At 71.9% G+C, this 56,675-nt stretch carries 50 protein-coding genes (1 of these 50 running past the window's edge); 22 read left to right on the top strand and 28 right to left on the bottom strand.

The features are described 5' to 3' along the window. Positions 1-117 carry the 5' end (the start) of a hypothetical protein gene (locus ACWCSD_RS04705; protein ID WP_449913082.1) on the bottom strand. 123 nt of this gene lie to the left of the window's left edge, so 117 of the gene's 240 nt are visible here — the first part of the coding sequence; its start codon is at positions 115-117; its stop codon lies off the left edge, out of view. Between the two features lie 1,488 nt (positions 118-1,605). Between ACWCSD_RS04705 and lexA the strand changes: the two genes are divergently transcribed. Both lexA and ACWCSD_RS04695 read left to right on the top strand, forming a co-directional pair. Continuing rightward, the gene (gene lexA, locus ACWCSD_RS04700; RefSeq protein ID WP_352357808.1) at positions 1,606-2,313 is read left to right on the top strand and encodes a transcriptional repressor LexA; all 708 of its coding nucleotides are present in this window, start codon (positions 1,606-1,608) and stop codon (positions 2,311-2,313) included. A 336-nt stretch (positions 2,314-2,649) separates the two neighbouring features. Next, positions 2,650-3,777: a MalY/PatB family protein gene (locus ACWCSD_RS04695; protein WP_449913080.1), complete on the top strand. Its 1,128-nt coding sequence runs from the start codon at positions 2,650-2,652 to the stop codon at positions 3,775-3,777. 100 nt (positions 3,778-3,877) lie between these two features. Here ACWCSD_RS04695 and ACWCSD_RS04690 read toward each other — a convergent pair whose 3' ends face one another. Next, a complete protein-coding gene (locus ACWCSD_RS04690) occupies positions 3,878-7,024 on the bottom strand; it encodes a S41 family peptidase (protein WP_449913079.1) in 3,147 nt (1,048 codons plus the stop codon). A 156-nt stretch (positions 7,025-7,180) separates the two neighbouring features. Between ACWCSD_RS04690 and ACWCSD_RS04685 the strand changes: the two genes are divergently transcribed. Then, positions 7,181-7,603, top strand: coding sequence for a hypothetical protein (locus ACWCSD_RS04685; RefSeq protein WP_387663548.1), 423 nt, complete (start codon positions 7,181-7,183; stop codon positions 7,601-7,603). A gap of 49 nt (positions 7,604-7,652) precedes the next feature. Then, entirely contained in the window at positions 7,653-8,621 is a 969-nt protein-coding gene (locus tag ACWCSD_RS04680; protein ID WP_397163211.1) for a TIGR03557 family F420-dependent LLM class oxidoreductase, read from the top strand. A gap of 4 nt (positions 8,622-8,625) precedes the next feature. Here ACWCSD_RS04680 and leuS read toward each other — a convergent pair whose 3' ends face one another. Next, complete coding sequence (gene leuS / locus ACWCSD_RS04675; RefSeq protein WP_387663544.1) at positions 8,626-11,106, bottom strand: leucine--tRNA ligase; 2,481 nt, start codon at positions 11,104-11,106, stop codon at positions 8,626-8,628. 504 nt (positions 11,107-11,610) lie between these two features. On the opposite strand from leuS, the gene ACWCSD_RS04670 reads away from it, so the two are divergent. Then, a complete protein-coding gene (locus tag ACWCSD_RS04670; protein ID WP_449913078.1) occupies positions 11,611-13,278 on the top strand; it encodes a hypothetical protein in 1,668 nt (555 codons plus the stop codon). A gap of 24 nt (positions 13,279-13,302) precedes the next feature. Here the strand turns inward: ACWCSD_RS04670 and ACWCSD_RS04665 are convergent, their stop codons facing one another. Next, positions 13,303-14,544, bottom strand: a complete 1,242-nt coding sequence (locus ACWCSD_RS04665) for a cytochrome P450 (RefSeq protein ID WP_397163208.1) — start codon at positions 14,542-14,544, stop codon at positions 13,303-13,305. Positions 14,545-14,773: 229 nt separating this feature from the next. Between ACWCSD_RS04665 and ACWCSD_RS04660 the strand changes: the two genes are divergently transcribed. Next, the gene (locus ACWCSD_RS04660) at positions 14,774-15,901 is read left to right on the top strand and encodes a methyltransferase domain-containing protein (RefSeq protein WP_449913075.1); all 1,128 of its coding nucleotides are present in this window, start codon (positions 14,774-14,776) and stop codon (positions 15,899-15,901) included. 48 nt (positions 15,902-15,949) lie between these two features. Here the strand turns inward: ACWCSD_RS04660 and ACWCSD_RS04655 are convergent, their stop codons facing one another. Continuing rightward, on the bottom strand, positions 15,950-16,807 hold the full coding sequence (locus tag ACWCSD_RS04655; protein WP_397163205.1) for an alpha/beta fold hydrolase: 858 nt from the start codon (positions 16,805-16,807) through the stop codon (positions 15,950-15,952). Positions 16,808-16,863: 56 nt separating this feature from the next. Here ACWCSD_RS04655 and ACWCSD_RS04650 point away from each other — a divergent pair, with 56 nt between their 5' ends. Further along, positions 16,864-18,201, top strand: coding sequence for an MFS transporter (locus ACWCSD_RS04650; RefSeq protein ID WP_449913074.1), 1,338 nt, complete (start codon positions 16,864-16,866; stop codon positions 18,199-18,201). Here ACWCSD_RS04650 and ACWCSD_RS04645 read toward each other — a convergent pair. After that, the gene (locus tag ACWCSD_RS04645) at positions 18,143-18,547 is read right to left on the bottom strand and encodes an ester cyclase (protein WP_449913072.1); all 405 of its coding nucleotides are present in this window, start codon (positions 18,545-18,547) and stop codon (positions 18,143-18,145) included. The two genes, ACWCSD_RS04650 and ACWCSD_RS04645, sit on opposite strands and share 59 nt — an antisense overlap. A 47-nt stretch (positions 18,548-18,594) precedes the next feature. Here ACWCSD_RS04645 and ACWCSD_RS04640 point away from each other — a divergent pair, with 47 nt between their 5' ends. Next, positions 18,595-19,236, top strand: coding sequence for a TetR/AcrR family transcriptional regulator C-terminal domain-containing protein (locus tag ACWCSD_RS04640; protein WP_449913070.1), 642 nt, complete (start codon positions 18,595-18,597; stop codon positions 19,234-19,236). Here ACWCSD_RS04640 and ACWCSD_RS04635 read toward each other — a convergent pair. Continuing rightward, positions 19,166-19,852, bottom strand: a complete 687-nt coding sequence (locus ACWCSD_RS04635) for a TetR/AcrR family transcriptional regulator C-terminal domain-containing protein (protein WP_387663528.1) — start codon at positions 19,850-19,852, stop codon at positions 19,166-19,168. The two genes, ACWCSD_RS04640 and ACWCSD_RS04635, sit on opposite strands and share 71 nt — an antisense overlap. A gap of 50 nt (positions 19,853-19,902) precedes the next feature. Between ACWCSD_RS04635 and ACWCSD_RS04630 the strand changes: the two genes are divergently transcribed. After that, positions 19,903-21,384 (top strand): FAD-dependent oxidoreductase, encoded by a 1,482-nt coding sequence (locus ACWCSD_RS04630; protein WP_449913068.1) that lies wholly within the window; start codon positions 19,903-19,905, stop codon positions 21,382-21,384. On the opposite strand, the gene ACWCSD_RS04625 is transcribed toward ACWCSD_RS04630, so the two are convergent. Further along, positions 21,359-22,612: a cytochrome P450 gene (locus ACWCSD_RS04625; RefSeq protein WP_449913067.1), complete on the bottom strand. Its 1,254-nt coding sequence runs from the start codon at positions 22,610-22,612 to the stop codon at positions 21,359-21,361. The genes ACWCSD_RS04630 and ACWCSD_RS04625 overlap by 26 nt on opposite strands. Positions 22,613-22,666: 54 nt before the next feature. Next, positions 22,667-24,211, bottom strand: a complete 1,545-nt coding sequence (locus tag ACWCSD_RS04620) for a GMC family oxidoreductase (RefSeq protein WP_449913066.1) — start codon at positions 24,209-24,211, stop codon at positions 22,667-22,669. Positions 24,212-24,359: 148 nt separating this feature from the next. Between ACWCSD_RS04620 and ACWCSD_RS04615 the strand changes: the two genes are divergently transcribed. Further along, positions 24,360-25,895 (top strand): long-chain-fatty-acid--CoA ligase, encoded by a 1,536-nt coding sequence (locus ACWCSD_RS04615; protein ID WP_387663520.1) that lies wholly within the window; start codon positions 24,360-24,362, stop codon positions 25,893-25,895. On the opposite strand, the gene ACWCSD_RS04610 is transcribed toward ACWCSD_RS04615, so the two are convergent. Next, complete coding sequence (locus ACWCSD_RS04610; RefSeq protein WP_449913064.1) at positions 25,876-26,022, bottom strand: hypothetical protein; 147 nt, start codon at positions 26,020-26,022, stop codon at positions 25,876-25,878. The genes ACWCSD_RS04615 and ACWCSD_RS04610 overlap by 20 nt on opposite strands. Between ACWCSD_RS04610 and ACWCSD_RS04605 the strand changes: the two genes are divergently transcribed. Both ACWCSD_RS04605 and ACWCSD_RS04600 read left to right on the top strand, forming a co-directional pair. Then, a complete protein-coding gene (locus ACWCSD_RS04605; protein WP_449913062.1) occupies positions 26,021-26,434 on the top strand; it encodes an HAD family hydrolase in 414 nt (137 codons plus the stop codon). The genes ACWCSD_RS04610 and ACWCSD_RS04605 overlap by 2 nt on opposite strands. Before the next feature lie 9 nt (positions 26,435-26,443). Next, a complete protein-coding gene (locus ACWCSD_RS04600) occupies positions 26,444-27,463 on the top strand; it encodes a phosphotransferase (protein ID WP_449913060.1) in 1,020 nt (339 codons plus the stop codon). A gap of 13 nt (positions 27,464-27,476) precedes the next feature. Here ACWCSD_RS04600 and ACWCSD_RS04595 read toward each other — a convergent pair whose 3' ends face one another. After that, positions 27,477-27,839, bottom strand: a complete 363-nt coding sequence (locus ACWCSD_RS04595) for a DUF488 domain-containing protein (protein ID WP_449913058.1) — start codon at positions 27,837-27,839, stop codon at positions 27,477-27,479. Between the two features lie 95 nt (positions 27,840-27,934). On the opposite strand from ACWCSD_RS04595, the gene ACWCSD_RS04590 reads away from it, so the two are divergent. Further along, on the top strand, positions 27,935-28,312 hold the full coding sequence (locus ACWCSD_RS04590) for a hypothetical protein (RefSeq protein ID WP_397163193.1): 378 nt from the start codon (positions 27,935-27,937) through the stop codon (positions 28,310-28,312). A 90-nt stretch (positions 28,313-28,402) separates the two neighbouring features. On the opposite strand, the gene ACWCSD_RS04585 is transcribed toward ACWCSD_RS04590, so the two are convergent. The 4 genes from ACWCSD_RS04585 to ACWCSD_RS04570 all read right to left on the bottom strand — a co-directional run bounded on the left by ACWCSD_RS04585 (position 28,403) and on the right by ACWCSD_RS04570 (position 33,663). Further along, the gene (locus ACWCSD_RS04585) at positions 28,403-29,662 is read right to left on the bottom strand and encodes a cyclopropane-fatty-acyl-phospholipid synthase family protein (protein WP_352357847.1); all 1,260 of its coding nucleotides are present in this window, start codon (positions 29,660-29,662) and stop codon (positions 28,403-28,405) included. A 2-nt stretch (positions 29,663-29,664) separates the two neighbouring features. Further along, positions 29,665-31,014 carry an FAD-binding oxidoreductase gene (locus tag ACWCSD_RS04580; protein WP_364329616.1) on the bottom strand — a complete coding sequence of 450 codons (1,350 nt, stop codon included), beginning with the start codon at positions 31,012-31,014 and terminating at the stop codon, positions 29,665-29,667. A 130-nt stretch (positions 31,015-31,144) separates the two neighbouring features. Then, positions 31,145-32,128 (bottom strand): NAD(P)-dependent oxidoreductase, encoded by a 984-nt coding sequence (locus tag ACWCSD_RS04575; RefSeq protein ID WP_449913055.1) that lies wholly within the window; start codon positions 32,126-32,128, stop codon positions 31,145-31,147. Further along, positions 32,125-33,663 (bottom strand): serine/threonine-protein kinase, encoded by a 1,539-nt coding sequence (locus ACWCSD_RS04570; protein ID WP_397163187.1) that lies wholly within the window; start codon positions 33,661-33,663, stop codon positions 32,125-32,127. Before ACWCSD_RS04570 ends, ACWCSD_RS04575 begins: the two co-directional genes overlap by 4 nt. A 221-nt stretch (positions 33,664-33,884) precedes the next feature. On the opposite strand from ACWCSD_RS04570, the gene ACWCSD_RS04565 reads away from it, so the two are divergent. After that, positions 33,885-35,006: a CaiB/BaiF CoA transferase family protein gene (locus ACWCSD_RS04565; protein WP_387663506.1), complete on the top strand. Its 1,122-nt coding sequence runs from the start codon at positions 33,885-33,887 to the stop codon at positions 35,004-35,006. A 7-nt stretch (positions 35,007-35,013) separates the two neighbouring features. On the opposite strand, the gene ACWCSD_RS04560 is transcribed toward ACWCSD_RS04565, so the two are convergent. Beyond that, the gene (locus ACWCSD_RS04560) at positions 35,014-36,240 is read right to left on the bottom strand and encodes an FAD-dependent monooxygenase (protein WP_397163184.1); all 1,227 of its coding nucleotides are present in this window, start codon (positions 36,238-36,240) and stop codon (positions 35,014-35,016) included. 82 nt (positions 36,241-36,322) lie between these two features. Between ACWCSD_RS04560 and ACWCSD_RS04555 the strand changes: the two genes are divergently transcribed. Next, the gene (locus ACWCSD_RS04555) at positions 36,323-36,841 is read left to right on the top strand and encodes a TetR/AcrR family transcriptional regulator (protein WP_364329365.1); all 519 of its coding nucleotides are present in this window, start codon (positions 36,323-36,325) and stop codon (positions 36,839-36,841) included. Positions 36,842-36,851: 10 nt separating this feature from the next. Here the strand turns inward: ACWCSD_RS04555 and ACWCSD_RS04550 are convergent, their stop codons facing one another. Next, positions 36,852-37,304, bottom strand: coding sequence for a GyrI-like domain-containing protein (locus ACWCSD_RS04550; RefSeq protein WP_358284121.1), 453 nt, complete (start codon positions 37,302-37,304; stop codon positions 36,852-36,854). Between the two features lie 96 nt (positions 37,305-37,400). Here ACWCSD_RS04550 and ACWCSD_RS04545 point away from each other — a divergent pair, with 96 nt between their 5' ends. The 4 genes from ACWCSD_RS04545 (at position 37,401) to ACWCSD_RS04530 (ending at position 42,452) form a co-directional block, all read left to right on the top strand. Beyond that, positions 37,401-38,840: a GuaB1 family IMP dehydrogenase-related protein gene (locus ACWCSD_RS04545; RefSeq protein WP_357965821.1), complete on the top strand. Its 1,440-nt coding sequence runs from the start codon at positions 37,401-37,403 to the stop codon at positions 38,838-38,840. A gap of 139 nt (positions 38,841-38,979) precedes the next feature. Then, positions 38,980-39,354, top strand: coding sequence for an FKBP-type peptidyl-prolyl cis-trans isomerase (locus tag ACWCSD_RS04540; RefSeq protein ID WP_352357863.1), 375 nt, complete (start codon positions 38,980-38,982; stop codon positions 39,352-39,354). A 109-nt stretch (positions 39,355-39,463) separates the two neighbouring features. Next, positions 39,464-40,987 carry an ATP-dependent DNA ligase gene (locus ACWCSD_RS04535; protein ID WP_397163183.1) on the top strand — a complete coding sequence of 508 codons (1,524 nt, stop codon included), beginning with the start codon at positions 39,464-39,466 and terminating at the stop codon, positions 40,985-40,987. A gap of 652 nt (positions 40,988-41,639) precedes the next feature. Further along, entirely contained in the window at positions 41,640-42,452 is an 813-nt protein-coding gene (locus ACWCSD_RS04530; RefSeq protein ID WP_449913053.1) for a septal ring lytic transglycosylase RlpA family protein, read from the top strand. A 1,445-nt stretch (positions 42,453-43,897) separates the two neighbouring features. On the opposite strand, the gene ACWCSD_RS04525 is transcribed toward ACWCSD_RS04530, so the two are convergent. Next, positions 43,898-44,494 (bottom strand): DUF1707 and DUF4870 domain-containing protein, encoded by a 597-nt coding sequence (locus ACWCSD_RS04525; protein WP_397163180.1) that lies wholly within the window; start codon positions 44,492-44,494, stop codon positions 43,898-43,900. Positions 44,495-44,624: 130 nt separating this feature from the next. Here ACWCSD_RS04525 and ACWCSD_RS04520 point away from each other — a divergent pair, with 130 nt between their 5' ends. After that, a complete protein-coding gene (locus ACWCSD_RS04520; RefSeq protein WP_352327808.1) occupies positions 44,625-44,969 on the top strand; it encodes a hypothetical protein in 345 nt (114 codons plus the stop codon). 44 nt (positions 44,970-45,013) lie between these two features. Here ACWCSD_RS04520 and ACWCSD_RS04515 read toward each other — a convergent pair whose 3' ends face one another. From ACWCSD_RS04515 to ACWCSD_RS04490, 6 genes are all read right to left on the bottom strand, one after another. After that, complete coding sequence (locus tag ACWCSD_RS04515; RefSeq protein ID WP_449913051.1) at positions 45,014-46,117, bottom strand: DUF4192 domain-containing protein; 1,104 nt, start codon at positions 46,115-46,117, stop codon at positions 45,014-45,016. A gap of 220 nt (positions 46,118-46,337) precedes the next feature. Continuing rightward, positions 46,338-47,105, bottom strand: coding sequence for an EI24 domain-containing protein (locus tag ACWCSD_RS04510; protein ID WP_449913050.1), 768 nt, complete (start codon positions 47,103-47,105; stop codon positions 46,338-46,340). Positions 47,106-47,115: 10 nt separating this feature from the next. Next, on the bottom strand, positions 47,116-47,697 hold the full coding sequence (locus tag ACWCSD_RS04505; protein WP_449913048.1) for a Maf family protein: 582 nt from the start codon (positions 47,695-47,697) through the stop codon (positions 47,116-47,118). 28 nt (positions 47,698-47,725) lie between these two features. Further along, positions 47,726-48,316, bottom strand: coding sequence for a DUF937 domain-containing protein (locus tag ACWCSD_RS04500; RefSeq protein WP_397163174.1), 591 nt, complete (start codon positions 48,314-48,316; stop codon positions 47,726-47,728). 101 nt (positions 48,317-48,417) lie between these two features. After that, on the bottom strand, positions 48,418-50,337 hold the full coding sequence (gene ftsH / locus ACWCSD_RS04495; RefSeq protein WP_397163173.1) for an ATP-dependent zinc metalloprotease FtsH: 1,920 nt from the start codon (positions 50,335-50,337) through the stop codon (positions 48,418-48,420). A gap of 37 nt (positions 50,338-50,374) precedes the next feature. Continuing rightward, positions 50,375-51,175: a hypothetical protein gene (locus ACWCSD_RS04490; RefSeq protein ID WP_397163171.1), complete on the bottom strand. Its 801-nt coding sequence runs from the start codon at positions 51,173-51,175 to the stop codon at positions 50,375-50,377. A 170-nt stretch (positions 51,176-51,345) separates the two neighbouring features. Between ACWCSD_RS04490 and ACWCSD_RS04485 the strand changes: the two genes are divergently transcribed. Continuing rightward, positions 51,346-52,311 carry a DUF3616 domain-containing protein gene (locus tag ACWCSD_RS04485; RefSeq protein WP_397163170.1) on the top strand — a complete coding sequence of 322 codons (966 nt, stop codon included), beginning with the start codon at positions 51,346-51,348 and terminating at the stop codon, positions 52,309-52,311. Here the strand turns inward: ACWCSD_RS04485 and ACWCSD_RS04480 are convergent. Beyond that, positions 52,301-52,969: a peptidyl-tRNA hydrolase gene (locus tag ACWCSD_RS04480; RefSeq protein WP_352357882.1), complete on the bottom strand. Its 669-nt coding sequence runs from the start codon at positions 52,967-52,969 to the stop codon at positions 52,301-52,303. The two genes, ACWCSD_RS04485 and ACWCSD_RS04480, sit on opposite strands and share 11 nt — an antisense overlap. Beyond that, the gene (locus ACWCSD_RS04475) at positions 52,969-54,237 is read right to left on the bottom strand and encodes an MFS transporter (RefSeq protein WP_449913045.1); all 1,269 of its coding nucleotides are present in this window, start codon (positions 54,235-54,237) and stop codon (positions 52,969-52,971) included. Before ACWCSD_RS04475 ends, ACWCSD_RS04480 begins: the two co-directional genes overlap by 1 nt. Before the next feature lie 71 nt (positions 54,238-54,308). On the opposite strand from ACWCSD_RS04475, the gene ACWCSD_RS04470 reads away from it, so the two are divergent. Beyond that, on the top strand, positions 54,309-55,259 hold the full coding sequence (locus ACWCSD_RS04470; RefSeq protein WP_397163167.1) for a GlxA family transcriptional regulator: 951 nt from the start codon (positions 54,309-54,311) through the stop codon (positions 55,257-55,259). Positions 55,260-55,265: 6 nt separating this feature from the next. On the opposite strand, the gene ACWCSD_RS04465 is transcribed toward ACWCSD_RS04470, so the two are convergent. Both ACWCSD_RS04465 and ACWCSD_RS04460 read right to left on the bottom strand, forming a co-directional pair. Then, on the bottom strand, positions 55,266-56,030 hold the full coding sequence (locus ACWCSD_RS04465; RefSeq protein WP_352357888.1) for a class II aldolase/adducin family protein: 765 nt from the start codon (positions 56,028-56,030) through the stop codon (positions 55,266-55,268). A gap of 38 nt (positions 56,031-56,068) precedes the next feature. After that, entirely contained in the window at positions 56,069-56,518 is a 450-nt protein-coding gene (locus ACWCSD_RS04460; protein WP_397163166.1) for a hypothetical protein, read from the bottom strand. Positions 56,519-56,675 lie beyond the last annotated feature (157 nt).

Below are 56,675 nucleotides of genomic sequence, written 5' to 3'. Positions count from 1 at the left end.
CCAGAACCCGCCCAGGGACAGCAGCACCATCACCACCACCAGCAGCACGATCCGCCCCCGGCGGGTCAGCCGCACCGGAGGAGCCGCAGCCTTGACGCCGGCCCCCGCGGGAATCACCCCGACACCCCGCCCACGGCCCCGCCGCCGCTGCAAGACCGTAGGGGTCGTACGACCATTCCGTGCAAGCCCCGCACCGTCACCGGGCGGAGCACTTTCCGCCCCCACAACACGTCCCAACATGTCCCGCCCCCCGCGAGCCTCACCGTCACCAGACCCCCCGTTCCTCCGCGCCCCCCGGCGCCGCGAGCCCCCCGGCCCGCTCACCACCTGCCCCCGATCCCGGCCCTTGGCCTCCTCAGAGCGCCGCCCCCGTACCGAGAACCGCTCCGCCGCCCGTCCCGACCGCCGCCCCTGCCTGTCCGACCGCTCGGCCGACTGCTCTGAGCGCCGCCCTGGCTCGCCCGGCCGCTCCACCAACCGTCCCGAGCGCCGCCCCTGCTTGCTGGACCGCTCGGCGGCCTCCTCCCGGCGTCGCCCCTGCTCGCCCAGCCGCTCACTCCTCTTCCGGCGCCGCCCCTCAGCCTCGGGCTGCTCGGTCGAGTCGCCCGAGCGGCGCCTTCGCGTCTCGGGTCGGGCCGTGGGCTCACCAGAGCGCCGCCTACGAAGCTCGGGCCGGCCCGCAGCCTCCCCTGGACGCCGCCGTTCCCAGGGGCGGTCCGCCCGGGCCTCCGCCCGGCGCTCCCACTCCCCTTCCGGCACGATCGCCGAGTCCCGGCCCGCCGGTCGCGCCGCACGGCCCCCCTGACCTCGCCTCCCCGACGCCTCCGCCAGACCTCGGCTTCCTGACATGTCGGCCTCGCCGCGCCTGCCCGGCCCCTCCGCCTGACCTCGGCCTCGCCGCCCCTGCGTCTCACCTTCCGGACGTCGTCCGCTCGCTTCGGGCGGACGTCGGCGCCAGGGGCCGGGCTCGGGCGGGCGGGCGCGGGGTTCTGTCGCGTCCGTGCGCGGAGTGCCCTGTTTGCCTTCGGGACGACGGCCAGTCAGTGTGTCGTCGGCGAGAGGCTGTCCAGCGCCCTCCTGAGGCAGCGTCCGGTCGGCGTCCGTGTCCGTGTCCGCGTCGGGACGCGGGGAGGGGACCAGCCACAGCCGGGGGCGGCCCGAGCCTTGGACCGCTCCCCCTGAGCCGCCGGCGCGGCGCCGCCGGGTGTTCGAATCGGGAGCCGGTCGTTCTCCCGGATTCTCGTGGCGGCCGGAGCCGGTATGCGGGTCGTCTCCCCGTCGGCCCGCGCCCCGGGTGGCGTCGGCGATGAGGGTGAGCCGGTTGGCGTCTTCGCTGGTCGGGTCGGTGCTCGGGGTCGTTCGCACGATTGACCTCCCGCCGTCTGGCCCGAGGAAACGGCCAAAATAAGATCAGCAAATCGAACACGGTGTCGATCGAACTCCCGTACGATGTTGTACACCACGCTGGCGACAATTTCGAGGAAGACTCGAACAATTGTTTGAAGATGATCTTCAACAGCGATACGGTCGCTGTGTGCGACATCAAGACCACGGACCGGGAGGTTCGCCGGTGAGGCGGGCCGCCGCCAGGCGAGGAGGAAGAGCATGAGCGAGCGGGAAGACGCTAACGGGGTCACAGACCTCGCGGTGCGCCGGCGCGACTCCCTGGGCCTGACGCCCAGGCAGCGCAAGATCCTCGAAGTGATCCGCGATTCGGTGCAGCAGCGCGGCTACCCGCCCTCGATGCGCGAGATCGGCGAGGCCGTGCAGCTGACGAGCACGTCCAGCGTGTCGCACCAGTTGACCGCCCTGCAACGCAAGGGATATCTGCGCCGCGACCCGCACCGGCCACGCGCCCTGGAGGTGCGTCTGCCCGGCGAGCCCGTGCTGTGGGTCGACCCCGACGCCACCGACGACGAGGCTCCGGTGAGCCGGCCGACCGCCGCCTACGTCCCGCTCGTGGGCCGCATCGCCGCCGGTGGCCCGATCCTGGCCGAGGAGAGCGTGGAGGACGTCTTCGCCCTTCCCAAGCAGCTCGTCGGCGAGGGCACGCTCTTCCTGCTCCAGGTGGCCGGTGACTCGATGATCGAGGCCGCCATCGCCGACGGCGACTGGGTGGTCGTCCGCCAGCAGCCGGTCGCCGAGAGCGGTGACATCGTGGCCGCCATGATCGAGGGCGAGGCCACGGTCAAGACGTTCAAGCGCAAGGACGGGCACGTGTGGCTGGTGCCGCACAACTCGAACTACGAGCCCATCCCCGGTGACGAGGCCAGCGTGCTGGGCAAGGTGGTGGCCGTCCTCCGCCGCCTCTAGTCCGTCCGCCGGCCGGCCGCCCTCCTTGAGGCTGCGGCCGCCGTTCGGTTTCTCCGCGATCCGGCTTCCCTCGCACGGGGGCTGTGATCGTCGGCGCCATGTGGCGCTTCCTCGCAAGTCGCACGCACCGAACGCCGCCCTCCAACGTCGAGGCCCTTCCACCCCGGCCTCGCGTGGAGGGCGGCGTCGCATCGCCCGCTCGCCTTTCTCCCGGGACGTTCCTTCGGGCCCCGGAACACAACGCGCCCACCCCCGCGCAGCCGCCCACGCCCAAGACGGCAGGCACCGGCATCAGGCCCCCCATACCGCCACACCGCAGACTCCTAGACTGTGCCCGTGACCGACACGAATGCCCCAAAAGAGACCCCCGCCTCCAAAGAGATGAAGGACCTCAAAGAGACGCATGACGGTCTCAAATGGGCAATCACCGCCCCCGGTGTCATCCCCGCCTGGATCGCCGACATGGACCTGTCCACCGCCCCCGAGGTGATCGAGGCCCTGACCCGCCGCGCCGCCGGTGACCTCGGCTACCCGACCTGGCTGGACAAGCCGCAGGCCGGCCCCCTGGCCGAGGCGTTCGCCGAGCGCATGGCCGTCCGCCACGGCTGGACGGCCGACCCCTTGCACGTCCACACGTTCAGCGACATCAACCAGGCCCTCCAGGTGCTGCTGCACCTCTGGACCAAGCCGGGGGACGGCGTCGCGCTGCACACCCCCGCCTACCACCCGTTCCTGACGACCCTCGACGTCATGGATCGTCCGCTCGTCCCCATCCAGCTCGAACCGGACGGCGACGCGTGGCGGTTCGAGGTGCCCGACCTGTCCGGCTGCCGGGTGCTGCTGCTGGTCAACCCGCAGAACCCGACGGGCCGCGTGTTCACCCGCGCCGAGCTGGAAGGGCTGGCCGAGCACGCCGAACGCCACGACCTGCTGGTGCTGGCCGACGAGATCCACGCCGACCTCACCTACGCGCCCCACCGGCACATCCCCTTCGCGACGATCCTCCCCGAGCGCACGGTCACCCTCACCTCGGCCACGAAGGCGTTCAACCTGGGCGGCATCCGCTGCTCGGTCGCCCACATCGGGCACGCCGGGATCCGCGCGGCCCTGGCGGCGCAGCCGCCGTTCCTCTTCGGCTCGACGCACCTGTTCGGGGTGGAGGCCACGGTCGCGGCCTGGCGGCACGGCGACGCCTGGCTGGACCGGACGCGGGCGCTGCTCGACCGCAACCGCCGGCTCATCGCCGAGCGGCTGCCGGACCGGTTCGGGTACCGGATGCCCCAGGCCACCTACCTGGCATGGCTGCACACCGGGCAGCCGGGCATGGCCGAGCTCATCGAGCGGGAGGCCCAGGTGCGGCTCAACGACGGCGCGTCGTTCGGGCCCGGCGGCGCGGACTACGTACGGCTGAACTTCGCGACGACCGAACCGGTGCTCTCGGAGATCCTCACCAGGCTGAACTGAGGAGGGGCCCGGCGCTCTTCGAGACGACGAGGCCGAACCGCCGTTCCCCCGAGATCCGCCAGGCTGAGGGGCGGCCCCGACGGGCCGCCCCTCAGGACGGTCAGCTCAGCGGCGGCAGGTCCGGCGGGGTGGCCGCCGGACGCTCCTCCAGCGCGGCGAGCGCCAGCTCGACCGCCTTCGCCAGCTGCGGGTCGCGGCCCGCCACCCGGTCCTGCGGCGTGATCACGACCTCGACGTCGGGATCGACGCCGTAGTTCTCCACGCCCCAGCCCGGCCCCTCCAGCCAGAACGCGTACCGCGGCTGGGTCACTACGGTCCCGTCCACCAGGGAGTAGCGCGAGTCGATGCCGATGACGCCGCCCCAGGTCCTGGTGCCGACCAGCGGGCCGAGGCCGCGGTTCTTGATCCCGGCGCTGACGATGTCGCCGTCGGACCCGGCGAACTCGTCGGCGACGGCCACGATGGGCCCGCGGGGCGAGTCCTCGGGATAGCGCATCGGCTCGTAGCCGCGGGCCCGCGCCCAGCCGGTGACCTTGCGCGACAACTTCTCCAGCACCAGCTCCGACAGGTGCCCGCCGCCGTTCTCGCGCACGTCCACGACCAGCCCCTCGAAGGCCATCTCGGTACGCAGGTCGCGGTGGAACTGCGCCCACCCCGAGGCCACCATGTCCGGGACGTGCAGGTAACCGAGCCGCCCACCGGACGACTCGCGGACGAAGGCCCGCCGGCTCTCCACCCAGTCGTGGTAGCGCAGCTGGCTGTCGTCGGCGAGCGGGGTGACGACGACCCGGCGCGTCGAGCCGCCGGCCGCGGGCCGCACGGTCAGCTCCACGGGCTGGTCGGCGGTGCCGGACAGCAGCGCGAGCGGGCCGCGTACCGGATCGACCGGACGCCCGCCCACCGCCACGATCGCGTCGCCGGGACGGATCGCGACGCCGGGCGCGAGCAGCGGCGAGCGGGCCGCGTGGTCGGAGGTCTCGCCCGGCAGGATGCGCTCGACCCGCCAGGTCCCGTCCTCGTCCTTGGCCAGGTCGGCGCCGAGCAGGCCCTGGCGGCGGCGCGGGTCGTTGACGCCGTCGTGACCCCTGGCGTAGGCGTGCGAGGTGCCGAGCTCGCCCTGCACCTCCCACAGCAGGTCGATCAGCTCGGAGTGGCAGCCGAGGCGGCCGACCAGCGGCTCGTACCGGTCGAGCGTGGCCTGCCAGTCGTGGCCGCCCATGTCCTCGCGCCAGAAGTGGTCGCGCATGAGCCGGCCGGCCTCGCGGTAGCCCTGGAGCCATTCGGCAACCGGGTCGATCTGGACGGTGATGCGGTCGAGGTCGATGGTGACGACCTCGTCGCCCTCGCCGGCCGCCCGCGTCTGCAGGCCGTTCTTGCCGTTGGTGACGAGCCTGGTGCCGTCGCCGCTGACCTCGAAGGCCCGCACCTCCTTGCCGAGCTCGGCCTTGGCGCGCTTCTTGAGGTCGTAGCGTTCGAGCACGGTCTCGTTCACCGGCTCGGTGCCGTCGCCGAGCTGGCCCGTCAGGGGGTGGCGGAGCCAGAGCAGCGCGTCCTTGGCGGTCCTGAGGTTGCCGTAGCGGCCCGCCGGCACGGGTACGGGCACCACGCGGGAGGCCAGCGCCTCCGGGTCCACCTCGGTACGCGGCGGCGCGTCGTCCTTCTTGTCGTCCTTGCCGGGCTTGTCGTCCTCCCCGTTGAACCCCCGTCCCTGCAACGACGGGTCGAACGGCGACGGCGTGGCGGCCTGCAGCGGCACGATGTACGGCCGGCAGCCCGCCGGGAACGACAGGTCGAACACGTGCGCGTCGTACACCGGGTCGAACGTGCGCACCGACAGGAAGGCCAGGTGCTTGCCGTCCTTGGTGAACACCGGGTCGTAGTCGGAGAAGCGCAGCGGCGTCACGTCGATCACCGATGTGCCGTCCACGCGGCCCATCTTGATCTGCGACAGCGGCTCGTGGTCCGGATGCACCCAGGCCAGCCAGCCGGAGTCCGGCGAGAAGGTGACCCCGCTGATGTCGCCCTGGGTGGTGCGGTCGAGCTCGCGCAGGTCGCCCGACTCCAGGTCCACGACGAGCAGCCGCCCGTCGTGCGTGGCCACGGCCGCGTGCTTGCCGTCGGGGGCGGCGGTCAGTTCGAGCACCCTGCCGAGCTGCCCGCCGGCCAGGCTCCTGATCTCGCCGCCGGGGGCGCCGATCTCCAGGCCGTCCTCGCCGCCGGCGTCGGAGACCCACACGGCCCGGCCGTCGGCGCCGAGGGCGCGCGGCAGGCGTACCCGCACGCCGGGTTCCACCCGGAGCGCGCCCGCGGGCCCGTCGCGGTGGGTGACCCAGTGCGCGGTGCCGCGGATCTCGACCGCGCTGGCCCGCCCGGTCGTGTCCGGGGAGAAGGCGCCGACGCGCGTGGGCGCGGGGCGGCGCGCCCGTCCCGGCCGCGGGCCGCCGAGCTTGACCTCCAGCTTGTACGGCTCGGCGTCCAGGCTCTCCAGCAGCCACAGGTCGCCCGCGTGGCTGTAGATCACCCGCTCGCCGTCGCTCGTGGCGTGACGGGCGTAGAACTCGTCATGGCTGGTGTGCCGGCGCACGTCGGACCCGTCGGGAAGGGCCGAGTAGAGGTTCCCCACGCCGTCCGCGTCGGACAGGTAGACGATCCGGTCGCCGACCCAGTTCACCGCCCAGTGCTGGGCGGGGCTGTCGGCGAACAGCCGGACGAACTCTCCGTCGCCGTCGGCGTCGACCCAGATCTTGGCCGCCGTGCCGCCGCGGTAGCGCTTCCACTGGGACGGCTCGCGCCAGACCGGCGACACCGTGGCCACCTTCGCGCCGCTGATGGCCGCCTCGCCGACCCAGCCGTACGGCAGCCGCTCGGCCGGCCCTCCGTCGAGCGGGACGGCGTACGCCCACAGCCGGGTACGCGACGCCTCCCCGGTGGAGCTGACCGCGAGCACGGCTCCGTCCGCGGTCCAGCCGCGGACGCCGGTCATGGCGTTGCCCCAGTGCGTCAGCCGGGTGCCTTCGGCGCCGTCGAGCTCGGCCGCGAACACCTCGGGGGCGCCCTCCTTGCCGCTGGTCCACGCGATGCGCGAGCCGTCGGGCGAGAAGCGCGGGGTGGAGACCGGCACGCGGTCGGCGGTGAAGCGCCAGGCCCGGCCGCCGGCGACGGGGGCGAGCCAGACATCGTCGTCGGCGACGAAGGTGACCAGGTCACCAGACAGATGTGGATATCTCAGGTATGCGCCATATGTCACAGCTAGACACTAATGCGAGACACCAAACCAGCTAAAGATTTTCTCTCAGAGCAGCGGTCCACCGTCCGCGAACAGCCAAGACCGTCCGATGTCCCGGATGTGCGGGGAACGGCAGGGAAGGAGCCAATCGCCACAAATCACACGCTGTGAGGAATCATGCGATTTTTCGTCCGCCCACACCAGATCCCGGGCCGCCTGGCCGCCGCCGCCATCATCCTCAACTCCGGGATCGGCAAGACCAAGGCCGACGAGCAGACGGCGGCCGGCCTGCACGGCATGGCCGCGGGCACGTACCCGTTCCTGCGCGGCCAGGACCCGGTGGCCTTCACCCGGCTGCTGTCGAAGGGCGAGCTCGCCCTCGGGGCCGCGCTCGTCCTGCCGTTCGTGCCGTCGTTGCTGGCCGGCGCGGGACTGACCGCGTTCGCGGCGGGCCTGCTCGGGCTCTACCTCAGGACGCCGGGCATGCGCGAGGAGGGCAGCCTGCGCCCGACCCAGCAGGGCATCGGCCTGTCCAAGGACCTCTGGCTGCTGGCCATCGGCCTCGGGCTGGTGATCGAGGAGCTGCGCAGTGACGATTGATCTCCGGACGCCGGACCCTAAGCCGGACAAACCTGGGTAGCCCGACCACATGGTACAAATCGGCTACACCTTGATGTCCGAGCAGACCCCGGCCCGCGAACTGGTGGACTACGCCGCCACCGCCGAGCGCGTCGGCTTCGACTACGCGGTCATCTCCGACCACTACTTCCCGTGGATCGAGGAGATGGGCCACTCGCCGTACTGCTGGTCGGTGCTGGGCGCGGCGGCGCAGGTGACCGAGCGCCTGCCGCTCATGACGTACGTGACCTGCCCCATCATGCGCTACCACCCGGCCGTGGTGGCGCAGAAGGCGGCCACGATGGGGGTGCTGAGCGAGGGCAGGTTCACCCTGGGCCTGGGCGCCGGCGAGAACCTCAACGAGCACGTCGTCGGCGAGGGCTGGCCGCCGGTGGACACCAGGCACCGGATGTTCGCCGAGGCCGTGCAGATCATCAAGGAGCTGTTCAGCGGCGAGTACGTCACCTACCAGGGCGAGTTCTTCGACGTCGACTCCGCCAAGCTCTACGACCTGCCGGACGAGCAGGTGCCGATCGGCATCGCCGCCTCCGGCGGCCGGTCGGCCGAGCTCGCCGCGGAGCTGGGCGACGTGCTGGTCATCAACGACCCGATGCCCGAGGTGGTGCAGCAGTTCCACGCCGCGGGCGGCCAGGGCAAACCGGTCTACGGCCAGCTCCCCATCGCCTACGACACCGACCCCGAGGCCGCCAAGGAGCGGGCCCACCGGCTGTGGCGCTGGTCGGGCGTCGGCGGCTGGAAGGTCATGGCCGAGCTGCCCGGCCCGGTGAACTTCGCCGCCGCGGCCGGCTCGGTGCGCCCCGAGGACGTCGCCGAGAGCGTGCCCTGCGGCGACGACCTGGACGCGGTCGTGCAGGGCGTCAGGAAGTTCGCCGACGCCGGGTACACGCACGTGGCGCTCGTGCAGATCGGGCACGACCAGCAGGAGCCGTTCTTCGACTGGGCGGAGAAGGAGCTCCTGCCGGCCCTGCGCCGGATCTAGCCGCCTACGGGACGATGTTGACCAGCTTGGGCGCGCGCACGATCACCTTGCGCGGCGCGCCCTGGAGGTAGCCGGACACCTTGTCGGAGGCCAGGGCCAGGGCCCGCAGCTCGTCCTCGGAGATGTCGGGGGCCACCTCCAGCCGGTCGCGCACCTTGCCCGCCACCTGCACCACGCACGTGACCGACTCCTGCACCAGCAGCGCGGGGTCGGCGACGGGCCAGCCGGCGAAGGCGACCGGACCGGTGCGGCCCAGGCGCTCCCAGCCTTCCTCGGCGACGTAGGGCGCCACCAGCGAGAGCATGACGGCCAGCGACTCGGCGGCCTCGCGCACCGCCGGGTCGGCCGCGCCGGGACCGGAGTCGATGGCCTTGCGGGCGGCCGAGGTCAGCTCCATCATGCGGGCCACCGCGACGTTGAAGCGCTGCGACTCGACCAGCTTGGTGACCTCGTCGATCGTGCGGTGGGTGACCTTGCGCAGCTCGGCGTCGCCGCCCTCGAACGACACGCCGGGCTCGGCGGTCGCCTCCGACATCACGCGCAGCACGCGGGCCAGGAACTTCTGGGAGGCGGCCGGCGAGACGTCGGCCCAGTCGATGTCGTCCTCCGGCGGACCGGCGAAGATCATCGTCAGGCGCACGGCGTCGACGCCGTACGCGTCGATCTGCTGGCCCAGGTCGATGCCGTTGCCCAGGGACTTCGACATCGCCTTGCCGCCGTTGATCACCTGCCCCTGGTTCAGCATGCGCAGGAACGGCTCGGTGAAGCTCACCATGCCCATGTCGTGCAGGACCTTGGTGAAGAAGCGCGAGTACAGCAGGTGGAGGACGGCGTGCTCGATGCCGCCGACGTACTGGTCGATCGGGCCCCACTTGCGCACCTGCTCGGGGTCGAACGGCCCGTCGGTGTAGCCGGGCGAGGTGTAACGCAGGAAGTACCAGGACGAGTCGACGAACGTGTCCATCGTGTCGGTGTCGCGCTTGGCCGGACCGCCGCACTTGGGGCACTCGACGTTGACCCACTCGGTGGCGCTGGCCAGCGGGGAGACGCCCTTGGGCGCCAGCGCCTCGCCGCGCAGGTCGGGCAGCGTGACGGGCAGCTGCTCGTCGGGGACGGGCACCTCGCCGCAGTCGGCGCAGTGGATGATCGGGATCGGCGTGCCCCAGAACCGCTGACGGGACAGCAGCCAGTCGCGCAGCCGGAAGTTGACCGCGCCGGTGCCCCGGCCCTCGGCCTCCAGGATCTCGATGATCTTGGCGATGGCCTCGGCCTTGGTCAGCCCGTCGAGGGGGCCGGAGTTGACCAGCGTGCCCTCGCCGGGCGTGGCCTCGCCGGTCTCGCCGGGGTCGGCCAGGCCGGTGTGGACGACGACCTTGACCGGCAGCTCGAACTTCCTGGCGAAGTCGAGGTCGCGCTGGTCGTGGGCGGGCACGGCCATGATCGCGCCGTGGCCGTAGTCGGACAGCACGTAGTCGGCCGCCCAGACCGGGATGCGCTCGCCGCTGACCGGGTTGACCGCGTGGCGGCCCAGGAAGACGCCGGTCTTCTCCTTGTCGGTGGACAGGCGCTCGATGTCGCTCAGCTTGGCGACCTCGGCGCGGTAGGCCTCGAAGGCCGGGCGCTGCTCGTCGGTGACGATCTCGTCGGCCAGCGCGGCGTCGACCGCGACCACGAAGAACGTGGCGCCGTACAGGGTGTCGGGGCGCGTGGTGTAGACGTGGACCGGCTCGTCGCGGCCCTCGATCTCGAACAGCACGTCGGCGCCCTCGGAGCGGCCGATCCAGTTGCGCTGCATGGTCAGCAGGCGCTCGGGCCAGCCGTCGAGCTGCTCCATGTCGTCCAGCAGGCGCTGGGCGTAGTCAGTGATCTTGAAGTACCACTGCGTCAGCTCGCGGCGGATGACGTCGGCGCCGCAGCGCTCGCACTTGCCCGCCACGACCTGCTCGTTGGCCAGCACCGTCTGGTCGTTGGGGCACCAGTTGACCAGGCCGCCCTTGCGGTAGGCCAGGCCGCGCTCGAAGAAGCGGTTGAACAGCCACTGGTTCCAGCGGTAGTACTCGGGGTCGCTGGTGTGCAGGCGGCGCGACCAGTCGAAGGAGATGCCGTAGCGCCGGAAGGAGTGAGCCTGCGTCTCGATGTTGGCGTAGGTCCACTCGGCGGGGTGCGCGTTGCGCTTGATCGCGGCGTTCTCGGCGGGCAGGCCGAAGGAGTCCCAGCCGATCGGGTGCAGGACGTTGTAGCCCTGCTGCATCCAGTAGCGCGCGACGACGTCGCCGATGGCGAACACCTCGCCGTGGCCCATGTGGAGGTCGCCCGACGGGTAGGGGAACATGTCGAGCATGTAGCGCCGCTCCCGGGTGTCGGCCGCGTCCTCGCTCGCCCGGTAGGGCTCCTGTTCCTCCCATCGCTGCTGCCACTTGGCCTGCAGCGCCTGCGGGTCGTACTCACTCACGGCTACTGTCCTTCTGGCTTGACTCGGACCCATAAGAAAACCCCTCGTGCACGACGAGGGGTAGCCGCGACGGCGAGACCTCTCAGGGCCGTCGCGGCCCGCTAAGAAGCAGGGTCGCGGAACGCATGTGTCAAGCCTAGCGCACGTCTTCGACGGAATGCAGATACTCCGGGGACCGGCGCAGGCACAATAGACCCTTCAGGTCCAGCGAGACCTGATGGTGATGTATCCGTTGTGACCTCATATGTCCCTTTAGAATACTGTCGTCGCGTGGTGTACCCAGCTGAGCCAGATCGACCGGAGGGCGACCTGCCGCTGCAGGATCCGCCAACCGATCCGCACGGCTTCGCTCGTTTCGCTGCGAAACCAGCCGTATCTCCTGGAAAATCCCATGAGATCATGCCTGGTACGTCAAATCCGGATATAGCGGCACATCCGGACACAACCTCGGGAGGGCCGGCAGCAATGGCAACGGAGAATTCCGCGAGCTCCGGAGCGTCGCACCTGCCACCGTCCTGGCCGGAGGTCCGCAACGACGTGCCTTCCTCCTGGCCGTCCGGCGGGCAGGAGTCCTCCGGCGTGCCGATGTCGTGGCCGGAGGCCGCCCCGGCCCAGCCGTCCTGGCCCGAGGCCCCGCAGGCGCCCTCCTGGCCCGAGCCGCCGCGCCCCGACCCCTCCTGGCCCGACGTCCCGCGCAACGATTCGTCGCGGAACGACTCACCGCGCAACGACCCGTCTCGCAACGACTCCCGCGCGCAGCAGCGGGGCGGCGACGCGTCGTGGCCGGAGCCGGCGCGGCCGTCCTGGCCAGACCCGCCGCGGCAGGAGCAGGGCTGGCCCGAGACCCCCCGCCAGGAGGTTCCCGTCTCCTGGCCGGAGCAGCAGCAGCCGGCCCAGCCGCAGGACCCGGTGCCCGCCTGGTCGCAGCCGCCGACGCCGTCCCCCGGCGCGTGGTCCAACCTGTCCACGCCGGCGCCCTGGCCCAACAGCCCCGCCCCTGCCCCCTCCCCCGCCCCGTCGGCGTCCGCCGCCGACCCGCTGGACCGCACGGTCACGCTGGGCCGCGCGCCCGGCCCGCTCGACGCCCCCGTCCAGCCCGCGCCGTCGCCGCTCGACGGCCCCGGCGGACCTGGCGGACCTGGCGCGCCGTCCGCCGGCCCGGCCGACGAGCACACCGTCATGTACGGCGGCCGGCAGGCCGACACCATGGTGGGCGACCCCGCGATGCCCCCGGGCCCGCTCGCGGCGGCCCACGTCGGAGCGCCCCCGGCCGGACCGGGCATGCCCGGCGACGGCCACCCCGACCAGCCGCGCCCCGGCTCGAACCTGAACCGCGACCCCTCCGACCCCGACCGCCGGTTCGTGACGGCCGGTCAGATCAGCGGCTCGCGCACCCCGCCCCCCGACCGCCAGCAGGAGCTCTGGAACAACGTCTTCGGCGACGAGTACCAGGGCGGCGACCACGACTCCCTGGACGACGAGCCGGGCAAGCCCATCTGGATCTACGCGCTCGGCGGCTCGGTCGTGATCGCCCTGGTCGCGGCGCTGCTGTGGGCCTTCCTCGCGGGCCCGCTGGCCGGCGAGGACACCCCGGAGGGCAAGACCGCCTCCTCCCCCACGGCCTCGGCCGGCCCCACGAAGGCGGGCACGGGCAAGCGCTCCACCACGATCCCCGCCCTGCCCAAGTACCCGGGCAAGGCGTCCCCGGTGACCGGCCGGGTCGAGGACGCGGCGGCCGGGGTCTCCCTGCCCCGCCTGGGCGGCAGCTGGCAGCTCGACCAGCGGGCCACGGTCAAGTCCACGTTCGGCTACGACACCCGCCAGTACACGGAGGTCGCGCCCGACAAGTACGCCCAGGTCATGTCGGGCCCGCTGCCGGCGAACCTGTCCTCCCTGTACCAGGAGGACGACCTGGAGCCGGTCATCCGGCGCATGGTGCTGCAGGCCCGCAAGGACTTCTACCCCGACGGCAACAAGGTCAGGAAGATCGCGCAGCAGCCGATCAAGGTGGGCGCCTCCACCGGCCGGCTCATCGCCTACGCCATGACCGCCGGCACGGAGAAGGCCACGATCGTCACGATGGCGGTCAACACCGGCGGCAGCGTGCCCGCCATCGTGTTCGTGTCGATCCCGGACGAGGGCAAGCAGCTCCTGCCGGACATCCGTACCGTGATGAACCAGCTCAAGCTGAGCGCGCAGTCCTGAGCCCCGGGCGCCGCCGCGCCCGGCTCAGAACGTGCACTCCATGTGCTTGATCCCGTTGATGAACGAGGAGTGCAGGCGGTCGGGCCTGCCGCCCTCGATCTGCGGCACCCGGCGCAGCAGCTCGCGGAACATCACCGTGATCTCCCGCCGGGCCAGGTGGGCGCCGAGGCAGAAGTGCGGCCCCGGCCCGCCGAAGCCGACGTGCGGGTTGGGGTGGCGGGTGATGTCGAAGCGGTACGGGTCGGCGAACACCCGCTCGTCCCGGTTCGCCGCCCAGTAGAACAGCACCACCTTCTCGCCGGCGCGGTAGAGGTGACCGTTCATCTCGTGGTCGCGGGTGACCTTGCGGCGCATGAAGTTCACCGGCGAGGCCAGCCGGACGATCTCCTCCACGGCCCCGGGGGCGCGGCCCTCGACGTCCTCCAGCCACAGGGCGCGCTGGTCGGGGTTCTTGGTGAGCAGGCGCAGGCCGTAGGAGATGGCGTTCCTGGTCGTCTCGTTGCCCGCGACCACCAGCAGGATGAAGAACGACCCCAGCTCCCGCATCGTCAGCCGCTCGCCGTCGATGTTGGCGTTGACCAGCGAGGACGTCAGGTCGTTGGTGGGGTTGGCGGTGCGGTGGGCGGCGAGGTCCTGGACGAGCTGCTGCAGCTCCATCCCGGCGGTGAGCAGGCGGGTGGCCAGCTGGTCGAGGTCGCCGCCGGTGTACTCGGGGTCGAAGCCGCCGAGGATGATGTTCGAGCGGTCGAAGACGAACCGGTAGTCGCGCTCGGGGATGCCCATCATGTCGCAGATGATCTTCAGCGGAAGGCGCGCGGCCACGTCGGTGACGAAGTCGCCGCCGGGACCGGCGGCCACCAGGTCGTCCACGATGCGCACGGCGGCGGCCTCGACGTCCGACTCGAACTGCTTGATCATCTTGGGCGTGAACGCGCGGGAGACGATCCTGCGCAGCCGGGCGTGCCGGGGGTCGTCCATGTTGATCATGGAGCCGAAGTACTCGGTGAACTCGGCGGGCATGTCGGGGATGTTCGTCGCGCCGCCGTCGCCGGAGCAGAAGACCTCGGGGTTGCGGCTCGCCTCCAGGATGTCGGCGTGCCTGGCCAGCGCGTAGTAGCCGGGCCCCTTGGGCGCGACGGCCATCTCCATCTCCTCGAAGAAGGCCGGCGTCTCGCGGGCGCGCAACCGGTCGAACGCCGCCTCGCGCTCGCTCATGGGCCTGGCCCAGAAGTTCCGGTCCGAAAGGTCGAAGTCCAGGACGGTCATAGGGCCATCATTCGGAAAGCGACCACTTACGTCAATGGGTTCGACGTACACCGTACGTGGCTGCCGGGAAAACCGGTGGCTCGTGCGGACGGGGCTTTTGTAGGGTGCCGCGCATGACGTTCTTCTTCCTCCTCGGCTAGCGATCCGCCGGCGGGCCGTGGGCTGACCCACCGCCGGTGATGCGGGGCGGCCTGCCGCCGTCCCGGGTCGCTACGTGGGAGAAGAACAGTTGCTCACCTTGGCGGTGGCCAGGGCGGTGCGTGGCACCGAGCCCTTGGTCGCGGCGGAGATTCGGCGTGCCCGTCTCGGGGTCGTCGTCGGCGTCCGCCATCGGGAGGTGTGGTTCGAGGTCCGGCCCGGCGCCGGGCTCCTGGGATTGCGCACCGCGGACGACGTACTGCTGGCCGCGGCCGTGGTGGACGGGGTCGGCCACGGCCGCTCCGCGCTCGCCCGGCTGGCGCGGGCGGCCCGCGGGATCGACCTCGGCCCGCCCGGCGGCCCCGACGTCGAGGTCTCGGCCTCGTTCGTGGGACGCCGCAACTACACCAGGCACGAGATCGAGGACGCCGTCGGGGCCGAGCTGGCCCGGTCGTGGCGGCTGCGCTACCACTCCCGGCGGGACGGCGGCCGGCCACCCGCCGGGGCGACGGCGTGGCGGGTGACGATCGAGGGCGACCAGGCGGTCATCGCCCGGCGGGCCGGTGACCGGCCGCTGCACCGCAGGCCGTACAAGACGGCCTCGATCCCGGGCACGCTGCACCCGCCGCTGGCGGCCGCGATGGCCGAGCTCGCCGGGCTGGGCGCGGAGGGCTTCCGCGGCGTCGTGCTCGACCCCTGCTGCGGGGCGGGCACCACACTCATCGAGGCCCACGCGCTCACGCGCGCGCCCCACACCGGGCCCGCCGGGCTCTCCGGGCTCGCCGGGGGTGTCGGGTTCGTCGGGTTCGACCGCGACCCGGCCGCCGTCGCGGCGGTCGCCGTGAACGCTCGGGCCGCCCTGCCACCGGACGGTCCGGGCCCGTTCCACTGGGGGCTCGCCGACGCCGGGCGGCTCCCCATGGCGGACGGAAGCGTGCGGCGGGTGCTGGTGAACCCGCCCTGGGGACGTCAGGTGCCGCCGCGCGGCCTGCTCGGGCCCGGCCTGGACCCGTTGTGGCGGGAGGTGCGGCGGGTGCTGGAACCCGGCGGCCTGGCCGTTGCACTGCTCCACGACGACCCCGGCGCGGACGGGACACCGGGCGGCGCGCCGCGCGGGTTCACGATCGAGCAGGCGCTCCCGGTGAGCCTGTCAGGACGCCACCCGGTGATCACCGTACTCAGCAGGCGGGACCGCGCCGGCCGAGGTGCCACCCGATGATCGCCGAGGTCAGGAGGCGAGCCGGTCCCCACCCGGTGATCGCGGCGGTCAGGAGGCGGGGCCGAGCCAGTCGAGGATGAGGCGGTTGACCTCCGCGGGCCGTTCCAGGTGCAGGAAGTGGCCCGCGTCCGCCACCAGCTCGACCCGCGACCCCGGCGGCAGGCTGCCGGCCGCGTCCTTGGCCATCTCCACGCCCATGCACCCGTCGCGCTCGCCGTGCAGGTACAGGACCGGGCCCGCGGTGGCGGGGTCGACGTCCGGGTAGCGGCCCGAGGGGGGCGTGGTGCCGAGCGCGGCGCGGTAGTACCCGATGGCCGCCGCCATGTTGGCGGGCTCGCCCAGGCTGCGCCGGACGAACGCCAGGTCCTCGGCCGGGTCGTGGCCGGGCGACCAGTCCCGCCAGAGCCGGTCGAGGAAGGCCGGGTCTGCGGCGGCCGGCTCGGCCAGCACGGTCTGGAACAGGAAGATGTAGAACGACCGCTTGAGCTGCTCGTACGCCAGCAGCCCGGGAAGCTGCGCGCCCGGCGGCGGCACCGCGAGCGCGACCGCCCGGCGGAAACGCCCGGCCAGGGCGTAGGCGGGGAAGGCCCCCCAGTCGTGCCCGACGATCACCGCGTTCTCATCGCCGCCGAGCTCCTCGTGCAACGCGCGCACGTCGGCGACCAGGGCCGCCTCCTCGTACGCGCCGTCGGCCGGGATCTCGGTGGGCGCGTAGCCGCGGCTGAACGGCGCGACGGCGCGGTAGCCGCGTCCGGCCAGCTCGGGCATCAGGTGCCGCCAGGTGTGCGCGGTGTCGGGGAACCCGTGCAGGCACAACGCCAGCGGCCCCTCCCCCACGGTCAGATACGCGAACTCCACACCGTTGGCGTGGATCGTCCTGATCTCCATGACTGCGAAACCTAGCATTCGCCTCCTTCCGGGAGTACCACTGCACAAGGGGCCTTTCATCGTGAGGAGCAGGCATGCGACGCGGATGGGTTCTCGCTCTCGCCTCACTGACCATCGTGCTCGTGGTGGTGGACCTGACCGCCGTGACCATCGCGCTGCCCGACATCCGCGCTGCCCTGGGGGCGAGCCTGCCCGAGGTGCAGTGGGTGGTGGACGCGTACGCGCTGACGCTGGCCGCCGTCCTGCTGCCCGCCGGGGTGCTGGCCGACAGGTACGGCCGCCGCCGGATGCTGGCCGTGGGCGTGACGGTCTTCACGGTGGCCTCGCTGGCCTGCGCGCTGGCCCCCACGGCTGCCCTGCTGGACGTGGCCCGGGGCGTCCAGGGCCTGGGCGCGTCCGCGCTGTACGGCACCACGACCCCGCTGATCGCCTCGGTCTACCCGGAGGGCCCGGCCCGGGGCCGGGCGCTCGGCATCTTCAGCGCCGTCTCCGGCCTGGCGATGACGCTGGGCCCGGTGGTGGGCGGCGTGCTGACGGCGACGTTCGGCTGGCGGGCCATCTTCCTGATCAACCTGCCGATCGGCGTGTTCGTGGTGGTGGCGCTGCGGCAGCGGGTGCCGGAGTCGCGCGGCCGGGGCCACCTGGACCCCCTGGGCGTCGTGCTGATCGCCGCGGCGCTGTTCGCCGTCATCCCGGCGCTCATCCACGACGTGCCGCTGCTGCTGGTGGCCGGGCTCGCGCTGCTGGCGGCGTTCGTCTTCGCCGAGCGGCGGACCGCGACCCCGATGATCGACTTCGGGCTGTTCCGGAACCGGGTGTTCGCGGTCGGCTCGGCCACGACGCTGCTCATGCTGGCCGCGCTGCTGGGCGGGTTCACGTACCTCACCCTGTACGTGCAGGGCCCCCTGGAGGCGAGCCCGATCGAGGCCGGGGTGCGTTTCCTGGCCTTCAGCGTGGCTGCGGTCATCGGCCCGATCGCGGTCGGCCAGGTACTGCACCGCTGGCCCATGGGCGTGCTGATCGCCGTCGGCCCGGCGCTGATCACCGTGGCGCTGCTGGTGATGGCGATCCCGGCGGCCGACCGGTGGACGCCGATCATGGCCGGGCTGTTCCTCGGCGGCCTGGGGCTCGGCGCGGGCAACGTGGTGGCCAACCAGGTCGGCCTGACCGCGCCGATGGATCAGGTGGGCATGGCCACCGGGACGGTGAACACGCTCAAGCAGGTCGGCACGGCGGTGGGCGTGGCGGTGCTGGCGGCGCCGTACCGGTCGGGGGTGTCCACGATGTTGCTGGTGGCGGCCGGGCTGGCGCTGGCGGGCGCGCTGCTGCCACTGGCCCTGGCGGGCGGCCGGGTCAGTCGGTCGCCGGCCAGTCCCAGCCCAGCTGGAGGAACAGGCCCAGCCGGTCGCTGACCGCGCGGATCTCGCTGATCCGCCCCTCGCGCAGGGTGACCAGGAAGATCGCCTCGACGTCGAAACTGCGCCCGGTGGGCGTGGGCATGCGCGGGTGGGTGCCGGAGTGCGTGCCGGTCATGCGGAGCCGGGCGACCAGTCTGTCCCCCTCGGCGACGACCTCCTCGACCTCGATGTGGAACGGGTCGAACGCGTCGAGCTGCATCCGGATGCCCTCGAAGGCGGCGCCGGGCTCGTCCGGCTCGCCAAAGATGATCTTGTTGTGGTCGACGACGTCGGGGGTCAGATAGTCGCCCAGGTCGTCGAGGCGGCGTTCGTTGACGGCGGCGAAGAAGTCGGTGATCACGGTCGCCCCTCTCTCTTACGGTGTAAGACGGCAGTATCTTACGGTGTATGAGAGAGCGGATGTCAAGGGAGCGGGTACTGGAGGCGGCCCTCGAACTCCTCGACCGCGAGGGCGCGGCCGGGCTGTCCATGCGCAAGCTGGGCAAGGAGCTGGGCGTGGAGGCGATGACGCTCTACTACTACGTGCCGAACAAGGACGCGGTCCTCGACGGGCTGGTCGAGCTGGTGCTCTCGCGCGTCACGATCGAGCCCTCCGGCGACTGGCGGGTGTGGATGCGGGCGTTCGCCGAGTCGATCAGGGCCGAGCTGCTGCGGCATCCCGCGCTCATGCCGGTCGTCGCGATCCGGCCGGTGGCCACGCCGGGGGCCCTGGGCATGGCCGAAGGCGCCGCCGCCGCGCTGACCCGGGCGGGCTTCACGGCCAAGGAGGCGCTGCACGTCATCAACGCGGTGTCGACGTTCGTGATCGGGCACACGCTGGCCGAGGCGGGGCCGGACAGCCCGCGGCAGCCCGACCTGGACCTGGCGGACTATCCGGTGCTGGCGCGGGCGGTCGCCGACGGCCTCGGCACGCCCGAGGACCATCAGGAGCGCTTCGAGCTGGCCGTGGCGGCCCTGCTCAGCGGATTCGCGCCGCGAACCCCTGAAGGAGGCACTCCAGCCCGAACTCGAACTGGTCGGCGAAGCTGAGGTCGTCGGCCTCGGCCACCCGCCGGTTGAACTCCGGGTAGGCGCCGGTGGCCATCACCTCGCGGACATAGGGGCCGATCGTCGCCCGCCACTCCTCCTCCGACAGCCCCGTGCGGCGCAGCGCCTCCTGCTCGGCCAGCTCCTTGGCCACCGCGCCGAGCACGTAGTCGCCGATCACCCCGATCACGGCGGCGGCCCGGGTGATGTCGGAGGTCAGCGGCCGGGCCGCGGACAGCGCGTGCTCCACCCGCCGCAGCGAGTTGGGCCCGAGCGCCGGCCTGCTCGTCATCAGCGCGGCCAGCCACGGATGGCGCAGCACGCCCGCGCGCTGGTCGCGGGCCACCCCGGCCAGGTCGGCCCGCCAGTCTCCGGTCAGCGGACCGGGTTCGCCCTCGCCCCACACCGCGTCGACCATGAGGTCGAGCAGCTCGTCGCGGTTCTCCAGGTAGCGGTAGAGCGAGGTGGTGCCCGACTTGACCTCGCTCGCCACCCGGCGCATGGACACCGCGTCGAGGCCCTCGGCGTCGGCCACCGCGATCGCGGCCCGCACGATCGCCTCGACGCTCAGGGCCTGACGCTTCGGCGCGTACGGCTCGCGACTCCACACCAGTGACATCCGGCTCCCCCCTCTGGCCTTCATCGTACGCCTGTGGTTACAGTGTTCCCATGACGGAAACAGTGTTCCCACGAAACGCCGACGTCCTGATCGTCGGCGGCGGCAGCGTCGGGCTGAGCGCGGCCGTGTTCCTCGCCCGCCACGGCGTGCCCGCCCTGGTCGTCGAGCGCGAGCCCGGCCCGCGGGCGCACCCCCGCGCCACCGGCATCGGCCCCCGGACGGTCGAGCTGCTCCGCGAGGCCGGCCTTGAACGGGCGGTGGACGAGGTGGCCATCGACATGACGAACGCGACCCTCGGCAAGATCACCGTGGACACGCTGGCCGGCGCAGACCTCGCCGCGATAGCGGCCGGCCTGCCCGCCCGGACGCGGATGTTCGACACGGCGGCCTACAGCCCGGCCCGGCTGCGCGGCATATGCCCGCAGAACCGGCTGGACCGGGTGCTGCTCGACGCCGCCCGCGAGCGCGGCGCGCACGTCGCGTACGACACCGAACTGCTCTCCCTGGAGCAGGACGCCGACGGCGTGACGGCGGTCGTGTCCGGCCCGGACGGGACCCGCACCCTGCGCACCCGCTACGTGATCGCCGCGGACGGCGTGCGCAGCGGGGTGCGGGCGGCGCTCGGCATCGGCGTGACCGGCCCCGGCGCGCTCGGCCCCGAGCTGCACAACGTCATGTTCCACGCCGACCTGAGCCACCTGACCGACGGGTACGGCTTCGCGCTCGCCGAGCTCACCACTCCCGACGCGCCCGGCATGCTCATGGCGATCGACGGCGAGACCGAATGGGTCTTCCACACCGCCCAGGAACCCAGCCCCGACCTGCTCAGGACCGCGATCGGCGACCCCGGGCTGAAGGTCGAGATCGTCAGCGTGCTGGGCTGGCGGGCCCGCGGCCAGGTCGCCGACCGGTTCCGCGAGGGGCGGGTCTTCCTGGCCGGCGACGCGGCGCACGCCGTGCCGCCGACGGGCGCGTTCGGGCTGAACACGGGGGTCGCCGACGCCCACAACCTGGCCTGGAAGCTGGCCCGCGTGCTGACCGGCCGGTCGGCGCCCGCGCTGCTGGACACCTACCACGACGAGCGGCGGCCGGTCGCGCTGCTGGCGCTGGAGCAGTCGCGGCTGCGAATGCGGGACCTGCGGATGCACTTCGGCTCCGGCCCCGAGGCCGCCCGGCTCAGGGCGGCGGCGGGCGCGGTGAACGCCCCGATCGTGCACGTCGGTTACCGTTACGGCGGCGCCTCGGCGGTCGAGGGCCTGCCCTCCACCGAGGACGTGACGCTCTGCCTCGACGGCTCGCCCGGCTCGCGGCTGCCGCACGTGTGGATCGGCGAACGGTCCAGCCTCGACCTGGTCGGGCCCGATTTCAGCGTGTTCACCGGCGCGCCGGTGCCCGACCCGGGCATCCCGGTGCACGTGGTCGAGGGCTGGCCGTACGGGACCGTGCTGGTGCGGCCGGACGGGTTCGTGGCCTGGCGCGGCGCGGACGACGGCCTGGCCGAGGCGGTCAGAACGTGTACGGCAGGTGCTTGATGCCGTTGATGAAGTTCGACAGCAGGAAGTCGGGCTCGCCGGCCGTCCTGATGCCGGGCAGGCGGGTGAACAGCTCGCGGAACATCACGCTCATCTCCCTGCGCGCCAGGTGGGCGCCCAGGCAGTAGTGCGGCCCCGGGCCGCCGAAGCCGACGTGCGGGTTGGGGTCGCGGGTGATGTCGAAGACGTCCGGGTCGGTGAAGACGGACTCGTCGCGGTTGGCCGAGTTGTAGAAGAGCAGCACCTTGTCGCCCTTCTTGTACGGCACGCCGTTCATCTCGTGGTCCCGGGTCAGCGTGCGGCGGAACTGGATCACCGGGGTCGCGTAGCGCACGATCTCGTCGCACGCCCGGCCGACGCGCGCGTCGAAGTCGGCCAGCAGCAGCTCCCGCTGGCCGGGATGGTCGGTGAACAGCTTCAGCCCGTAGGCGATGGCGTTGCGGGTGGTCTCGCTGCCGGCCACCACCAGCAGGATGAAGAACGACCCCAGCTCCTGCGGGCTGAGCCGCTCCTCGCCGCCCACGAGCAGGCTGACCAGGTCGCCGGTCGGGCGTCTGCGGCGCTCGTCGCCGAGGCGGGCGGCCATCCGGTTCAGCGAGTAGCCGGCGCGCAGCAGCTTGGCCAGGCCGCGGGCGACGTTGACGCGGCTGAAGTTGGGGTCGATGCCGGTGTACTCGGGGTCGGCGTTGCCGAGGATGACGTTGGTCCGCCGCAACACCAGGTCATGAAATTTCGGCGGAATCCCCATCATGTCGCAGATGACCCGTACGGGGAGCCGGGCGGCGACCTGCGCCACGAAGTCGCCCGGCCCCTGCTCGATCGCCTCGTCCACGATCTCGGCGGCGGCCCTGGCCAGGTCCTCCTCCATCTTGGCCAGGATGCGCGGGGTGAAGGCCCTGGAGACGATCCTGCGCAGGCGGGCGTGGCGCGGGTCGTCCATGTTGATCATCGAGCCGAAGTAGACGCTGAGCCAGCGCGGCATGTCCGGGATGCTGTTGGAGCACGGCTCGCTGCTGAAGACGGCCGCGTTCCTGCTGGCCTCGGTGACGTCGGCGTGGCGCACGAGGGCGTGGTAGCCGGGCCCGCCGCCGATGAACGGCACGGTCTGCTCCGGCACGAAGAGGGGCCGTTCGAGCCGGCGCAGGCGGCGGAAGGTCTCCAAGCGGTCCGCCTGCGGCAGTCCCCAGAACGGTATCTGCGAGATGTCCAGATCCGCGGAGAGCGTCATACCGTACAAGCCTTGGGCAAGTGCTCACTTACGTCAAGGTCCGCCGCATCGCGGCTACCGGTTTCCCAGGATCAACTCGGAGCCCTTCTCGCCGATCATGATCGCCGGGGCGTGCGTGTGGCCCCGGTTGAGCGTCGGCATGACGGAGACGTCCACCACCCTGAGCCCTTCGAGACCGCGCACCCGGAGCGACGGGTCCACGACCGACCCCTCGTCGGTGCCCATCCGGCAGGTGCCGACGGGGTGATAGAGGGTCTCGCCGCGTTCGCGCACCCACCGGGCCAGCTCCTCGTCGCTCTCCGGCCCCCAGTACGGCGCCATCGGGCCGCCCGCGTACCGCTTCATCGCGCTCGTCGCGAACACCTGCTTGGCCGTCTTCAGCCCGGCGACCAGGCGCTTGACGTCGGCCTCCGCGCTCAGGTAGCCGGGGTCGATCAGCACGTCGCGGCCGCTCAGCCCGACCCTGCCGCGGCTCTGCGGCTGCAGCAGCACGACGCCGACGGTCAGGCCGTGGCCGGTCGGCGGGGTGAGCCCGTGGTCGACGAACGGGCCGGGGGCGAAGACGAGCTCGATGTCGGGGGCGGGCTCCTCGGCCGAGGTCCGGACGAAGGCGACCGCCTCGCCGACGTTCGTGGTCAGCATGCCCGAACGCAGCACGATGTAGCGCAGCAGGTTCACCAGGGACTCGGCCTTGGTCAGCGTCACCGGCTCCTTGCACTCGACGTACACGCCGGAGGCGAGGTGGTCCTGGAGGTTCTTGCCGACCTCGGGCAGCTCGCGCACGACCGGCACCCCCGCGTCGCGCAGCTCATCGGCCGCGCCCACCCCGGAGCGCATCAGCAGGTACGGCGAGCCGATCGCCCCCGCCGACAGGACGACCTCCCTGGCCGCCCTGATCAGAGTGCCGCCGCTGTGCTCGATGCCGACGGCGCGGGAGCCCTCGAACACCACGCGGTCCACGGTCGCGCCGGTGAGCACGGTGAGGTTCGGTCTGGCGGCGGCCGGGCGCAGGTAGGCGTCCGCGGCGCTCCACCTGCGGCCGCGGTTCTGGGTGACGGGGGTGGGGCAGTAGCCCTCGTTGGAGCGGCCGTTCAGCTCCGCCAGCCGGGTCAGGCCCAGCTCCTCGCAGGCCCGCAGGAAGGCCGCCGTGGTGACGTTGGGGCTGCGCAGCTCGGAGACGTAGAGCGGGCCGGAGGTGCCGTAGACGCCGCCGTGGTTGCTGCCGACGCGCTGCTCGGCCCTGGTGAAGTAGGGCAGGACCTCCTCGTACGTCCAGCCGGGCACCCCCCACTGGTCGTAGTCCTCCTGGCAGCCGCGCACCCACATCTGCGCGTTGAGCGAGGACGAGCCGCCGATCACCCGGCCGCGCGGCCAGTAGAGCTCGCGGCCGGACATCTCGCCCTGCTTGGCCGTCGTGAAGTTCCAGTCGTAGTCGGTCTTGAACAGCTTGGCGAAGCCGGCGGGCATGCGGATCTCCAGCCTGTCGTCATGCCCGCCCGCCTCGACCAGCGCCACCGACACCGACGGGTCCGCCGACAGCCGGTTGGCCAGCACGCACCCGGCGGACCCCGCTCCGACGATCACGTAGTCGTACTGCATGAGCACTCCAGGGGGCTAAGTAACCTGCCACTTGCTTACTCCAGGTGAGCTTTCGCGTCCATATGCATCTGTAACCTTGGTTACCTACCGGTCGGTATGGGGTGATGCCAAGATGGCGGGCAAGCGCGTACAGAGGAGGAAGGCGTTCATGCTCAACTTGTCGGTCGTCCTGGAGGACAGCGCCAGAAACAACCCCGACGGCACGGCGATCGTCTTCGGCGACATGCGCCTGCCGTACGGCATGATCGACACTGTCGCCCGCCAGGTGGCGAACCTGCTGGTGTCGCGGGGCATCGGCAAGGGCGACAAGGTGGCGCTGGCCTGTCCCAACCTGCCGTACTTCCCGTTCGTCTACTTCGGCATCCTCAAGGCCGGCGCCACCGTGGTGCCGCTGAACGTGCTGCTGCAGGGCCGGGAGATCGCCTACCACCTCGACGACAGCGACGCCAAGGCGCTGTTCTGCTTCGAGGGCTCGCCGGAGCTGCCGCTGGGCGAGCGCGGCAAGGCGGGCTTCGAGGCCGCGGACGGCTGCGAGCACTTCTTCGTGCTGCCCGCCACCCCGCTGGCCACCGAGTCCCCGTACGGCGAGACGGTGTGGGCGGCGCTCAACGGCGTGCCGGCCGACTTCGAGACGGTGCAGACCGACCCCGAGGACACGGCCGTGATCCTCTACACCTCGGGCACCACGGGCCAGCCCAAGGGCGCCGAGCTCAGCCACCAGAACATGCTGATGAACGCCCTGATCAGCGACCGGATGTTCCCGCGCAGCGAGGGCGGCGACACCTACCTCGCGGTGCTGCCGCTGTTCCACTCCTTCGGCCAGACGACCGTCATGAACACCGCCTTCATGCGCGGCGCGACGGTCGTGCTGATGCCGCGCTTCGAGCCGGGCGAGGCCCTGGAGCTCATGCGCAAGGAGAGCGTGACGACCTTCGCCGGCGTCCCGACGATGTACTGGGGCATGCTCACGAAGATCCACGCCGAGGGCGCCGAGGTGCCGCGCAGTCTGAAGGTGGCCGTGGCCGGCGGCGCGTCCTCGCCGGTGGAGGTGCTGAAGGACTTCGAGCAGACCTTCGGCATCGGCATCCTGGAGGGGTACGGCCTGTCGGAGACCTCCCCCGTGGCCAGCTTCAACCAGCTCGGACGGCCCACCAAGCCCGGCACGATCGGCACGCCCATCTGGGGCGTGGAGATGAAGCTGATCGACGGCGACTGGAAGACGGTCGAGGGCGAGGGCCCCGGCGAGATCGCCATCCGCGGCCACAACGTCATGAAGGGCTACTACGGCCGCCCGGAGGCGACGGCCGAGGTGCTCAAGGACGGCTGGTTCCGCACCGGCGACATCGCCACCCGCGACGCCGACGGCTACTACGCCATCATCGACAGGGCCAAGGACATGATCATCCGGGGCGGCTTCAACGTCTACCCGCGCGAGCTGGAGGAGGTGCTCATGACCCACGAGGCGGTGTCGCTGGCGGCGGTCGTGGGCGTCCCGCACGAGTCGCACGGCGAGGAGGTCAAGGCGTACGTCATCCGCACGCCCGGCTCGTCGGTCACCGAGGACGAGCTGATCGCCTGGGCCAAGGAGAACATGGCGGCCTACAAGTACCCGAGGATCGTCGAGTTCCGCGACGCCCTGCCGATGACGGCCACGGGCAAGATCCTCAAGCGCGAGCTCCGCTGACCGGCCGCGGCGCGGGCCCCGGCCCGCGCCTTCCGGCCGCGCCGCCCCCTGCGCCGATCACCAGGACGGCCAGTGCGCCGATCACCGAGCCGATCACCGAGGCCCGCCCGCTCGTGCTGTTCGACATGGACAACACGCTGATCGACCGGCTGGCGGCGTTCCGGCTGCGGGCGGCGGGATGGGCGGTCGGGATCGTGACGAACGGCATGGCCGACAACCAGACGGGCAAGATCCGGCGCACCGGGCTGGCCGAGCGGGTGGACGGGTGGGCGATCTCCGGCGCGGAGGGCGTGCGCAAACCCGGCGCGCGGCTGTTCCGGATCGCCGCCGACCGGTGCGGAGCCGTGCCGGCGGGCGGATGGATGGTGGGCGACGACCCGGAGAAGGACGTCGCGGGCGGACGCGCGGCCGGACTGCGGACGATCTGGATCGACCGCGGGACGGGCGCGGCGGCTCCCCCGGCGGACCTCACGGTGGACGACGTGCTGGCGGCCATGGAACTGTTGATCGGGATGCCCGGCGGCGCGGGCGGTCGCTAATGTGGCCGGATGCGTGACAAGCCCGCGGATCTGGACGAATCGCTGCTGGCGCCCGCCCTGGAGGCGTGGGGGATCAAGGCCGTCGGGCTGGCGCACGCGCCGGTGGGCTTCGGCGACCACCACTGGATCGCGACCGGCGCCGACGGACGACGCTGGTTCCTCACCGCCGCCACCCTGCCCTCCGCACCGAATGCCCCCCTCCCCCGCGAGCCACGGGCGGCCGGTGGCCTGGGCGAAGGGGCGCGGGTGGCGTTCGGGGAGCTGGGGCGGGCGCTGGAGACGGCGGCGGCGCTGTCTGCGACCCTGAAGTTCGTGGTCGCGCCCGTGCCGGACCTGGACGGCGGCGCGCTGCTCCGCCCGCTCGCCGCCCGGTACGCGCTGAGCGTCTTCCCGTACGTCGACGGCGTCACCGGCGGCTTCGACGACGAGCCGGCCGAGCGCGACCGCGCCCAGGTCATCGACCTGCTGGCCGAGCTGCACGGCACGTCCCCGCCCCCGTCCACCCCGTCCCGCCCCCTGCAGCCGGCCGGACGGGCGGCGCTGGAGCGGGCCCTCGCCGAGACTGGCGGCCCGTGGACCGGCGGCCCGTACGCCGAGCGGGCCCGAGCCCTGCTCGACCGGCACGCCGCGACCCTGCACGCCCGGCTGCGCGACTTCGACCGCGGCTGCCGCGACCTCGGCCCACCCGTCGTCACCCACGGCGAACCCCACCCCGGCAACGTGCTCCGGCACGAGGGCCGCTGCCTGCTGATCGACTGGGACACCGTCGGCCTGGCCGTGCCGGAACGGGACCTGTGGCTGGTCGCCAGGACCCCCGGCGACCTGGCCAGGTACGCGGCCGCCACCGGCCGTACGCCCGACCCCGCCGCCCTGGCCCTCTACCGGCTGCGCTGGAGCCTCGACGACGTGGCCCAGTACGTCGCCCTGTTCCGCGCCCCGCACGGCCACACCCGCGACGCCGAGCTGAGCTGGCACTTCCTCACCCGCACGCTCGACGGCCTGGCCGCCGGCGGGCCCTCCGCCCGCTGAGCGTTCCCGGCGGTCAGGCGCCGAGCAGTTCGGCGAGCACCGCGGCCTCGCTGATCTCGGGCTGCTTGGTGGCGGTGAGCAGGGTCAGCGGGCCCTTCCCGGCGAGCTCGCGCAGGTGGGTGACCGCCTCGGCCCGCTCAGGCTCGGCCAGCTCGTCCCGGTAGCGGTCGCCGAACTCCGCGAACCGGTCGGGGTCGTGCCGGTACCAGGTGCGCAGCTCGGTGGAGGGAGCGACCTGTTTGCACCATTCGTCGAGGTGGGCGTCGGCCTTGGCCAGCCCGCGCGGCCACAGCCGGTCGACCAGCACCCGGGCGCCGTCGTCCGGCGCGGGCTCCTCGTAGACCCGGCGCACCCGAACCTTGTTCCCAGCCGTCACCGTCCGCCCCTCCTTCCGACCGTGAGACCACGCTACGCCGGGCGATGCCAAGCGCCGTTCAGGGACCCGGCCGGGGGACGTCTAGGATCCGGGGTGTGGACGAGCCGATCCCCGACGCGCTGCTGCCCGTGCTCCGCGACCTGCGCGCCACCTGCGGGGTGCGTCCGGACCTGCGGGAGGAGACGCCGCTCTGGGGCGGTGAGCGGGTACTCATGCTGTTCGCGCCCGACGGCAGCGGCGTGGGCCTGCGCCTCGGCGTCGCCGGCGGCCCGGCCGAGCAGGTGGCCGACCTCGCCGACCAGGTGCAGGAGTGGGCGGTCGAGGCGCTGTGGGGTCAGGGGCTGCCCGCGGTGTGGCCGGAGTGCCCCGAGCATCCCGGCACCCACCCGCTGGCCGCGACGGTGGTGGACGGCGTCGCGACCTGGTCGTGCCCGCGCACCCGCGCACCCGTCACCGCCGTGGGCCACCTCTGACCCCGGACACCCCCAGGGGGCCGGCCGCTCGGACAGCGCCTTGGGGTGGGGTGAGCCGTGGGGAGAGGGCGACGGGCCCTCTCCCGCCCGTCACGGCCAGTTGACCGCCGGGCGCAGCTGCACGCCGGACCGGCCGTCGTCGTCGAGCTTGACGCCCAGCACCTGGTGCAGCTGGACCTTGTTGCGCTCGAAGCCCACGATGCAGCCCGCCATGTACAGCGCCCACACCCTGGCCGTGCCCATCCCGACCTCCTGGACGGCCTCGTCCCAGTTGGCGTCGAGGTTGTCGCACCAGTGGCGCAGGGTCTTGGCGTAGTGCTCGCGCAGGTTCTCCTCGTGGCGGATCTCGAAGCCGATGTCCTCCATCTGCCTGATCAGCCAGCCCACCGACTCCAGCTCGCCGTCGGGGAAGACGTAGCGGTTGATGAAGCCGCCCTTGTTGAACGTCTTCTCCTTGCCCGTCGGACGGGTGATGCAGTGGTTGAGCAGCCGGCCGCCGGGCTTGAGCTTGCCGTAGAGGAACTCGAAGTACGACGGGACGTTGTCCTTGCCGATGTGCTCGGTCAGGCCGATGGAGCTGACCGCGTCGAAGCCGGTCTCCCGCACGTCCCGGTAGTCCATGAAGCGCACCTCGGCGAGGTCCTGGAGGCCCTCGTCGGCGATCGCCTTCTGGGCCCACTCGGCCTGCTGGCGGCTCAGCGTCACGCCCAGCGCCTTGACGCCGTAGTGCTTGGCGGCGTGGATGACCATGCCGCCCCAGCCGCAGCCGACGTCGAGCAGGCGCATGCCCGGCTTGAGGTCGAGCTTCCTGGCCACCAGGTCGAACTTCGTGTACTGGGCCTCCTCCAGCGTCGCGCCCTCCTCGGGGTAGGTCGCGCACGTGTAGGCCATGGACGGCCCCAGCACCCACCGGTAGAACCGGTTGGACACGTCGTAATGGTGGTGGATCGCCTCGGCGTCACGCTGCTTGGCGTGCCGCGAGCCGAGCCGGGCCAGGGCGCTCTGACGCACCTCCTGCGGAGGCGGCGGCACCCGCATCAGCAACGGCTTGACGCCCAGCGACCGTACGGCGGCCAGCTTCTCGCCCGCGGTCAGGTCGTTGGTGGTGATGTTCCACATGCGGTCGAGCAGGGTGTACAGATCGCCGTGCACGTCGATGTGCCCCGAGATGTACGCCCTGGCCAGACCCAGTTCCCCGGGGGCCTGTGCCAGGTAGGCCACCGCGATGGGCGACTTGACCTCAAGACCGAGGTCGGCGCCGTCGGGACCGGCCTTGCTGCCGTCATAGGCCATGAACGAGATGTTCGCGTCAGAGCCGACGATCTTCTCAAAGATGCTTGCGAGAGCCATGCTCACCTTCCCCGTACACACTTTTCGTACAGGTCCAGCAGGCGACCGTTCGGGTCGTATTCCCGCTTGACCGGCCAATAAGCATCACCGTTGTACAGCTCCCAGAACTGCTCACGGGCGTAGAAGGAGGTCGAGTAGAGCGACTTGTGGCCGTCCAGCTCGTGTACCGAGTCCTCGATGAGCCTGTTGTAGTAGCCGTCGAACTGGCCGCGGGGCAGCGGGACCATGCCCCAGAAGCCGAAGTTGACGTAGAGCTTCCCGGGCTCCAGCGGGTACAGCGGCCACTGGGAGCTCGACCGCAGCGGGCACATCCAGACGGGGGTCATGCCCACCTTGTCGTGGAAGAACTCCAGGAACTGCGCGCCGCGCTCGACCGGCACCTCGACGTCCTGGATGACCGACTCCTGGACGGGCTGGTCGCGCCAGCGGTCGATGCGGGCGGTCAGGCCGGTCCGCCGGTCGAGGGCGACGAGCCTGCGGTAGACGTCGGAGCGCATCCAGCGGCGCGGCATCAGCGAGCGGACCACCGGCTGCTGCACGCCGAACGCCCGCGAGCACCAGAACCAGTCGGTGTCCCAGCGCCACAGGTAGTCGTGGATGCTCAGCCAGTCGCGGCTGCGCTGCCTGATCGACTGGTAGTAGATGCGCATGCCGGTGTAGTCGGAGACGTAGGGCGCGCGGTCGGCGAAGCGGCCCAGCGTGATGTACATCTCCTCCGGGTCGAAGAAGACGCCGTCCACGAAGTCGACCTGCTCGCCGTCGTGCACCATGCTGTCGCAGATCTCCTGCATGGCCAGCATGCACTTGGCCGCGTCGGTGAACCTGATGTGCGTCAGGTGCACGTACGGCTGGACCTTGCGGAGCTTGATCCGGATGCGCAGGGCGTAGCCGAGCGTCCCGTAGGAGTTGGGGAAGGCGCGGAACAGATCCTGGTGCTCGTTGTCGTCACGGGCCACGACGATGCGGCCGTCGCCGGTGAGGATCTCCAGTTCCTCCACCGACTCGTGCGGCAGGCCGTCCCGGAAGCTGGTCGACTCGATGCCGAGGCCGGTGACGGCGCCGCCGAGCGTGATCGTCTTGAGCTGCGGCACCACGTACGGCATGAGCCCGTGCGGCAACGTGGCCTCGACGAGGTGCTCGTAGGTGGTCATGCCCTGGACCTCGGCCGTCATCGTCGCCGGATCCACGCTGATGACCTCGTCGAGGTCTCTGGCCGACAGCTTGGCCGTCCTGCCTCCGTCACGGAACCTGAACAGGTTGGACGTGGACTTGGCCAACCGGGGAGCGGCGTCGCCGGGGATCTCGGCGTAGGACTGCCGGATCTGCTCTACTGCCCGTTGGTGTGTCGACATCGTCGTCGTCACGGAAGCACCCCCTTGAGCTGGTAGAGATCGTCCGTAAGACCGTATCTCCCGCAGCCCGGCTCGAACAGACCGGGGTCGTTAAAGACACGAAAACTGTTCATCGTGCCAGGTGAAACGCCTATGTGGCAGGCAAATGCGGAAATCTACGTCGAACCAGGGGTGAGACCCCATTGAGCACGGCACGCACCTCTCGTCCCTCCAGTGCCGCCGTGAGGTTGTCCAGCACGGCCGTGAGCAGGCGCGTCGTCGCCTCGGGCGTCACCCCGGCGGCGTGCGGCGACAGCAGCACGTCCGGCAGATCGCGCAGCGGGTCGCCGGCGGGCAGCGGCTCGGTGTCGAACACGTCGAGCGCGGCCCCGCCGAGGTGCCCGTCGCGCAGCGCGGCGACCAGCGCCGCCTGGTCGACGACGCCGCCCCTGGCCGCGTTGACCAGCAGCGCGCCCTGCTTCATGCGGCGCGGGTCGATCAGCCCGCGGGTCTCCTCCGACAGCGCGATCACCACGACCAGCACGTCGCTGCCGGCCACCAGCGTCTCCAGGTCGGCGCGGCCGGGCGCCTGCCGCGGGGACCTGGTCCAGTAGGAGACCTCGCAGCCCAGGGCGCCGAACAGGCGCACGCAGTTCTCGCCGATCGGGCCGTACCCGACGACGCCGACCCGGCGGCCGCTCAGCTCGCGCGGGCGCAGGCCCTGCTGCGGCCACTCCCCCGCGCGCACGGCGGCGTCGGCGGCCCCCAGCCGGCGCGACAGCGACAGCGTGGCGGCCAGGCACCACTCCGACACCGCGACGGCGCTGACGCCCGGCGTGTTGGCCAGCGGCACCCCGGCCTCGGCCAGGGCGGCCAGGTCGTGGCCGTCGACGCCCACCGAGGGCTGCTGCACGAAGGCCAGCGCGGGCGCGTGCTTGACCGCCTCGGCGTCGAGCACGAGCGTGGAGGTCCAGTCGCCGAGCACGATCTCGGCCTCGGGCAGCGCGGCCAGCAGCCCGGCCCGGTCGCGGGTGGCGGGCACGCGGACCGTCACCCGGTCGCCGAGCGGGGCGAGCAGGGCGCGCGTCGCCTCCTCGGGGAGCGGCGGCAGGGCGAGCAGGTTCCAGGGGCTCATGCCTTCACCGTAAAGCTGTCGATCACCTGTCGCATCAGTGCCCTGTTGCGCAGCCACTGGTCCTGGGTGACCGTCCAGGACAGGATGTAGGCCGTCTCGCCGGACACCACCGCGCGGCGCACCTCGTGGTAGGTCATGCCCGGCCTGATCCAGTGGGTGCCGGCGGCGCTGGCGGCGGTCCAGGAGAACTCCCACTCGACCGCCTTGACGCCCCGGTGGTTGACCACGCGGCGGCCGCGGCTGATCACCTCCTGGCCCTCCTGCCGCAGCGTCTCCTCCGAGTCGCGCAGGATCTGGTTGGCGTCGAGGCTGGAGTACAGGGCCTCCACGCCGAGGTGGGCGTTGCCGTCGCGGCGCGTCCACTCGGTGACGGACTCGCGCAGCGCGCCCCGCCAGCCGACCGGGCGCAGGATCGACCAGCCCTCCCGCGAGGTCCACGCCCGTACGGCCGGGCGCACCCGCCGCACGGTCGGCGTGGGGGTCGCCGACGGCGTCCGGCTCGTCGTGGGCTGCTGCGAGGGCGACGGGCTCAGCGGGCTGGCCGCGGCGGCCGGCTGGGCGGTGCGCGGGGCGCCCTCGGCGGGCGTGGCGAGCTTGAAGTAGGCGACCGCGCCGCCCGCGACGACCACGACGGCGGCGGCGGCCACGGCCAGCACGGCCCGCCCGCGCCCGCTGCCCGGCTTCTTCTCCGGCAGGTCGGTGTAGGCGGGCTTGGCCGCCACCTCGATGGCCGCGAGCAGCCGGTCGGCCTCCTCGGCGTCCACCCGGTCGGCGGGCTCCTTGCGCAGCAGGCCCTTCAGGATCGGGTGCATGATCGGCGGGATGCGCCGGTAGTCGGGCTCCTCGTTGAGCAGCGCGTTGATCGTCGCCATGGCCTCGCCGCGGTCGAAGGGCGAGCGGCCGACCATCGCGGCGAACAGCGTCGCGCCGAGCGACCACAGGTCGGAGGGCGGTCCGGCCTCGTCCGCGCGCACCCGTTCCGGGGCCAGGAAGCTGGGCGAGCCGGTCACCATGCCCGTCCTGGTCAGCGAGGCGTCGCCCTCGACCGTGGCGATGCCGAAGTCCATCAGCACCGCGCGGCCGTCGTCGGCGAGCAGGATGTTGGCGGGCTTGACGTCCCTGTGCAGGATCCCGGCCTCGTGGGCGGCCCTGAGCGCCGACAGCACCTGGCGGCCCACGTCGGCCGCCTGCCGCACGGGCAGGGCCCCCGAGGTGGCCACGACCTCTTCGAGCGAGGGGTGCGCGACCAGCTCCATGACGATCCAGGGCCGGCCGCCCTCCTCGACCACGTCGTAGACCGCGACCACGGAGGGGTGGTTGAGCTTGGCCGCCGTACGGGCCTCGCGGGCGGTGCGCATGAGGTGGCGCTCCTGCTCGCCCGGCGACAGCCCCTCGGGCAGCAGCACCTCCTTGATGGCCACCTGCCGGTTGAGCAGCGTGTCGTAGCCCTCCCAGACGACGCCCATACCCCCGCGGCCCAGTTCACGCCGTAACTGGTAGCGCCTGGCGACAAGCCGGTTGCTCTCCGAAACCATGTCCTACCCCTGTAGCGGCGCGAGCGCCTGCTGCAGACAGCCGCTGGACGCCGGCGATCTGTAGACCACCCGAACAGTGGGCAAGTTTCCCATACCTCCCACGAGTTCGCGGGAAGGACGCAAAAGGCCGCTTGCCACGACTTGCCGAATGTTGTTCTACTGAGGCAGGTTCGGAGCCGTGAAGCCAACCGTTTGCCTGTGCGACTGTCGAGGAGATGTCCATGTCGAAGGGTAGTGGCGGCCCGCTGGCCGGAGTGCGCGTGCTGGAGCTCGCGGGGCTGGCCCCGGGGCCGTTCGCCGGGATGATGCTGGCCGACCACGGCGCCGAGGTGCTGCGGGTCGACCGGGTGCAGGCCGTCTCCGACCGGCCTCGTACGGACGTCATGGACCGCGGCAAGCGGACGATCGGCCTGGACCTGAAGTCGCCCGAGGGCGTGGCCGCCTTCAAGGAGCTGGCCCGCAACGCCGACGTGGTGATCGAGGTCTTCCGTCCCGGCGTCGCAGAACGGCTCGGCATCGGCCCCGCCGACCTGCACGCGGTGAACGAGCGGCTGGTCTACGGCCGGATGACCGGCTGGGGCCAGGACGGCCCGCTCGCGCCCACCGCCGGCCACGACATCGACTACATCGCGATCTCCGGCGTGCTGTCGATGCTCGGCCGCGAGGGCGGCAAGCCGACCCCGCCGATCAACATCCTCGGCGACTTCGCCGGCGGCGGCCTCATGCTCGCCTACGGCGTGCTGCTGGCCCTGTTCGAACGCGAGCGCACCGGGAAGGGCCGGGTGATCGACGCCGCCATGGTGGACGGCGCCGCCCTGCTGTTCTCGATGTTCTACCAGGCCGCGCAGAGCGGCTTCTGGGGCCCGCGCGGCACCAACCTGCTCGACACCGGCGCCCCCCAGTACGACACCTACGAGACCGCCGACGGCGGCTTCCTGGCCGTCGGCTCGCTCGAACCGCAGTTCTGGGACGCCATGGTGAACCTGATGGGCCTGACCGGCCTGCCCGACCGCGACGACAGGACGCAGTGGCCCGCGCTCAAGGCCCGGCTGGCCGAGGAGTTCGCCAAGCGCACCCGTGCCGAGTGGGAGGCCCTGTTCGAGGGCTCGGACGCCTGCGTCTCGCCCGTCCTGTCCATGGCCGAGGCCGCGCGGCACCCGCACAACGTCGCCCGGGGCACGTTCGCCGAGGTCGGCGGCGTGACCCATCCGGTGCCCGCGCCGCGCCTGCTCGGCGTGCCGGACCCGGACCTGTCGCCGGCCACCCGCCTCACGGACCTGTCCGCGTGGGGGCTGCCGGCGGCGGAGGCGGAGAAGCTGCGGGAGCAGGGCGTGCTGGCCTGAGCCTTCGTCAGGGGCGGGACGTCGCCGGTCGCGCGTGGGCGGCGTAGTCCTTGAGCCGGATCGAGTCGTGCAGGCGCACCCCCTTGCTGCTGATCTTGGTGGCGGCCCTGGTGAGGGCGACCGGCAGGTGGTTGACCAGGCGGATGCCCTGGGTGAGCGCCCACACGTCGAAGCGGCTCCCGGGGACGATCCCCCTGGCCGCGCGGCGGGCGAAGGCGCGGCTGCGGCGCACGTACTCGCCGATCTCGGCCTCGTAGGCGGGATAGGCCGTGCGGTGGTCGCCGCCGTGCGCGGCCAGCTCGCCCGCCAGCACGTACGCCCCCACGACCGCCAGGCTCGTGCTGCCGCCCACGGCCGGCCCCGGGCAGTAACCGGCGTCGCCGGCCAGCGTCACCCGGCCGCGCGACCAGGAGTCGAGCCTGAGCTGGGTGATGGAGTCGAAGTAGAAGACGGACGTGCGGTCCACCTCGTCCAGGATCCTGGGGACCTGCCAGCCTAGGCCGCCGAACCGCTCGCGCAGCAGTTCCTTCTGCCGGGCCACGTCCCGGTGGTGGTAGTCGAGCGGCTCCGGCGTCCTGAACAGGAAGCCGGCGCGGGCGTCGTCCATGTGCGCGGCGCTGTAGACGGCGGCCATGTAGCCCTCGCCCGCCATGGCCTCCATCCGGCCGTCGAGCCCCAGGAAGTTGGGGACGGAGGCGACGGCGAGGTACGCGCCGATCCAGGCGGCGAAGCGCTCCTCGGGGCCGAAGGTCAGGCGGCGCACGTTGGAGTGCAGTCCGTCGGCGCCGATCACCAGGTCGAAGCGGTCCTGCCGGCCGCTGTCGAAGCGCACCTCGCCGTCCTCGGCGATCGAGGCGATGGAGTCGCCGAAGACGTAGGCGGCGTCGTGCCGGGTGGCCTCGTGGAAGACCTCGCTCAGGTCGTCGCGCATGATCTCGACGTGCCGGTCGGAGACGGCGCTGAGGATGCGGCGCAGCTCCAGCTCCACGGGCCGCGCCCGGCCCTCGCGGTGGACCCGGAGCCAGTCGGTGCCGGTCTTCTTCGCCATGACCGGCTCCAGGAGCCCCATCTTCTCGACGATGTCCATGGCGGGCCGGAACAGGTCCACCGCGTGGCCGCCCGACTTTCTGAGCGCCGGGGCGCGTTCGACCACCGTGACCTCGAAGCCGTACCTGGTCAGCCAGTACGCCAGCACCGGCCCGGTGACGCTGGCTCCCGAGACGAGGACCTTCATGGCCGCCTCCTTACTTAACGGTTGGTAAGTACACGCTAGCACGCGTCCTTACTTAACGGTAGGTAAGGGATAAACTTCAGGCATGCCCAGTGACACCAAGTCCCGCATCCAGGCGGTGGCCCGCGAGCTGTTCGCCGAGCAGGGCGTGCAGAACACCAGCCTGCGCCAGATCTCCGACCGGCTGGGCATCACCAAGCCGGCGCTCTACTACCACTTCGCCTCACGCGACGACCTGGTGCGCAGCATCGTGCAGCCGCTGGTGGAGGACTTCGAGCGCTTCGCCGCCAGGCAGGAGCCCGGCGACCCGCGGGCGCTGCTCGACGACTACTTCGAGCTCATGTGGCGCCACCGCGACGTGACCGGGATGATGGTGCGCGACATCTCGATCCTGGCCTACCTCGACCTGGGCCAGCGCATGTTCGAATGGCGGCGCGAGCTGATCGCCCTGCTGCTCGGCCCCGACCTCACGCGGGCCCAGCAGATCCGCGCCACACTGGCGCTCGGCGGCATGGCCGACTGCACGGTCGAGTACGCCGGCCTCCCCCTGGAGGAGGTCAAGCCGACGGCCGTCGCGGCGGCGGCCGAGGCGCTCGGCCTGTGACTCCCCGGGCCTAGACGGCCACGTAGAGGTCGGCGCCCTCGAAGTGATGGACCTCCAGGTCCGTGGTGAAGGCGCGGGAGGGCTGGCCGCCCGACTCGGTGTGCTGCCACACCTGCTGCCACGCCTCGATCAGCGCCTGCGGCAGCTGCCCGCGGGCCGCCAGCCGGATCGACTTCGCGGCCGGCACGCGCACCGCCACCATGCCCTCGGGCAGGCGCGGCACCGTGCGCACGCCGATGCCGACGATCTGCGTGTAGGCGCCGGTGTGGTCGCTCTCGTAGTCGGTCAGCACCGCGTAGAGGTTCTCGTCGATGCGGCCCGGCACGTGCGCGAAGGCCCCCGGCGCGCCCGCCCGCTGCCACAGCGCGGGCAGCGCGGCCCGCGCCGGATCCGCCTCGTCGGCGTTCGTCGTGCGTACGGCGAAGCCCACGACGGTCAGCTCGGCCCGTTCGACGATGTCCACGACTTACCTCCCCCAAATGTGTCCCCGGCCGATCATAAGCCCCGGAGAACGGGGGAAACCCCTTGTTGGACCTGTCACCCCATAAGATGGATGAACGTGAAGTTTCTCAACGACCAAGAGCCTCGTTACGATTTGACTTACAGCGACGTGTTCATGGTGCCGTCGCGCTCCTCGGTCGGATCGCGGCTCGCGGTCGACCTCTCCACGAATGACGGCACGGGCACCACGATCCCCGTCGTCGTCGCCAACATGACCGCGGTCGCCGGCCGCCGCATGGCCGAGACCGTGGCCCGCCGCGGCGGGATCACCGTGATCCCCCAGGACATCCCCCTCGACGTCGTCGCCGACGTGGTCGACTGGGTCAAGAAGCGCGACCTGGTCCACGACACGCCGCTCACCCTCACCCCGCACGACACCGTGGGCGAGGCGCTGCAACTGCTGCCCAAGCGCGCCCACAACGCGGTCATCGTCGTCGACTGGGACAACCGGCCCGTCGGCGTGGTGACCGAGGCCGACTGCCAGGGCGTGGACATGTACACGCAACTGTCCGAGGTCATGTCGAGCGAGCTGCTCACGCTACCCGCCGGACTCGACCCGCGCGGCGCCTTCGACCGCCTGCACGAGGGCCGCCACCGCCTCGCCCCCATCGTGGACGACGAGGGCCGGCTGGTCGGCATCCTCACCCGCACGGGCGCGCTGCGGGCCACCCTCTACCAGCCCGCGCTCGACGCCCAGGGCCGCCTGCGCATCGCCGCAGCCGTCGGCGTGAACGGCGACGTCGCCGCCAAGGCCAAGGAACTGCTGGAGGCCGGGGCCGACTGCCTGGTCGTGGACACCGCCCACGGCCACCAGGAGAAGATGATCGCCGCCCTGCGCGCCGTCCGGGCGCTCGACCCCGGCGTGCCGGTCGCGGCGGGCAACGTGGTGACCGCCGAGGGCGTGCGCGACCTGGTCGAGGCCGGGGCCGACATCCTCAAGGTCGGCGTGGGCCCGGGCGCCATGTGCACCACGCGGATGATGACCGGCGTCGGGCGGCCGCAGTTCTCGGCGGTGCTCGAATGCTCGGCCGAGGCCCGCCGGCTCGGCAGGCACGTCTGGGCGGACGGCGGCGTCCGGCACCCCCGTGACGTGGCCCTGGCGCTGGCGGCCGGGGCGTCCAACGTGATGATCGGCTCGTGGTTCGCCGGCACGTACGAGTCGCCCGGCGACGCCCGCACCGACGCCGACGGGCGCAAGTACAAGGAGAACTTCGGCATGGCCTCCTCCCGCGCCGTACGGCTCAGGACTGCCGAGGACTCCGCCTACGACCGGGCCAGGAAGGCGCTGTTCGAGGAGGGCATCTCGACCTCGCGCATGTACCTCGACCCCAAGCGGCCCAGCGTGGAGGACCAGATCGACGGGATCGTCGCGGGCCTGCGGTCGTCGTGCACGTACGCGGGCGCGGCGAACCTGGAGGAGTTCCACCAGCAGGCCGTCGTCGGCATCCAGAGCTCCTCCGGTTACGCCGAGGGCATGCCGCTGCACCAGAGCTGGTGATCCACCGGCACCGGTGACGTGCCCTTTCTCCCGGCTTCGGGCGGCCCGGCGCCGGGAGAAAAGGGCGGGCATGAACGACGGCCGTACCCCGACGGCATAGAGTCGTCGGGTTATTGTCATCGTCAACAGGAGCACATTCGTGGCACTCGAGAAGCCCGAGATCGACTTCCCCGAGGGCAACCCGCCCGCCGACCTGGAGATCGTCGACCTCGTCGAAGGCACTGGCCCCGAGGCCAAGCCGGGCCACAACGTCAGCGTCCACTACGTGGGTGTCTCGTTCTCGTCCGGGGAGGAGTTCGACGCGTCGTGGAACCGCGGCCAGGCGTTCGAGTTCCCGCTCGGGGGCGGCCGCGTCATCGCGGGCTGGGACCGCGGGGTCGCCGGGATGAAGGTCGGCGGCCGTCGCAAGCTGGTCATCCCGCCGCACCTCGGTTACGGCGACCGCGGCGCGCCGCCGCGTATCAAGGGCGGCGAGACGCTGATCTTCGTGGTCGACCTGCTCGGCGTCAGCTAGACCGGGAACGGGCGGGCCGCCGACGGCGGCCCGCCCGGCTACCCCTGCTTTGGAAAACCCGGGACATATCGGGTGGGGAAATGTCGGCGTGGTGAGGCACGATAGCGGTGTGCTTCTGATCGACGTGGTCCGGACCTCCGACGCGGTGACGCGCACCTCCGCACGGCTGGGCAAGGTCGGGCATCTGGCCGAGCTGCTCGCCCGGGTCGGCCCGGACGAGGCGGAGATCGCCATCGCCTACCTGTCGGGCGACCTGCCGCAGCGCCAGATCGGCGTGGGCTGGCGCTCACTGGAGGACGTCCCGCAGCCCAAACTCGCCGCAACCGCCACCCTCACGACCGTCGACGCGCTGCTGACCCGGATCAAGGCCGTCTCCGGCCCCGGCTCGCAGGCGGCGCGCAGAGCGCTGGTCGCCGAGCTGTTCGCCGGGCTGACCAGCCAGGAGCAGCAGTTCATGCGCAGGCTGCTCAACGGCGAGCTGCGCCAGGGCGCCCTCGACGGCGTGATGATCGAAGCGCTGGCCAAGGCGTCCGGCGCGCCGTCGGCCGACGTGCGGCGGGCGCTCACCCTGCGCGGCTGGCTGCCCGCCGTGGGCGCGGCGGCGCTGACGGGCGGCGTGGCGGCGCTGCACGCGTTCAAGCTGGAGGTGGGGCGGCCGGTCTCCCCCATGCTCGCCGGCAGCGCGCCCAACGTGGCCGCCGCGCTGGAGAAGGCCGGCTCGCCCGCGTCCCTGGAGTGGAAGCTCGACGGCGTACGCGTGCAGGCCCACCGCTCGGGCACGCAGGTGCGGGTCTTCACCCGCACTCTCGACGACATCACCGCGCAGGTGCCCGAGCTGGTCGAGGCGGTGCTCGGGCTCGACGCCGCCGACCTGGTGCTCGACGGCGAGGTCCTCGCGCTGCGGCCGGACGGGCGTCCCCACCCGTTCCAGGTGACCGCGAGCCGCGTCTCCAGCAAGACCGACGTCGCCAGGCTGCGCGAGCAGACCCCGCTCAGCGTGTTCTTCTTCGACGCGCTGCGCGCCGACGGCGCCGACCTGCTCGACCTGCCGTACTCCCAGCGCCAGGAGGCCCTGGCCCGCGCCGTCCCGCCCGGCCTGCTGACGCCGCGACTGATCACCGCCGACGTGGCCGAGGCGGAGAAGTTCTTCACCGACGTGGTCAAGGCGGGCCACGAGGGCCTGGTGGTGAAGTCCCTGTCCTCCCCGTACGCGGCCGGCCGGCGCGGCGCGGGCTGGATCAAGGTCAAGCCCAGGCACACGCTCGACCTGGTCGTCCTGGCGGCCGAGTGGGGCCATGGCCGGCGCGAGGGCAAGCTGTCCAACCTGCACCTGGGCGCGCGCGACCCCGAGGGCGGGTTCGTCATGCTCGGCAAGACGTTCAAGGGGCTCACCGACGAGCTGCTGGCCTGGCAGACCGAACGCTTCCTCGAACTCGCCGACGGCCCCACCGACGAATGGGCGGTCAAGCTGCGGCCCGAGCTGGTGGTGGAGATCGCCTTCGACGGCGTGCAGCGTTCGCCGCGCTACCCCGGGGGGATGGCGCTGCGCTTCGCCCGGGTGCTGCGCTACCGCCCGGACAAACGCCCCGAGGACGCCGACACCGTCGCCACCGTCCGCTCCCTCATGCTCTGACCACGCCCGCCGGGCGGCACGTCCACAGCACAGACCCCTTGGAGGCAACCGAGGGGTCACCTGCCGCTCCCGTCGCTTCCCCCTGCACACTCCCGAACGCCCTGCACATCCGCACCCAACAACCGCCGCCCCACCGCCTTGCCGACAGCCCCTCGCACCCTTCCCCGTACGGAACTGCACACCCAAGAACAGGCACCGCGGCGAGTGCGGCGGCGAGGAGGAGGTTGGCCGTCTTGTCGCCGTGCTCTGCTGTTCATGGCGTGAGGATGCCCTCGGTCACGACCTGAGGGGCGGGTTGGGCCGTTCGCGGCCTTAGATCATGGTCAGCCCAGTTGCGGCCTTAGATCAAGTTGCGCCCGTTTGTGGGCTGCGGTCGGGTTGGCCGGAGGCGTGGTGTTAGACGAGTTCTGTCGTTCTTCGGAAAGCCCAAGATCCTCGGCGTACGCTCGGCGTTCTGGGCCTCTTGCGCCCTTAAGTGAGATATGTCACTGTATGTCGCATTAAGTTGTCTTTACCTGCTGTTTGTCGCATATGTTCTTCCTCGCCCGCCGGATCCCCCATCCCTTGCGGGCGGACAGGCCGTCACACGCCTCCCACCCCCCATGACCTGGCCTTTCCCTTTCCTGTCCCCTAGCTAGGACCGTGGTTTACCTTGGGCCAGCACTCCCACAAATCGTCCCCCAACGACCGCAAGCTCTCCCCGGGCAAGCGCCGCTGGACCGCCATCGCCGCTGGGGCCGCCGTAGTGGCCGCCGCCTCGACCACCGCCTGGGCCGCCGTCGGCAACGACGCCCCTGGCACCACCGCCGCCAAGGACGCCGCCACGGCGACCACCTCCACTGGCACCCCCAACCCGCCGGTCGCGGCCAACGTCTCCCAGGCCAGGACCACTACCCCGGCTCCCGCGGCTTCGAGCCCCAGCGCCTCGACCTCCACTGCTTCGGGGCCGAGCGCGAAGGGCGTCCCGAACTCCCCGCACGGCGCCAACCCCGCGCCGAAGGCCCCCGCCGCCGCCCGGCCCGAGGCCACCGAAACGTCGGCCTCCGACACAGCCTCGTCGGATACGGCGGCATCCGACCCGGCAACGTCCGACACGGCGACGTCCGACTCGGCGAAGAAGACGACCAAGACCGTCAAGCCGGTCAAGCTCCGGGCCACGAAGCCGAAGGTCCGCGTCCTGTCCTCCGGGACATGTGGCGCCTCGTACTACGGCGAGCCCCAGATGACGGCCAGCGGCGAACGCTTCAACCCCTCCGCCATGACCGCCGCGCACAAGACCCTTCCGCTGGGCAGCCGCGTCCGCGTCACCAACCCGCGCAACGGCTCGGCGGTCACCGTACGCATCAACGACCGCGGCCCGTACGTGGGCGGCCGGTGCCTCGACCTCTCCAGGGCCGCGTTCGACGCGATCGGCAGCCTGGGCGCGGGCGTGATGACCGTCCGCTACGAAGTCCTGGCCCGCTGACCGCGTTCGGTCTCTCCCCTCAGCCCCGCCCCGCTCATTCGTCCCCTGGGGGCGGGCCGGGCCCTCCCCCAACACCGGCCCCCACGAATCCCACAAATGCGCCGATCCTGACTGCGGCATCCCAGCCCCGATCGCCGGCCTCTATCGGAGGGCCGGGGAGCTGGGGAAATGGAACCGCGACATCGGGATCGGGGTGTTCGGGGGGCGGGCATCGGTCTCCCGGGGGACCGAACCCGGAATGTCGGAGCTGCGACCGGAATGCCCGGAGGGCTGGAACCCGAGGACTGGGCCCCGGATGTCCGGGAGCTTCGACCGGGATGCCTGGAGGACTGGGTGAGAACGGCTTCCGGACATCACCGACATCCGTCGGGCCGTTACCGCAGCCCGCGATCCGAACCCCTGCCCCCTGCTCTTCCAGACGTCCCCGAATCACTCGGCCCCGCTCCCCGGACGTCTCCCCGATCGCGGGCCCGACACCGCGGTTTCGATGGCACGGGCCCCCGACCCGAAATCCCCGCACCCCAATCCCCCGGGGACGCCCCCGACCTCCCCGGACGTCCCCCGACGTCCCTCAGTCCCGATGCCGCGGGTCCCGCTCCCCTGCCATTCCCGGACGTCCCGACATCCCGCAGGCCCGCTCCCCGGACGTCTCCCCGATCGCGGGCCCGAGACCGCGGTTTCGATGGCTCGCCCCCCGACCCGAAATCCCCGCACCCCGATTCCCCGGGGGCGCCCCGATGTTCCCTGACGTCCCCCGACGTCCCACGGTCCAGATCCCCGGGTCCCGCTCCCCTGCCATTCCCGGACGTCCCCCGACATCCCACAGGCCCGCTCCCCGAACGTCTCCCCGATCGCGGGCCCGAGACCGCGGTTTCGATGGCTCGCCCCCCGACCCGAAATCCCCGCACCCGGATCCCCCGGGGACGCCCCCGACCTCCCCGGACGTCCCCCGACGTCCCTCGGTCCCGCTCCCCGGTCTCGAGCCTGAAACCTCAGGGCCCCCGACCCGGTATCCCCCGCCCACCCGCATCCCCGGACACCTCGATGCGGTACCGATCCCGTGACCCCTCAGGCCTCCCGACCTGAAATCCCCGGACCATGATTTCCCGGGGACGCCCCCGATGTCCCCGGACGTCCCCCGACGTCCCTTGGTCCGGGTACCGCGTGTCTCGGCCCCGGTCCCCCACGATTCCTGGGACGTCCCCCGACATCCCTTGAGCCCGATCTGAGTTCCCCGGGTCTCGGCATCGCTTGGTCCTGATCCAGATCCTTGGACGTCGCGATCCATCTCTCGGATATCCCCCCGATATCCGGTACCCGCGAGGCCCCCGCATCTGCGATCCGCGCGTCCGTCTTTTAGCCGCCGCCGCGCGTCGGCTTCTCCGACCCGTGCGCACGCCGCCGTTTCGTCGAGAGCAGGCTCCCCCGCGTGCTGCCGGGAGGCGTTACTTGACCAGGCGGACCGTTAGCGGGTAGCGGAAGCTGCTCTCGGCCAGGGCTGAGATGCCACCGACGATGCCCAGGACGACGGCGCCGACCCAGATCACCGGCAGCAGCACGATGCCGATGACGGTGAGCGGCAGGATGCAGCTCGCCCCCACCACGGTGAGCTGGAAGTTCAGGGCCTCCAGCGCATGCCGCCGCAGGTACGGAGAGGTCTTGGCCGCCGTGAGCAGCAGGATCAACGGGCCCACCACCGGGATCCCGATGGCCATCAGCAGGTGGCCGAGGGCGGCCTGGACGCGTTCGTTGCTCTCCGGAGCCCGCTCCGGACGGACCGGCCGGGGCATCGGCGGCGCGAATCTCGGCACCGCCATCGTCCCGTACAGCTCGTTCATGATGGGCATCAGGTCGCCGTGCGTACGCGCCGTCATCGCACGTTCCAGCCGGTCGTCGAACTCCAGCTTGTCGAAGCGGCCCTCCGCGTAGGCAGCCTTGACGTGCTCGACGACGTGCTCTCGGTCCTGGTGGGTGACGCGCAGATGAGCTGGCGGCACCTGTCCCGGCCCGGGGGTCTTGGGTACCCCAGCCATGATGGTCATGCCTCTCCTTGGAATCGGCAGTCAACTTTCATACTGCGTCCTCGGAGCCGGACGTGCCATCGGGAGAAACCCCGAGCTGTCCCCGAGATCATCCCCGACACCGGCGCTCCGGACGGTATAAAAAGGATCCATGAGATGGCGAGACCGCTACGGTATCCGTCGGCTGCGCGGGCAGAAGATCGCGCGGTTCGACCGCGAGGCGACCGATGCCGACATCGAAGCGCTCATCGCCTTCGCACGTTCGCGGCGTGGCGTCGAGTTCTACGTCGAGCCTGAGACGTTCGCCACCGACACGACCGCTGTGGCGGTGGCCGACGACGGCGAGTGGACCAGGCGCAGGGTCGGGTCGCCCGCGGTGATCCACAAGGTGGCCCGAGATCTGGCGTTACCGGTGTACGACGTGCAGCTGACGGGCTATCCCCCTCGGATGCGTGCTTACAACGAGCGCCGGCGCCGCGAAGAAGGCAGCCTGTAGTTCCGGCGGAAGGGGTGCTGGTGGAGGCCACCGGCACCCTTTCTTCATGCGCTCCCGCCCGGCCCCCGGTGCCGGTCGGGCCCCGGCGGGGGCGGGACGTCGTCGAGCAGGCCGAGCATGGGGATCAGCCAGCCGCCGTTGGCCGGCCCCATGGCGGTGTCGAGCTCGGCGGGGCTGGGCAGGCGGTCTCGGACGACGGCGGGTGAGAGCAGGCTCTGCAGGGCGTGCATCAGGAGATTGGCCATCGAGTAGTGGGGGTCGGTGGTGAGGGCGCGTTCGAGGGCGATGGTGGCCAGGATGTTGTCGCCCGTACGCCAGGCCGCCATGGCCAGCAGGGAGGCGGCCGGCGGGACGAAGCGGGGCTCCAGGCGGCGGGTGAGGTCTTTCCACAGAGGCAAATGGGCCTCGCGCATCATGGTCCAGGCTTCGTCGCGGACTCTGATCACGGTCAGGGCCAGGCCCAGCCGGGCGGCTGCGATGTCGTCGAGGCGGAGGCCATCGGCGGGGGCGGTCAGGGTCGCGCGGACTTCGGCGAGCGCCTCGGCGACGTAGCCGCGGGCGAAGGTGTCCAGGTCTGGGGCGGCCACCAGGCGGGCGCGGACCTCGGCGACGGCGGTGGCGGTGGCCTGTCGCATCGCCATGCGGACCGGGCCGGCGGCGGGGGCGATCGTGCGTTCGAGACTGCGGCGGTCGGGGAGGGCGACCAGGCCGCGCATGGTGGCCTCGGCGGCGATCTGGCTGGTGGTCGGGTCGTACGGGGTGCCTTCGGGCGGGCAGCACCGGGGCAGGTCGCAGACGTAGGACCAGTAGCGGCCTTCGTGGGCGCGGAGCGCCTCGCCCACGCGGATCTCCGATGCGGCGGCGAGCCGCCTGGCCTCGTCGACGGCGGGTGTGACCGTGTCGCCTCTGCCGTAGCCGACGATGACCAGCTCGGTGACGCCTTCACGGGACAGCAGGCCGGGGAGGGGGTCGAGGGTGCCCCGGGGGAACGGGAGGTCCCACCTCGCGGCCACCTTGGCCTGGCCCCGGTGGAGGCCGACCACGACCAGGCTGTCGTGGGGGTGGAAGCCGACCAGGTAGGGGACGGCGGCCAGGATGTCGGCCGGGCTGGTGAGCGTGAGGCAGGGGGCCGGGGCGTTGGTCGTCATGAGCGTCAAGGGTGCCGGGGAGGCACGCCTCGCGAACGCCCGAGCGCGGTTCTGTGGATGACGAGCGCCCCGACGGCCCCCCTGTGGACGACCTCGCACGAATGGAACAAACCGGCAGGTCAGGCGGCGAAGCCGGAGACGGGGATCAGGCGGGTGGGGGGTCACGCCTGTGAGGGGTTACGCGGGTGGGAGGTCACGCCGGTGGTATCGCGCGGGTGGGTTATGCCGGTGGGGTCAGGTGGGTGGGGTTGGTGGGTGGGGTGGGGGTTGTGCGGGCGCGTACGAGGAGGGCGGCGCCGGCCACCGCGGCCGGCATGGCCACCACCGCCACGAACGGCACCAGGAACAGCAGGAACCCCACCACCCCGAACCCCAGCGTGGTCGCCATGTTCCGGCGCAGCAGCGCGAACCGTTCCTTCCTGGCCACCCCCCGCCTTTCGAGGGCCAGCGTGGTCAGCTCGACCGTCAGGAAGAACCCGGAGACGAAGGCGCCGACCACGGGCACCACCGTCTGGCCGATCACCGGCACGAACCCCAGGAAGAACAGCGGCACGGTGAACAGCAGCACGTAGAACAGGGTGATCAGGCTGTCCCTGATCGAGCGGGGCAGCGTACGCCACCACGGCTGCTCCGCCGCGCCGGGCAGCGGGTCGGCCTCGGCCGAGAGCCGTTCGTAGAACGGCTCGCCGATCGCCAGCGTCAGCGCCGTGAACGTCAGCACCGCCAGCGCCAGCCCGCCGAGGAAGATCGCGATGCCGACCAGCGTGCGGAACAGGTCGGCCCAGCTCCACGAGTCGGCGAACGGGGTGAAGAACTCGGCCACCTCGCGCGCGTGGGTGCCGAGCAGGATCAGCGCCGCCACGTAGACGGCGAACGCGATCATCGCCGGGATCAGCCCGAACAGCCACCACCGGCCGTGCCGCGACACCCATCCGAGACCCTGGAAGAAGAAGCCGACGCCGGCGGCGAAGTCGCGCAGAGATCGCATGCCCGGCAGGCTAGCGCCAGAACGACGTGACCGCGTAACCCAGCTCGTCGAACAGCTCGCGCAGCAGCGGCAGGGACACCCCGAGCACGTTGCCGTGGTCGCCCTCGATGCCCTCGACGAACCAGCCGCCGCGCCCCTCGATGCTGAACCCGCCGGCCAGGCCGAGCGGCTCGCCGGTGGCGACGTAGGCGGCGATCTCCTCCTCCGACGGCTGGCCGAAGCGCACCACGGTGGTGGCCACCTGCGCCGCCTGCCGGCCGGTCGGCACGTCGATCACGCAGTGGCCGGTCACCAGGCGGCCGGTGCGCCCGCGCATGATGCGCCAGCGCTCGACGGCCTCCTCGGGGGTGCCGGGCTTGCCGTAGGGGCGGCCGTCGAGTTCGAGGATCGAGTCGCAGCCGATGACCAGCCCCTCCTCCAGCCCGCTCGCGACGGCCTGTGCCTTGGCCTTGGCCAGGACGAGGCTGAGCGCCGCCGGCGAGTGCGCGGAGAAGGCGTCCTCGTCGACCCCGGAGACGATCACCTTGGGGTCGAGGCCGGCGTTGCGCAGAACGGTGAGGCGGGTGGGCGAGGCAGAGGCCAGAACGATCACCGTCCCAGCTTACCGAAGGCCCGCGCGGTCACCAGTCGTGGTTGGGGGTGCCCCTCGCGGGCTGCCGGTCGGCCGGGTCGTACGGGCCGCCCTGTGCCGGGACGGTGCCGCCGAAGATGCCGCTCAGCAGGCCGTCGAGCAGGTGGCCGAGGCCACCGGGCAGCGAGGCGTGCTCCTCGCGCAGGTCGGCGGCCAGGGCGGAGGCGTCCATGTTGGCCTTGGCGGCGCGGCCGGCCAGGAGGGACATGACCATGGGGGCGATCAGCGGGAGCAGCCGCATGATGGTGCCGGAACTGACGCCGGCCAGTTGCGAGAGCCCGGCCGCGGCCCGTTCGGTGCCCTGGCCGCCGAGGACGTGGCCGAGGATGCTGTGGCCGTCGCGGGTCAGGGAGGCCACGTCGCCGTTGAAGGGGTCGGCGTCGACGTGGTCGTCGAGGGCGCCGCGCAGGGCCTCGGCGCCGTCGGGGTGCTCGGCGTTGCGGGCCATGCCGCCGATGACGGTGCCGGCCACGGCCTCGACGACCTTGCGCGCCGTGGCCGTGTCGGTGCCGAGCATGCCGGCGATCTGGTCTACGCCTGAGTCGCCGAGCTGGGTGAGAAGCTCGTCATTCAGTGTCAAGGCAGTCCCCCGATCCGAGTCGCGGGAGACGTTCCCCGGCCGTGATCGAGGCAAGGCCGGGGTTCCCCTAAGTCTCGGGAAAGGCGGGTCTCCCGCGGGGCTCAGTCGAGGGCGGGCTGCTTGCTGCCGCTGGCCAGGCCGGCGGCGGCGTACGCGCTCGCCTCGTCGAGCGTCTCGTGTTCGAGCAGGGCCGCCACGATGCCGTCGAGCCGTTCGCGGTTCTCGGTGAGCACCTGGACGGCGCGCTCGTAGCACTCGTCCACGATGCGCCGCGCTTCCTCGTCGACGGTGGCCAGCGTGGCCGGCGACGCCTGCGGCGAGGAGCCGTCGTTGGGCAGGATGGTCAGCGGGCCGATCTTCTCCGACATGCCCCAGCGGCCCACCATGCCGCGCGCGATCATGGTGACCTGTTCGAGGTCGTTCTCGGCGCCGGTGGTGATGATGCCGTAGACGACCTGCTCGGCCGCCATGCCGCCGAGCGCGCCGGTGATGCGCCCGCGCAGGTACGGCTCGTCGTAGGCGTAGCGGTCGGTGTCGGGGGTGGACAGCGTGACGCCGAGCGCCCGGCCGCGGGGGATGATCGAGATCTTCCTGACCGGGTCGGCGCCGGGCTGGAGCATGCCGAGCAGGGCGTGCCCGGCCTCGTGGAAGGCGGTGCGGGTGCGCTCCTCCTCCGGCATCACGATGCTGCGGGCGGCGCCGAGCTGGAGCTTCTCCAGCGCGTCCGCGAAGTCGGACATGTCGACCTTCTCCTTGCCGCGCTTGGCGGCGAGGAGTGCGGCCTCGTTGACCAGGTTGGCCAGATCGGCGCCGGTCATGCCAGGGGTGGTCTTGGCGATGCGGTCGAGGCTGACCTCGCCGTCGAGCGGCACGCCGCGCGAGTGGACCTCCAGGATGGCCGTGCGTCCTGCCGCGTCGGGCAGGCCCACCTGCACCGTGCGGTCGAAGCGCCCGGGACGCAGCAGCGCCGGGTCGAGGATCTCGGGCCGGTTGGTGGCCCCGATGACGATCACGCCCTCGGCGCCGGAGAAGCCGTCCATCTCGGTGAGGATCTGGTTCAGCGTCTGCTCGCGCTCGTCGTGGCCGCCGATGCCGCCCGCGCCGCCGCGGGCCCGTCCGATGGCGTCGATCTCGTCGATGAACACGATCGAGGGCGCGACCTTGCGGGCCTCCTCGAACAGGTCGCGGACGCGCGAGGCGCCCACGCCGACGATCATCTCGATGAACTCGGAGGCGCTGGCCGAGAAGTACGGCACCTTGGCCTCGCCCGCCACGGCCCTGGCCAGCAGCGTCTTGCCGGTGCCGGGAGGGCCGGCGAGCAGCACGCCCTTGGGCAGCTTGGCGCCCAGCCTGCGGTACTTGCCGGGGTCCTTCAGGTAGTCGACGACCTCGACGAGCTCGTTCTCCACCTCGTCGATGCCGGCGACGTCGTCGAACGTGACGCGCACCTTGTGAGCCTCGACCGGCTTGGCGGCCTTGGACTTGCCGAGCCCGCTCAGGCCGCCGCCCATCATGCTGGCGCCGCGGCGCATGACCCAGATCCACAGGCCGGCCAGCAGCAGCACGGGCAGCAGCGACAGCAGCAGGTTGGAGAAGAAGCCGCGGGTCAGCGGCTTGGACGTGGTCTCCACCTGGGCCGACTTGAGCTGCTGGTCGAGCTGGTCGGTGTTGGCGAAGGCGGGGATCTCGGTCTGGAACTTGGTGTAGGACTCGTTGCTCTCGGGGTTCTTGGCCGAGCTCCTCAGGTCGCCTTCGACCGACAGCCCCTGGGCGTAGATGTCCTTGACGTTCTTCGCCTCGACCTGCTTGGTGAACTCGGTGTAGGAGATCGTCTCGACCGAGTTGTTGTCGACCAGGGAGGAGACGACGAAGAAGCCCGCGTACACCACGAGCAGGGTGACGACGAAGCGCCACCAGTTGATCTTCGGCCGCCCGCCTGGCGAACCGGGCAGGCCTTCCGAGCGCCAGGGCGGCTTGACCTTGCCCTTGTTCGGTGCCTGCGGCGGTCCAGAGCGTTCCACGGCGTCACTCCCCCACATCGCCGCATACATGATCTTTCTAGCCTAGAACACGCACTCCTGAGACGACGCGGCCAATATCACGCCAACGCTTTCTCTGCGAGTCAGGCACTGTGACGAACGCAAGTCCTGGCTTGCTCATTCCCCCGTCCATCACCACGACGGCCGCTCGGGAGGAATGTTTGCCGTATTTGACGCGGTATACGAGCATCCATCCGGTTTTGACACGTTGCGAGGCGAGCCAACTGATCTTGGAGCCCTTGGGGTGGTGGTTGAGCGTCCAGCGCGCGGCCAGCAGCGCCGTGTCGCGCGGCGACTTCTGCTCCATGATCGGCAGCGGGCAGGTCACCAGCATGCCGCGCAGCCTGCCGCCGCGCACCGCCGGCAGCACCTGCTTGCTGGTGAACGGCGCCGCCCCGTGCGTCTTCCACGGCTTGCCCAGCCGGGGCACGGCCAGGCCGGTGCGCCGGTCCTTCACCAGCCGTTTGGCCGGCCGGGGCAGGGCCATCCGCTTGACGCGGCCGGTCAGGCGGGGCACCCGCGGGTCGGCGTACAGGGCCTGCATGGCGGTGTAGCCGGGCGCGAGCGAGGAGCCCGGCGACGGCGTCGGGGTCGGCGTGAGGGAGGACGTCGGCGTGGAGGACGACGTCGGCGTGGGGGTGGCCGACGTCGTCGGGGCCGGCCCGGATGAGGCGGGTGCGGACGAGGCGGGTGCGGCCGGCGGCGCGGTTACCGGCCCCGCCACGACCTCGTCCGGCCCGGACGGGAGCGCCAGGACGATCACCGTGGCGCCGACCGCCACGGCCGCCACGACGGCGAGCCCCCGATATATCGACCGCATCCGGACATCGCCGATGCGGGAGCGCCTGGGCGGTGAAACAGGGTTCGCAGGGCGGTCTGTGGTTCTCACTCGTGAACCCTCGGTCTCATCTTCCCCATGGAGCACGACGGGAGCGTACGACATATCCCGCCATTGCGTGTGTGAAGCGACCGAAGTGCAATCATGGCGGGGTGGAACAGGTGGAACTGCGGTTCGGCGAGGACTCCCGGTTCGCCCAGACGCACACGAATCTCTCCGCGATCAGGTGGGAGCCGTCGGGACTGTGGGTGGCCGGCGACGAGACCGCCACCGTCGAGCGGCTCGCCTGGACCGGCGACCACTTCGGCGACGAGCGCTCCTTCTTCCTGGCCGACTACGTGGACCTGCCCGCCGGACGCTTCGACGAGGCCGACATCGAGGGCCTGGCCAGGGCCGACGGCCATCTGTGGGCGGTCGGCTCGCACAGCCTCAAGCGCCGAAAGGCCAAGCCGGGCAGCCCGGAGAAGTCGATCAGGCGGCTGGGCACGGTCGTCCGCGAGGAGAACCGGTTCATCCTGGTCCGCCTGCCGCTGGACGCGACCGGCGAGCGTCCGCTGCCCGGCGCGATCCTGTCCGGCGAGCGCAACGTCGCCGCCATGCTGTCCGGCGACCGCCATCTGGCGCCGTTCCTGGCGCTGCCGGGCAAGGACAACGGGCTCGACATCGAGGGCATCGCGGTCGTGGGCGAGCGGGTCTACCTGGGGCTGCGCGGGCCGGTGCTGCGCGGCTGGGCGGTGGTGCTGGAGATCCGTCCGGTGGACGACGGCGGCGGCCGGTTACGGCTGGACGGGCCGTACCGCAAGCACTTCCTCGACCTCGGCGGGCTGGGCGTGCGGGACATGTGCCCGCACGGCGGCGACCTGCTGCTGCTCACCGGGCCCACGATGAGCCTGGACGGCCCGGTCCGGGTCGTGCGCTGGCGGGAGCGGCAGGGCGGCGGGCTGGTGCCCGCGCACGACCTGGAGACGGTCCTGGAGCTGCCCTACGGCGTCGGCGACGACCATCCGGAGGGGCTGGCCGTGCTGCCCGACGGGCGGCTCATGGTCGTCTACGACAGCCCGTCGCCCGCCCGGATCACCCCGGCGGGCGGCGTGCTGGCCGACGTCTTCACGATCTAGCGACCCGTCCCAGGAGCCAGGGCGCCTCGGCGACGAACGTGCACGAACCCGGCTCGATCTCGGTGAACCCGGCGTCGCGCACCACGGGCAGCCCGGCGGCCACCTTGGCGTCGAAGTCGTCCCTGCCGGGCGCGGCGCGCACGGAGACCGCCAGGCCGTCCGCCCGCCAGGCGGCCCGCTCGGCCTCGTCGCTGGCCCACCAGGCGAGCTGCGCGGCGTGCCCGGCCTGGGCCATGGCCTTGCCCGCCGACATGGTCAGCACGGGGTTCTCCCACAGGACCGGCGGGCCGGCGGGCGGGTCGCCGGGCTCGGCGGCGTCGCTCAGCTCGGTGCCGCCCACCTGGAGCCGGGCCAGGTCCTTGGGCCAGGCGTCGAGCGGGACGGGCGGGTGCACCCGCACCTGCGCCGTGCGGTGCTCGACCGTGCGGCCGGGGAGCGCGGCGGCCCTGCGCCACTCGGCGCCCCTGGCGCGCCGCACCACCTTGCGGATCTTGCCGGTGGACTGCCAGGCGTGCAGCTCGGCGGCCCACTCCCCCGGGTCGTCCAGCAGGCTCAGCACGGCCATGGCGGCGGCCTCCAGCGCGTCGGTGCGCTCGGGGGGAGCGGCCCTCTCGATCCTGACCACGAGGGGGAGGACCATCAGTTCGGTCTCGTTCATCACCGTCTAGCATGCCGGATGGCCAGGGACATTCCCGCGGCCAGCAGACAGAGGGCGCCGGCGGCGTACCAGGCCAGGTCGTAGGCGCCGAGGTGGTCGCGGGTCAGGCCGGCGCCCACGGCGGCGACGGCGGCGCCCACCTGGTGCGAGGCGAACACCCAGCCGAACACGACCGCGCCGTCCTGGCCGTAGATCTGGCGGCACAGGGCGACGGTCGGGGGCACGGTGGCCACCCAGTCCAGGCCGTAGAACACGATGAAGATCAGCATGCTGGGCTCGGTGGTGGCCGCGAACAGGCCGGGCAGCAGCATCAGCGACAGGCCGCGCAGGCCGTAGTAGACGCCGAGCAGCAGCTTGGGGTTGACCTTGTCGCTGAGCCAGCCGGAGGCGACCGTCCCGGCGATGTCGAAGATCCCGATGATCGCGAGCAGGCCGGCGGCGACCGGCTCGGCCATGCCGTGGTCGTGCGCGGCGGGGATGAAGTGCGTGCCGACCAGGCCGTTCGTGCTCATGCCGCAGATCGCGAAGCCGCCGGCGAGGAACCAGAAGGGCCGCGTGCGCGCGGCCGAGCGCAGCACCGTCAGCGCCCGCGCCGCCGCGTTCCCGCCGGCCGGCCCGGTCCGTACGGCGCCCGCCTCGGCGCCGAACGCCGTCGTGCCCACCTCCTCGGGGTGGTCGCGCAGCAGCCACCAGACGAACGGCACCACCGCGAGCGCGGCGCCCGCCACCGTCAGGGAGGCCGCCCGCCAGCCCGGCCCCTCGGCGAGCCAGGCCAGCACGGGCAGGAAGATGAGCTGCCCCGTCGCGCCCGCCGCGGTCAGGATGCCGGTGACCAGCCCCCGGTGCCGGACGAACCAGCGGTCGGTCACCGTGGCGGCGAACACCAGCGCCATCGACCCGGTGCCGAGCCCGATGAACACGCCCCAGAACAGCAGCAGGTGCCAGCTAGCCGTCATGATCACGGTGAGCCCGCTGCCCACCGCGACCAGCAGCAGGGCCAGCGACACCACGCGGCGCATGCCGAAGCGGTCCATCAGCGCGGCGGCGAAGGGCGCGGTCATCCCGTAGAGCACCAGGTTGATCGACACGGCCAGCGAGATCGTGCCCGTGCTCCAGCCGAACTCGTCGTGCAGCGGGGTGATCAGCACGCCGGGGGTGGCGCGGAAGCCGGCCGCGCCGAGGATGGCCACGAAGGCCACGGCCGCGACCCACCAGGCGCGGTGGATCCGGCGGGTCCGCGTGGGGGCGGGGGTGGTGCTCAACGTCATGCGCCAATCCTGATTCATCGCATTTTGACGGCGCGAGTGGCCCGAAAGCCAATATGTGCAAGAATCGGGCCATGGCCCATCGTGTCGCGGTCGTCGTGCTGAACCACTTCGCCCCGCTCGACCTCGGCGTGCCCGGCCAGGTCTTCCAGTCGGCCGAGACGCCGGACGGCGAGAAGCTCTACGAGGTCGTGACCTGCTCCCCCGACCGCGAGCCGGTCCGCTGCACGGCCGGTTACACCGTGCTGCCCGACCACGACCTCGACGTGCTGGACACGGCCGACACGGTGCTGGTCCCCGGCATCCACGCGGGACGGGCGATGAAGGACGGCACGATCACCGCCACCCTGCGCGCGGCCCTGCAGGACCGGCCGCGGGTCATGTCGATCTGCACGGGCGCGTTCGTGCTGGCCGCGGCGGGCCTGCTGGACGGCCGTCCGGCCACCACGCACTGGCGCGAGGCGGCCCGGTTCGCCGCCCTGTTCCCCCAGGTCAAGCTGGACCCCGACGTGCTCTTCGTGGACGACGGCGACGTGCTGACCTCGGCCGGCGTCGCGGCGGGCCTCGACCTGTGCCTGTACGTGATCAAGCGCGACCACGGCACCGAGGTGGCCAACCGGGCCGCCCGCCGCTGCGTGATGCCGCCCTGGCGGGACGGCGGCCAGGCGCAGTACATCGAGCGCCCCCTGCCGCACGACGGCGCCGGCGGCACCGCCGCGACCCGCGACTGGATGCTGGCCCACCTCGACGCCCCGCTCGACCTGGCCGTGCTGGCCGCCCACGCCAGGATGAGCGTGCGCACCTTCACCAGACGCTTTCGCGAGGAGACCGGGATGAGCCCGGCCAAATGGCTCTCCGGCCACCGCGTCCGCCACGCCAGGCGGCTGCTGGAGACCACCGACCTCGGCGTGGAGGAGGTGGCCAGGCGCTCCGGCTTCGGCACGGCGGTCTCGCTCCGGCAGCACCTGCACGCGGCCGTCGGCGTCGCGCCGCTGACCTACCGGCACACCTTCCGCAGCTCCTGAGAGCCCCTACTCGAACAGGTCGGGCTGCTCGCGCACGATCTGGTCGTGCAGCGGCTGGTAGTTGATCCAGCCGACCAGGTCGTTGCCGATCTGCTGGTGGGTGAGCGCGGCGTTGTCGGGCTCGATGGGCACGACCTGCCCGGCGGCCTTGGCCAGGAGCTGCACCTGGGCCGAGCGTTCCATGGTGATGAACCACCAGGCGGCCGCGTCGACCGTGTCGCCGACGGTCAGCAGGCCGTGGTTGCGCAGCACGAGGGCCTTGTTGCCGCCCAGCGTCGCGGCGATGCGCTTGCCCTCCTCCAGGTCGGTCACGACGCCCGTGTAGTCGTCGAACAGCGCGTTGTCCTGGTAGAAGGCGCAGGCGTCCTGGGTGATGGGCTCGATGGTCTGGCCGAGCGCCGACAGGGCGCGGCCGTGGATCGAGTGGCTGTGGGCGGCCGCGACGACGTCGGGACGGGCCTGGTGCACCTGCGAGTGGATGGCGAAGGCGGCCTCGTTGACGTGGTAGCGGCCCTCGACGACCTGGCCCTCGTGGTTGACCAGGATGAGGTCGCTGACCCTGACGTGCTTGAACGACATGCCGAACGGGTTGACCCAGAAGTGGTCGCTCAGCTCGGGGTCGCGGGCGGTGATGTGCCCGGCCACGCCCTCCTCGAACCCGAACCTGCCGAAGATGCGCAGCGCCGCCGCGAGGCGTTCCTTGCGGTGCCGCCGCTCCTCCTCGATCGTCTCGAACGTCGGCGGCAGGCGGAAGATGAGGTTGTCCGGCATGGCTCTCCTCGTGCACAGAATGTTGTTCTGACCGCAGACTAACGCCTGAACGGCACGCCCGCCGTCCGCGACCTGGCCAGGATCACCAGGGCCTCGCCGAGCAGGCCGACGCCGATCGACAGCGGGATCGAGCGCACCTCCTCGTGCATGCCGGTGGCCAGCGCCAGCGCGCCCACGCCAAAGCTGATCGCGAACGTCACGACCCACACGACCAGCGTCCGCCAGGTGTAGCGCTGCCAGAGCTCGTTGTCCTTGGGGAAGATCTGCGTGGTGGCCGCGCGCATTGCGCCGAAGGCGACGCCGATCAGGGCGGTGACCGCCAGCCACATGATGTCGAGCGCGGTGGGGCGCAGGTCGAGCAGGCCGTGGAGGCCGATGCCGATGAGGATGACCGGCGGCGCGTACACGTCCTTGGCGACGAGCGGCTGGCCGATCATGCGCCGGGCCACGGAGTAGACGACGAGTGCGGCGATTAGTAGCACGTCCATGCTAAATAAATTAGCAGGGCCGTGCTATAAAGGACAACATGCCGAAAGTCGTGGATCCCGAGGTTGTGTCTTCGCACTGGGGGGTCTGGTGGCAAGCCGGCGATTGTCGCGCGTGGTCTGCGCATTGGCGTTGTTAACGGGTCTGGTCGCGGCCGTG

This window comes from Nonomuraea sp. NPDC001684 (assembly GCF_053596515.1).
Note: the sequence above shows the minus strand (reverse complement) of the source record. Positions and strands in the feature narration are given on the sequence as shown.

Bases quoted from the DNA above. Each gene is read 5' to 3' on its own strand.
- lexA (WP_352357808.1), top strand. From the start codon at position 1,606: ATGAGCGAGCGGGAAGACGCTAACGGGGTCACAGACCTCGCGGTGCGC.
- ACWCSD_RS04685 (WP_387663548.1), top strand. From the start codon at position 7,181: ATGCGATTTTTCGTCCGCCCACACCAGATCCCGGGCCGCCTGGCCGCC.
- ACWCSD_RS04680 (WP_397163211.1), top strand. From the start codon at position 7,653: ATGGTACAAATCGGCTACACCTTGATGTCCGAGCAGACCCCGGCCCGC.
- leuS (WP_387663544.1), bottom strand. From the start codon at position 11,106: ATGGGTCCGAGTCAAGCCAGAAGGACAGTAGCCGTGAGTGAGTACGAC.
- ACWCSD_RS04665 (WP_397163208.1), bottom strand. From the start codon at position 14,544: ATGACCGTCCTGGACTTCGACCTTTCGGACCGGAACTTCTGGGCCAGG.
- ACWCSD_RS04655 (WP_397163205.1), bottom strand. From the start codon at position 16,807: ATGCTAGGTTTCGCAGTCATGGAGATCAGGACGATCCACGCCAACGGT.
- ACWCSD_RS04650 (WP_449913074.1), top strand. From the start codon at position 16,864: ATGCGACGCGGATGGGTTCTCGCTCTCGCCTCACTGACCATCGTGCTC.
- ACWCSD_RS04640 (WP_449913070.1), top strand. From the start codon at position 18,595: ATGAGAGAGCGGATGTCAAGGGAGCGGGTACTGGAGGCGGCCCTCGAA.
- ACWCSD_RS04635 (WP_387663528.1), bottom strand. From the start codon at position 19,852: ATGTCACTGGTGTGGAGTCGCGAGCCGTACGCGCCGAAGCGTCAGGCC.
- ACWCSD_RS04630 (WP_449913068.1), top strand. From the start codon at position 19,903: ATGACGGAAACAGTGTTCCCACGAAACGCCGACGTCCTGATCGTCGGC.
- ACWCSD_RS04625 (WP_449913067.1), bottom strand. From the start codon at position 22,612: ATGACGCTCTCCGCGGATCTGGACATCTCGCAGATACCGTTCTGGGGA.
- ACWCSD_RS04620 (WP_449913066.1), bottom strand. From the start codon at position 24,211: ATGCAGTACGACTACGTGATCGTCGGAGCGGGGTCCGCCGGGTGCGTG.
- ACWCSD_RS04615 (WP_387663520.1), top strand. From the start codon at position 24,360: ATGCTCAACTTGTCGGTCGTCCTGGAGGACAGCGCCAGAAACAACCCC.
- ACWCSD_RS04605 (WP_449913062.1), top strand. From the start codon at position 26,021: ATGGACAACACGCTGATCGACCGGCTGGCGGCGTTCCGGCTGCGGGCG.
- ACWCSD_RS04610 (WP_449913064.1), bottom strand. From the start codon at position 26,022: ATGTCGAACAGCACGAGCGGGCGGGCCTCGGTGATCGGCTCGGTGATC.
- ACWCSD_RS04600 (WP_449913060.1), top strand. From the start codon at position 26,444: ATGCGTGACAAGCCCGCGGATCTGGACGAATCGCTGCTGGCGCCCGCC.
- ACWCSD_RS04585 (WP_352357847.1), bottom strand. From the start codon at position 29,662: ATGGCTCTCGCAAGCATCTTTGAGAAGATCGTCGGCTCTGACGCGAAC.
- ACWCSD_RS04580 (WP_364329616.1), bottom strand. From the start codon at position 31,014: ATGTCGACACACCAACGGGCAGTAGAGCAGATCCGGCAGTCCTACGCC.
- ACWCSD_RS04575 (WP_449913055.1), bottom strand. From the start codon at position 32,128: ATGAGCCCCTGGAACCTGCTCGCCCTGCCGCCGCTCCCCGAGGAGGCG.
- ACWCSD_RS04570 (WP_397163187.1), bottom strand. From the start codon at position 33,663: ATGGTTTCGGAGAGCAACCGGCTTGTCGCCAGGCGCTACCAGTTACGG.
- ACWCSD_RS04565 (WP_387663506.1), top strand. From the start codon at position 33,885: ATGTCGAAGGGTAGTGGCGGCCCGCTGGCCGGAGTGCGCGTGCTGGAG.
- ACWCSD_RS04560 (WP_397163184.1), bottom strand. From the start codon at position 36,240: ATGAAGGTCCTCGTCTCGGGAGCCAGCGTCACCGGGCCGGTGCTGGCG.
- ACWCSD_RS04555 (WP_364329365.1), top strand. From the start codon at position 36,323: ATGCCCAGTGACACCAAGTCCCGCATCCAGGCGGTGGCCCGCGAGCTG.
- ACWCSD_RS04525 (WP_397163180.1), bottom strand. From the start codon at position 44,494: ATGACCATCATGGCTGGGGTACCCAAGACCCCCGGGCCGGGACAGGTG.
- ACWCSD_RS04520 (WP_352327808.1), top strand. From the start codon at position 44,625: ATGAGATGGCGAGACCGCTACGGTATCCGTCGGCTGCGCGGGCAGAAG.
- ACWCSD_RS04515 (WP_449913051.1), bottom strand. From the start codon at position 46,117: ATGACGACCAACGCCCCGGCCCCCTGCCTCACGCTCACCAGCCCGGCC.
- ACWCSD_RS04510 (WP_449913050.1), bottom strand. From the start codon at position 47,105: ATGCGATCTCTGCGCGACTTCGCCGCCGGCGTCGGCTTCTTCTTCCAG.
- ACWCSD_RS04490 (WP_397163171.1), bottom strand. From the start codon at position 51,175: ATGCGGTCGATATATCGGGGGCTCGCCGTCGTGGCGGCCGTGGCGGTC.
- ACWCSD_RS04480 (WP_352357882.1), bottom strand. From the start codon at position 52,969: ATGAACGAGACCGAACTGATGGTCCTCCCCCTCGTGGTCAGGATCGAG.
- ACWCSD_RS04475 (WP_449913045.1), bottom strand. From the start codon at position 54,237: ATGACGTTGAGCACCACCCCCGCCCCCACGCGGACCCGCCGGATCCAC.
- ACWCSD_RS04470 (WP_397163167.1), top strand. From the start codon at position 54,309: ATGGCCCATCGTGTCGCGGTCGTCGTGCTGAACCACTTCGCCCCGCTC.
- ACWCSD_RS04465 (WP_352357888.1), bottom strand. From the start codon at position 56,030: ATGCCGGACAACCTCATCTTCCGCCTGCCGCCGACGTTCGAGACGATC.
- ACWCSD_RS04460 (WP_397163166.1), bottom strand. From the start codon at position 56,518: ATGGACGTGCTACTAATCGCCGCACTCGTCGTCTACTCCGTGGCCCGG.